The organism is Bacillus sp. B1(2022) (assembly GCF_040259625.1).
GTDB lineage: Bacteria > Bacillota > Bacilli > Bacillales > Bacillaceae > Bacillus > Bacillus velezensis.
Genome location: NZ_JANIFO010000006.1, coordinates 173,014 through 230,684 on the forward strand (window position 1 = coordinate 173,014; position 57,671 = coordinate 230,684).

Sequence of the window (57,671 nt, forward strand, 5' to 3'; positions counted from 1 at the left end):
CGGAAGAGCTCATCAGCGGTTTTACCACGCACGGAAAGCCGATTGTTTCCGCCGCTTCTTTAAATTCTTCATATGTATTCGCGAATTCATAGCCGGCAGTCGGAAGATGAAGCGTCTCTGCCGCAAGCCGTCTGATGCCTTCACGGTCCATCGTCAGCTTTGCCGCACGCGCATTCGGAATGACGTGAAAACCTTCTTCCTCAAGCTTCAGCAGCTCATCCGTCGCAATGGCTTCCACTTCCGGCACGATCAAGTCCGGTTTTTCTTTCTCAATGACTTCTCTGACCTGCGCTTTATCAAGCATATCAATCACATAGCTTTTGTGCGCGGCCTGCATGGCGGGAGCATGCTCATAGCTGTCAACGGCTACAGTGACAACCCCGAGCCGCTGCGCTTCAATGACGACTTCTTTCCCCAGCTCGCCTGATCCTAATAACAACATCTTCTTCGCCTGATACATGTCCTTTGGCCCCTCCCTTTCTATACCCCACTCATTATAACGGAAATATTCAAAAAATAAAGACAAGATAGATGACAAGCTCTATCCTGTCTTTTGCGCTGATTCGAGCGATTCAATCGCAGCTGACACGTCCTTCTCGCGATATTGCCCCATTAAGCATAACGATTCTTCCGCCCGGCAGGCGTGAGAAGCAATGCGGCGCTTGGCTTCCTCATGGTTGTCAAGGATGCCGAGATCACAGAGACTGACGGGGAAACCGAGCCGGCGGTAAAACGGAAGCAGCTCTTCAATCTCAGGTCTCCGATTCTCAAGCGCGAGCTGCACCAATATGCCGTAAGCAACCTTCTGGCCATGCAGCACCTGATGTGTCTCCTGAAGAAAACTGAGTCCGTTGTGGACCGCATGCGCCCCTGCCATCCTGCACAAACGGCCGCCATACCCGCCGACCGTTCCCGCAAGCATAATGATCGTTTCCGCCGTATGGATGAACGGCACGGACAGCTCGCCTTTCTCCATGCTTCCGACGGCCGCTTCACTGTAACGCAATAACAGATTACGGATATATTCCGCCTGTCTCAGCCCCGCCTGCGCCATCAGCGGCGCCGCCTCCTCCGTATTTCTGATGACCGCCTCGGCCTCATACCATTTCGCCAGCGTATCACCGATCCCGCTTTTCATATATTCAATGGGAGAGGAAAGCAAAAACAGCGGATCAACAAGCGTCAAATAGCTTGAACGCTTATGATAATCAACTCTGATAAAATTGCCGCTCTCATCATATATGACACTCAACGGCGTACTTGCCGCACACGTCCCCGCAATGGAAGGAACCATCACAGCTTCAATATCAAGCCGGTCTGCCGCCGCTTTTGCCAAATCCAATATCGTGCCGCCTCCGATACCGATGATCACATCCGCGTCTTCCGCCTGCTCACAGACCTTACGCACCGCCTCAGGTGAACAGTATCCTTTATGCTGAATCACATCCCAGGAAGAACCGCCGCTGTAATCGGAGAACGCCTGATAGGATTTGATTCCGGTCACAATAACGGGTTTTCTGAATGTCTCCAGCAGCCCCGGAAGTTCTTTTGCGATTCCTTCCTTGCATATGTACTGATTCGGGCCGCTTCGGACGATATCTTCAGGCTTCATTCGAATCTCTCCTTTGGCTGGAATTTATATATATTTTCCCACTTGTCAGAAAATACATCAACCGGAGGTGCTTAGCGCTTCGTTTCTTCCGCCTCCAAAAACAGCTCATCAAGCCGCTCCAAAGCCTCTGCCTTTTCAAAACTGCTGAACCACAGATCATCATAAGAATCAAGGATGCGGTAATGGTGGGAAATCAAATGCTGCTGCAAGCGGAACTCGCCTTTTTTCTCGATGGCTTTCCACCACACCTTGCCGCCCATCGTCTTCCCCTTCGGCCTGTCAATTGTGCGGTGAGCAACCGTTTCAATGACCTCCAGCGGATCATCTCCTAATACGGATTGCAGTGTTTCACTTGATCTGAAAAGCGCGCAAACCGCCACAACATGCGGCCATTCCGCAAGCGCCCGCCCTTTCTCAATCTGCACCAGCGACTTTTTAGAAAGACCGATCACATCCGCCATTTTCTCCTGTGTGTAGCCTCTCTCCGACCGGATTTTCTTCAGCTGGACTGAGACAAGCTCAGTCATATAATCTTGATCCATCTCAACCTCCATATTTATCAATATAGCCATTTTACACCGCGGCACGCCTTTTTTATATCAGAACATTTTCAAACGAATCAAAAGAACCCTGGATTGGCTTATCATTGAAGCAATGTACCTTTCCGCATAATCCAGAATGATGCGGTGAAATACAAACGCACGCCCGAAGAGACAGGTGCTGGCTCCCTGGCGGTTGAGCTCCGGACAAAATAAAAAGCTGCCGCAGCTGCAGCAGCTAAAACTTTATAGACCGGAAGATCAGCATTATGAAGCGAATACAATCCATCTTGCACTATAATTGACACGTTTTTTCGAACCCTGATTGACCAATTTAAATCTGTATGAATCTCCTTTTTTCAACGAAGGTGTTTCAAAATAAGTCGTTCCATTTTTCTTTGCATTGGCGGTTTTGATTGTTTTCCAGGCACCTTTGCCGTTGACTTGCTTTTGGACGTATATTTTATACGTGCCCTTCCCTTTACTGTTGGATTTAAAAGTCACGGCTCTCAAGGTGTACTTTTTTGTCGTTTTAGTGAATTTAGGGTGATATGTATTGATCACATAGTTAGTGAAATACCCGCTTTTATAAGTATGAAGCCAGTCTTTAGCCTCTGCTTTTTGCGGAGAAGAAAAACCCATAAAACCAATTCCGCTGATTAAAAGAGTAAAAATAATGATGAGCGACTTAAAAATCTTTTTGCTTTTCATCGAGAAAATCCTTCCTTCCTGTAACTATTTACCCTATTTATGTTAATGACAATATAGCCAATCATAAATCCGTCCAACTAACCATTTTGACCGCAGGAGGAGATGTGAACAGCCCTTAAAATGACTATATGACTACTACTTATGATTCTTGTCATTTTTGATTAAGTGATAAAGTTACTTTAAACCGCTATTCATTTTGTTGTTTTTGTATCAATTGTCATAGCGAGGTCTTTTCCTATCAATGCCTCTCTTTCGGCGTTTGTTCTGCTGCCGTGATGGGGCTCTCCTTGGATAAACCCCTGCACCCATGACAAACTGTCATACGTTTGCCACCTATGAATGAACGCACAATACACATAATGGAGGGATTGCAATGGACGAAATGGTCCTGGAAACACAACAATGGCTGAATGAGACGTACAAAGGCAGACACGGGTACAACAAAGTGCCGGAAAACGGAAAAACGGGCTGGGATACCATTTACGGTCTGACACGGGCGCTTCAAATTGAGCTTGGTATTTCAGAACCTGCCGATAACTTCGGACCGACGACACAAAGATTGTTTAAGCCGTTGAAAAAGCAGGCTCCCGATTCTAAGCCGACAAACATGAATTACATTCTGCAGGGGGCGCTGTGGTGTAAAGGTTTTAACCCCGGCGGATTTTCAGGCGTTTTCTATGAAAATACCGAAAGGGCTGTAAAAGAGTTTCAAAAAGCGGCCGGGCTCACTAAGCAAGACGGCATCGTCACGGCACTCATTATGAAAGCCTTGCTGGATATGAGCGCTTTTCGATTAGTAGCGGGAGGCGACAAAAGAATCCGCCAAATCCAGCAGAACCTGAACCGGGATTACAATGACTACATCGGCTTGATGCCTTGTGACGGCTTATACGCCCGCGATACAAACAAGGCTCTCATTTATGCCCTGCAAAAAGAAGAAGGCATGAGCACAAGCGTCGCCAATGGATTTTTCGGAAACGGCACGACCGACTTATGCCCTACCTTGACTCCCGGCGATTCACGGACAGGCTTTGTTTTGATTGTCCAATACGCGCTTTACTGTAATGGGGAAGCGTTTGATCCCGGTGAATTCGACGGAAAATACGGCGTCGGAGTTGTATCGGCAGTGAAAGCTTTCCAAAAGTTTATGTGCCTGCCGCAGACCGGTTATGCGGACATGCCGACGATTAAAGCTTTATTATCAAGCTCAGGCGACACAACGCGGGCTGCTTCAGCTTGTGACACCGCTGCCATTTTGACGGCAGATACGGCTAAAACTTTGCGTGAGAATGGCTATAAGATCGTGGGAAGATATCTGACCGGGAATGTGCGGACAAGCAGCGGACTGACATCGAAAGCGTTAACGTCAAAAGAACTTTCCACGATTTTCAATGCCGGCTTAAGCGTGTTTCCGATTTATCAGGACGGCGGCTATGAATCTTCTTATTTTGTAAAAGACCAAGGAACGAGAGATGCGTACAGCGCTGCATCAGCCGCCCGAAGATTAGGTTTTCCGTCAGGAACGACCATTTACTTTGCGGTCGATTTCGATGCGTATGATTATGAAGTCACGGATAAAATCATTCCTTACTTCCAAGAAATCAAGTCAGCTTTTATGAAAATGCAGGCGTTCTCAACTGCGCCGAAATATGAAATCGGGGTATACGGACCGAGAAACATTTGTATCCGGACGTCAGAAGCAGGTCTGACCAAATATAGCTTTACGGCTAACATGTCGACCGGATTCAGCGGCAACCTCGGATACCCGATGCCGAAAAACTGGGCTTTTGATCAATTTTATGAAGGAACGATCGGAAGCGGAGCGGGAAAAGTCGCCATTGACAAAGACGGATACTCCGGGAAAGACTCGGGTGCAAGCAGCGTCCATCCGCCTTCTGATCCTGTGTATGATGCAAGACTGCGCACACTGACGGATATTTTAACAACCATTCCTGCTTTAGAAAATATATCGAATCTTGCGAATGCCATGTTTGAATTCGACAAGACAGAAACCATTTATGCATCACCTGAAATGGATATTCTTTTATCTACTTCACTTTTGGCAACAGTGCCAAGCGAAGGTTCTCCCAACACAGTTACCATTACAAATGGCAAACCGGGAGCTTATATTACCGGTCTGATGGGGGATTCACAAGTCTCTTTTACAGCATCACAAATTGATTCCTATCAAAACCTGCTTAACAGTCTGAGCTTGTCAGTCCGCAACGGTTATTTAGAAGTGTATGTCAATCCGGCTGCGGGATCGCTGAATATTCAATTTAAAATTTATACACCTGATATTCCGGTCGGTGACAGTGCTACAACTGGACTAACAACTACCATTACATTTAAAATAAAACAAAAGAGCTTCAGGTTGCCGGATTCCGAAGAAGTGTACTCTCCGGATTGGGATTCTGTCGTGAATACCATGGCTATTGCAGGCGCAGGAATTATTGTTATTGTAGGGATCGGTGCTTTAGTCGTTTTAGCACCTGAATTAGGGGGAGCTGCAGCCTTGTTCAGCACGGTTTTATCACTATTTCTATAATTGAGCAGGCAGCTCCTTGCTCCAGGAATGCTCAATGAGTATTCTTGGAGTTATTTCTAAAGGAGGATTCGCATGAAGATTGATATGCAGACATACAAGGAAACCGTTCAAAAAATAGAAACCGATTTGATTCCGCGAAGTCAAAATGACAAAGAACTGCTTACATACTTAATGAAACAAGATTCGCTCACACTGAATCAAATGAAAATGTGTTTCACTGAACCGCCCCTCACCTTCCAACATACTGTCAAAATCGTATGTACAGTCACATTCATCACGTTATATATCTTTTTTTTCAGCACTCATTTTAATGATTTAATTGAAATGGCTCTGCAGATGGTTTTCGGCCTGGCCGGCCTTGTTTGGGTTATTGCTGTATTTCCGTTTTCAAGAAAAATCCAAGTGTCTGACCGTTTCAGACAAAAATCTGAAAACACCCGTATCACCGGAATGATAGACTTTGTCCTCGAACAACGATACAAAGACATGATCAGTTAAAAACCCCTCTGCTTAAGGGGTTTTTTTATTATGAAATCCCGTCACCCCCCTTATCAAAAAAGGCTCTTCCCCTTTGGAAATAACCGGAACACCCAATTTCGTTTTCAATATAATGAGGTAGTGGATCTGCAAAGAAAGAAGGGCGACATGATGGGTATCATTAATGGAAAAATGTTCATTGACCGATTAAATCAGCTTGGAAATGAGATTTGGCTTGATGGTGAAAAGATCGAGGGACAGATTTCTGAACATCCCGCATTTAAGGGCCTTCTGGAAACGAAGCGCTCTCTTTATGATTTGCAAACGAAACCGGACATGAAAGATCAAATGACTTACAGTCTTCCCGGTAAAAAAGAACGGGCCGGGCTTTCATACCTGCAGCCGAAAACGAAAGAAGACGTAAAAAGAAGAAGAAACATGTTCGAACATTGGGCCAGACACACGCACGGAATGATGGGACGAAGCCCGGATTATATGAATACCGTGCTGATGAGCTTCGCCTCCTCTGCCGCGCTTTTGAAAGACCGCGATCATTGTTTTCCGGAACATGTTCAAGCGCTGTACGAACGCGCTGCTGCACAGGATCTTTCTTTTACGCACACGTTTATCACCCCTCAGGTGAATCGTTCACAAATGGGTGTAAACGTATCGCCGACACCTATCTCGGCAAAAGTCGTCGATAAAAATGAAAAAGGCCTCATCATACACGGCGCCCGGATTTTAGCCACACAAGGCGGCCTGACGGATGAAGTGCTCGTGGTTTCTCTGCCTAAAATGTATTTTGAATCGGATGAAGCGTTCGCTTTTTCAATCCCTTCCAATACAAAGGGAGTAAAATTCATCTGCAGGGAATCTTTCGTACTCGGAAAATCATCGTTTGATTATCCGCTCAGCTCAAGATATGAAGAAATGGATTCTATCGTTGTATTTGATCACGTTTTGGTCCCTTGGGAACGCGTATTTTTTTATAATAATTACGAGGCGGCTTTTGATTTTAATATGAAAAGCTCTTTTAACGCCTTCGCATTTCATCAAGTCATCACGAGACAAATTGTAAAGACGGAGTTTCTCCTGGGCCTCGCCCAAACGCTTGTCGAAGCGATAGATGTGGGCGAATATCAGCATATTCAGGCTAAGATGGCTGAAATCATCACCGGTCTGGAAACGATGAAAGCCCTTTTGGAAAAGTCGGAGAATGATGCGGAAACAGATGAATGGGGTTATATGCGTCCGAGTGTCACTCCGCTTCGTGTGGTCAGCGCGATTTTTCCCGACATCTACCCGCGCTTCACGGAAATCATTCAGCTGATCGGGGCAAGCGGAATGGTGACTTTGCCGACTGAAAAAGCGTTCCGTTCTGACATCAGAGGAGACCTTGACCAATATTTGCAGGCGGCCGAATTGAACGCTGAGGACCGGGTAAAAGTGTTCCGCCTCGCATGGGATTTGACCATGAGCCCCTTCGGAACAAGACAGACACAATATGAGCGGTACTTCTTCGGTGACCCCGTCCGCTTAACCAGCCATCTGTACAGAAGCTATCCGAAAGAAGAACAGACCGCGGTCATCAAGGAATTCCTGCACATTCATAAATAAAACAAAGCAGAGAGCGCATCTCTGCTTATGATAGCTGGATCGGCTGCCGCCGATCCTATTTTTTATTTTGGCTGATCACCACCATCGTAATATGCGATAACGCGAAAGAGACAAGCGTATACACAACGGCCCACCCGATAAACGAGAAATTCAATACGGTAAAGGTGCATATAAGGCAAACGGCCAAAGCGGCAGCCGGCATAATGAACGCGTTTTTAAACAGGTACGTTCCGGCGACTGACAAGATGATGATACAAAGCGGCAGAACACCGAACGCAAAATCCAATTCATCAATCAACAGATGCACTCCCTTCGCTTTTCTTAGTCCGGCCTAACACATCTTATGCCTGAGTACAAAATCGAGTACTTCAAATCTTTCGCGCTCCGGCTGATTTTCCCTCCGGTTATTTATTCAAAAAAATGAAAACTTTCCTTAAAGCGTTTACATTCACGTCAGACTATGATAATTTAAGAAAGCGCTATCATACACAAGTTAATGATTTTTGGATGGAGATGAGGAGAACCAGGAAACCCCGCCCTTTCACAAGGGTGATTTCTGGTTCTTTTTGTCATTTTCAAGGAAAGGAGTCATACATACATCATGATAGACGTTCAGCAAAGGGGAGGATATGATGTTTCAATTGTTTAAGCCGGCTCCGCATATTGAGAGATTGGATGATTCAAAGACGGATGCGGCCTATAAACAGCTCAGGCTGCAAGTATTTTTGGGGATTTTCATCGGGTATGCCGGGTATTATTTGCTTCGCAAAAACTTTGCCTTCGCTATTCCTTATTTTCAGGAACAAGGGTTTTCAAAAGGGGAACTTGGCTTGGTGCTTGCGGCCGTATCAATCGCTTACGGCTTCAGTAAATTTATTATGGGGATGGTGTCTGACCGCTGCAACCCGAGGTATTTCCTTGCGACGGGTCTGTTTTTGTCAGGTGTCGTAAACATTTTATTTGTTTCCATGCCGTGGGTCACGTCAAGCGTGACGATTATGTTTATTTTTATGTTTATTAACGGATGGTTTCAAGGAATGGGCTGGCCGCCTTGCGGACGGACGATGGCTCATTGGTTTTCCATCAGTGAACGCGGCACGAAAATGTCGATATGGAATGTCGCCCATAACATAGGCGGAGGTATTCTCGCCCCGCTCGTGACTCTCGGCATCGCCATGTTTGTTACTTGGAAAAGCGTGTTTTTCTTTCCGGCGATTATCGCCATCGTCATTTCATTTGTGATTGTTCTTCTCGTACGGGACACGCCGCAATCCTGCGGGCTTCCGCCGATTGAAGAATACCGGAATGACTATCCGAAACATGCGTTCAAAGACCAGGAAAAAGAGATGACGACCAAAGAAATTCTTTTTAAATACGTGCTGAATAATAAGTTTCTGTGGTATATCGCATTTGCCAATGTCTTTGTTTACTTCGTACGGTACGGTGTCGTTGACTGGGCGCCGACTTATTTGACGGAAGCGAAAGGGTTCTCTCCTGAAGATTCCAGATGGTCTTATTTCCTTTATGAATATGCGGGAATTCCGGGAACGATTTTGTGCGGCTGGATCAGCGACCGGTTTTTCAAAAGCCGCCGCGCGCCGGCAGGCGTACTGTTCATGGCCGGCGTATTTATCGCTGTATTGGTCTACTGGCTTAACCCTGCCGGTCATCCGCTCATCGATAATATCGCGCTGATCAGCATCGGCTTCTTAATCTATGGACCTGTCATGCTGATCGGGCTTCAGGCCATTGACCTTGCGCCTAAAAAAGCGGCGGGAACGGCAGCCGGCTTAACCGGGTTTTTCGGCTACATCGGAGGCTCTGCTTTCGCCAACGCCATCATGGGTTATGTCGTAGACCGCTTTGACTGGAACGGCGGCTTTATCATGCTTATCTCCTCATGCGTGCTGTCCATCGTCTTCTTGGCTATGACGTGGAATACGGGCAAGCGGGCGGAGCATGTGTAAGAAAACAACATAAAAGATTAATATTTTTGCAGTACAGCATTTACAACGATTTTCTACACTAGAGACAGATATTGATTTTTAAGGGGGAAGAAAACATGCGGAAACATAAATTGTTTGCTTTGGTATTGCTTTCATTCGGTTTATTGTCATTCATCGTCACGCCTGTATCGGCGGCGGGAAAAGGAAACCTCTTGTCTCCTGACAGAATTTTGACCATTGCCCATCGCGGTGCTTCGGGGTATGTCCCGGAGCACACGATCCTTTCTTATGAAACTGCGCAAAAAATGAAGGCTGACTATATTGAGCTGGATTTACAAATGACAAAAGACGGCAAGCTGATCGTCATGCATGATGAAAAACTGGACCGCACCACAAACGGACAAGGCTGGGTGAAGGATCATACATTAGCCGAGATTCAAAAGCTCGACGCCGGCTCTTGGTTCAATAAGGCCTATCCGGAAAAAGCAAAACCGCAATACGCCGGACTTCGCGTTCCTACACTTGATGACGTGTTAAAACGGTTCGGCAGACATGCAAACTATTATATTGAAACAAAGGCGCCCGAAACATATCCGGGTATGGAAGAAAAACTGATCGCTTCACTGAAAAAATACAAATTGGCAGGTAAGCATGCGAAACTTGGACAAGTTATCATTCAGTCTTTCAGCAGGGACAGCCTTCTGAAAATCAAACAGCTCGATCCGAAACTTCCCGCTGTCCAATTGCTTGAAGCGGAACAGATGACGTCAATGACTGACGCAGATTTAACGGACATTAAAACATATGCCGTCGGAATCGGACCGGATTACAAAGCGCTGAACGCTCAAAATGTCCGAAACATTCGCAGCCACGGCCTTCTGCTTCATCCTTACACCGTAAACAGCGAGGCGGACATGCGCCGTCTGCTGAATTGGGGCGTAACCGGTGTGTTTACCAACTATGCGGATATATTCCAAAAGGTTAAAAAAGAATACAAATCATAAAGCCAGCATGGGTTCGGGGATGATGCCGAACCCATTTTTTTTGCCCGATCATGCAAACGCCATCATGGGTTATGTAGCGGGCGGAGCATATTATTAAAGCTTACATTCACCTTTATATTAATTAAAGGTATCACTGTAATTGTGAATTACCTATGATACCTTACAAACAAAAGGATATAATTATTTATTTCTAATATCTATTTTCTTTCTTATACTATTTGTAATAGACGATAATACAAGTGATACTAAACCATAGACAACCACCCATCCCCAGAAGGATAGATTAAAAACAGTGAACATTAATATGACTGAAACAACTATACTGACAAGCGGCATTATATACACTTTTTTGAAAATATAAGTGAATATAATCGATAAGACGATAATAGAAAGTGGTAAAATACCAAAAGCAAGATCTAGCTCATCCATTATTATTCTCCTTTGTGAATTTAATTTCTCCTTAAGTATACTCACTCAGCTGTCTAGCCATTTATATCTAATCACCCCATACTTCTTTGTTTTTCTTAATCATAAAAAAGTCATATTCAGAAACATGGGTATTGTTAATAATTTTTTCAAGTCCTCTGATAGGAGTAGATTTTAATTTTTTTCCGTTTTTATAAGAGTAAGAATTAATCACATATTTCCCACCCTTGCTTATTTCTAACAAGAAAATTTCAGACTCGTCAAAATAAGTGAATTTTGCTTGGTTTTCAAATTTTGTCGACCTATTTAACGGGATTTTTTTTCCCGGCTTCATACTTTTCAGATCGAAAGTATAAAGTATTGAATTAGCTGCCAAATGATATAAAGTGTCATTTTTCACAAAAAAGTTATTAGTGGAAAGAGGAATTGCCAGTTGAGAAATTTCATCAGGGATATGATAACTGCCTAAAGGATATGCCCCTTTAAACTTTTTATGCTTTAAATCAATTTCTGCTACTTTGAATTGTACTTTGTTTGATTTATCCGTTTGGTTATATAGTATAAAAAAGGCTGAGCTTTTTTTAACTATTATTTGTGAATAAACACTCCAATTTTCTTCATTTAATACAGGAATTGTTGTTCCTTTCCCTACTGTAACTTTATCTTTATCTATTTTAATACCCTGAAAAGTCGGTGTTTTAATTGAAGAATCTTCATTTATCACGTAAATATATTCACCGTCATTACCAGTACTTGTATAGAAACCCGGAATAATCTTTTCATGAAATCCACTGCCGTTACCCCATCTAATTAAACTATTATAATGGTTTTCACCGACTCCTTGATTATTCAAAAAATAAAAGATATTTTCTTTTATTAAATGGCCTGATGATTGCCCATAACTTGTATGTACTTGATGTTGCATCGGGAATTTTTTAAAGTTATCGCCTATCATATAAACTTCTTTTTTGTCCTGTCTAACTATGTTTTTTTCATCTTGTGCAATGGTTCCAACCTCAATAGCATCTCCTTTTACAGCTGTTGCTGCTCCTTTTTCATCAATGTATACAGTATAACTCCCATCTTTAGGATAATCTATTGTAGCTGAATAATATATAGCTGCAATTTTATCATTCAAGAAATACTTTTCCTTTTCTTTTTCAGTTTGTTTAACATTAGAAACTGAATTAGTATATTTAAAAGTTCCAATACATATAAATATACCTATTAATACTATGACCGCAATTATAATAAGCCACTTAATCTTGTTCAAATATAATCTCTCTCCTTAAAATAATATGACTCCCTAAATAAACTTAGGGAGTGAAAATAATTCATCTAAATGTTTTGATAGTTTTTGTATAATCGGAATCTCTGATGTCTCTTGGGTAGACGCCCAGTCCTAATTTTCGCGTTTTCATACTTATTATCCCTAACTATTTACTTTCCTATATTTTAATTTATTATACAATTATTGTAATCTCAACTTACGTACTGTATTTATTCTATGGTTAATTATTTGTTTTGTCTCTAAAACTTTGACTTTGGAGTACAGGAAAAAGATGAAGCATGGAGAAGAAGAAACATAAAAGATTAATAGTTGCCCAACATATCTTTTAGATTCATTCTTTAGTATGGAAGACAGTTATTGATAAGGCGGAGAAATCATGAGAAAAAAAGAATACTGTCCCTGGTTGCCTGTCGTTAGGCTTTCTCATTCATCGTCACGTCTGTATCGAGCCAGCATGGGTTTGGGGATGATGCCGAACCCATGTTTTTTTGCCCGATCAAAAAACCTTGCGGGAACGTTCCCGCAAGGTTTTTATCAATCATTATTCTTTTCCGGCAGCGGCTTCCGCCTGTCCGCCTTTTAATTGATCGTTGATTGCTTTGGCGTCTTTCAAATACTCAGTCTTGAATCCGCTCTTCAGCGCCCACGCATAGAAGGCAAGGGCAACGATTGCGATCAGCCCCATATCCCAGCCGTACGGAATGATGTTCAGACCGCCGAATTTTTCACTTCCGAGCCATGAAATGACCATCATGCTGAGCAGATAGACAACCATCCAGACCCCGCCTTTAAAGTTTCTGCGGAATCCTTTCCACTTCGCTTTCGCTTGGTAGTAGAAATAAATCGGAAGGCCGATCAAAATGATAAACAGCACCTGCCCTGTTAACGGCCAGCGCGCCCAATACAGCACGAGAGACGCGAACACGAAGCCGAGCGGTGCAACCACGCTGAGGCCTTTCAGACGGAGAGGCCGGTACAAATCCGCCGCCGTCCGCCGCAGCGTCATCACCGTCACGGGACCCGTGATATAAGAAATCAGCGTCGCAACGGAAATGATTTCAGCAAGCACGCCCCATCCTCTGAATAAAAACAGAAAGATAAACGATACGACCAGGTTGAAAATCATCGCTTGGCGCGGCACGCCGTACAGCGGATGAAGCTTTCCGAAAATGCTCGGCATATATTTATTTTTTTCCATGCCGTAAATCATGCGGGACGTCGTAGCGGTATAAGTAATACCCGTTCCTGACGGAGATACGAACGCATCCGCATAAAGAATAATGACAAGCCAGTTGATATTCAATGCGATCGCCAAATCGGCAAATGGAGAGTTGAAGTTCAGGTGACTCCAGCCGTGAACGATCATGGAAGGTTCAACCGCACCGATAAATGCGATTTGCAATAGGACGTAAATGACGGTTGCGACCAGCAGCGAACCGACAACCGCAATCGGAATCGATTTGCCGGGATTTTTTGCTTCTCCGGCCATGTTAATCGGGCTTTGAAACCCATTAAACGCAAATACGATACCTGATGTGGCCACCGCCGTCAGCACGCTTGCCCAGCCGTTCGGCGCAATGCTTGAACCGGATGTGAAGTTTCCGCCGTGAAAACCGGTAAACAGCAGCGCTCCGATTGTCAGCCCCGGAATAATGATTTTAAAGATGGTAATCAATGAATTCGCTTTTGAAAATAAGTTAACTGTCCAATAATTCAGTAAAAAGTAAATAATCAGTAATACGGATGCGAAGCCGAGCCCCTCTCCCGTAAGAGTGCCGTTGTGAACGAGATTGCTTGTCCATTTTGCCCATTCCCACGGCCATGAGCTCATGTATTGAACAGACGCAACCGCTTCCACCGGAATAACGGAAACAATCGCAATCCAGTTTGCCCATCCTGCGATAAATCCAATAAATGATCCATGAGAATATTGAGTATATTTTACCATTCCCCCGGCTTCCGGGAACATTGAACCCAATTCACTGTAAGAAAGTGCGATAAACAAAATAACGATCATACCGATAATCCAGGAAATAATTGCGGCAGGTCCCGCAATCTGAGCCGCCCGCCACGCCCCGAATAACCAACCGGAGCCAATCATCGACCCAAGTCCGACCATCATGAGTGCAAACGTTCCCATTCTGCGATGTAATTGATTCATAAAGTTAACACCTTTCAATTAAAATATGACTCCAGCGCTATCATATATTTATAATATTATTCTGAAAATAGTTTTGTCAATCTTTATCGCATTAAAGCAGAAAGCCAAAATTACCCTTCCGATGTTTAAACAGCCGTTAAGCGGGAATAACTACTGCAAGCCAGAAATAGAAAGGAGTTTTTATCGTGAAACAAAAACTGCTCATTTCAGGACTTGCCGTGTCGACTGTCGGAGTGACTTCCTACCTGCTCAAAGATAAATCAAACCGCCAAAAGGTGATGAACTTTATCCGCAATATGAAAACATCGCTCTCCGGGAAGCAGGATATTGAATCATTCCCCGTCAACAAAGCAGGCAACCCGCATCCCGAAGATATTGAAGATAACAAAATGGTATCCGAAGGCTCCATGTACCCGGTTCAATATTATGATGACAAGAAGAAATAATCTGTTCCCGGGCTGCCCGGCCGTATCAAACGGCGGCAGCTTTTTTTATGCAGACGGCGTTTGATAGATCCGCCAATATTGGCGCGATCCTTTCTCCCGCACGGTAATGCCCAGTTTGGATATTTCCGCTTTCAGCTCTTTCGCATCAGCCTTTTCCTCCTCTTTCAGCGCCTTTTCTCTCGCTTTTAAAAGAGCATTTGCCCCAGGCTCCAAATCCGGCGTGTCCGGCACCCACCGTTTGTATTCTTCTTTAAAAGGATCTTCCGTCCCCAGCCAGATATACCCATGCGCGCGAAACGCATCAGCCGCTTTTTCAACCGCGGGCTCAAGCTTCTCCCGAAAAAGCTCCTGCCCTTTAGTCCCCAATAAGACAAGATGCTTTTCATCCGTAAACACACCGGAAATGCTGTCTTTCGAAAACACGCTTTCTTCATTATATATGGTTAAGGACACCTCGCTGTCCGTCACGACTGCCACAAGAGTTTCTTTAAAAGCTGCCCGCGTCAGCCACACTCCCCCGATTAAGCCGATAACGGCGGTTGCAGCCGCAGCCTTCCATCCGTGAAAAGAAGCGATAATGTCCAGCGGCCCGTGAAAAGGCAGCCAATCCAATGTTACGGCCCACTTCGCAATGACCGGCAGAAACCATCCGATGACCAGCCCCAATAATGGCGGCACCAGAAAAACCAAAGTTTTTTCAACCGATGACAACTCAAGAACCGTCTGTTTTTTTATTTCGTTCATGTTTCTCCTCCGTCTGTGTTTTTCACAACTATCCATTATACAAAGGGTTGGATGATTCTGTAAACTGTTTCCGAAACAATAAAAAGCCTCCCGACCGCCGGGAGGCTTTTTAAAACAGGAGCTCATATACTTCATTCAATTCCATCGTGCGCTTCTCATCCTGCTCGTTCTCAGCATATTTGATTTCCTTTTCAAGCAGCTGATTCAGCGCATCCATTTCCAAATCATTTAGATCTTTCACAAACTCGCCCTCATTTGCATAATGCTTCACCTGAAGCTTTTTATAAATCCCTCGGCACACATCATGCTCCAAGTGGTTCGAAAGCGACTCGCGCAAATATCCGAGTGTCCTGTCCATCATGTAAGCCCTCCCTTTTCTATAGGAATAGCTTCCCGGAAAGAGAGAAAAACTATACATGAAAGCACCGGGCGACTGTTTTAACTCTGTACCTGAATGGAGAAAAATCCGCTGCTTAATGGCGTGTACGGCCCGTTCAGCCCCGTTGCGGAGAAAGAGAACGTTCCTGAACTGACATAAGAAAGAGGAACGCTGTAATATTTAATATAGCCTGTAACGATATTGCCGTTTTTCGTATATTCATCTTCCAGCGCTTTTGACGTAAGATTTGTAATATTCGTTCCGTTGTTAAACGCCTGGATCGTGTTATTGTTCGGATACCCTTGGAAATATACGGCTAAATACCCCGTTGTACCCTTCATCGGTTTTGATGCGCTGATTTGGTTCGGTCCGATATTTTCCCATTGGTAATTCTGACCGTCAGACGTCACACCGATAATACGGATTTGTGTTAAAGCAGGAGCCGGCGCCGCAGACGCTGATGGAGCCCACAACCCGCTCACAAGCAACAAAACAGCAACGGCCGCCGCGAATAGCATAACGAGTCTCTTTTTCATGTTTCTTCCCCCTCTTATTCTTTTCGTAGAATCCTATACTATTTTACACGATTTACAAGGAAAAAGATTACATTTTATAAAAGAGTCCGGAACACTTTGTGAACTAGATATGAAACGCTCTTGAAACGCCGTTGATCATGAGAAAGATGCCGCAGATTCTTAACACGACTCTCGAACTTCTGTCATCTTTACCGAAAAAGGTTTTTCCGAGCCTCCCGATCCATACGTTCATTGCGGCTCCCGCGAGCAATTCTATGATTCCGATCATTTCTGTCATATACAAAGCAGCCACCCTTCTAACCGTTTTTTTTCATATGACGGCTTATCATATAAAGTGATAAGACCAATGACGCTGCACCGGCAGCAAGAAACATGCTCAGCGGCACTATCTGCATGCTGCCTCCGCCATTGTTTTGAAATGCGCCGATCGCCCATTTTTCAGGGGTAAACAACGACAGCATCCGCATGTACTCCGGAGCCGCGTCTAATGTGAAGAAAGCCCCTCCCAATAAACCCGTGACAGCTATAAAAACGGAAGCAAGCGACGTGAATTGCTTTTGGCTCTTCATGAACGGTATCACAGCCATCGTTACAGCAGTCAGCGCAAACGAGCAGGCCGCAAGCACCGCTCCCGCAGCAAAAACATGATCAGCAAAACGGATATGCAGCATGAATGTTCCGGCAGCGAGGATCACGATAATATGGAGAAGTCCGAAAAGATACGCCGCCGCAAACTTAGAGATTGCATATGCCGTATAGGAAACGGGCGTGCTCAGCAATCTGTCATATGTATGATTTTCTTGTTCATCTATAAATGATCGCAGGCTTTGGACTGCAACGAACCAGATAAACATCACTAAAAATCCGATAAGTCTGTCGGCTGCCTGTCCGCCTTCATAAACGTGATGGCGGTCAACATTGACGGCGGAATGCCCCTGAATATCCTTCAAGAGATCAGCTGCCGCCTGCTTTCCGTCGGTGTGCAGCGTGCGGGATATCACTTTTGCATCGCGGACTATTTTTTTCAGCGCGCCCGCCTGCTGCGCAATCAGCTGCTCTGTCAAAACAGCATCACCCTTTTCTTCATTCTGAATAAATGAAACGTTCAATTCATCTCCGGAAAATAATGTCTCTTCAAAATGAGAGCCGATCAGCAATCCAAAGGATATATCCTGATGATTAACCTTTGTTTTTAGTACGTCCTCCGTGACCTTCGTGACTTTTATATGGCCGGCTGTCTGAATCATTTTCATAAATTGCGCTGAATAGGCGCTCTGATCCTCATCAGCTACATATACTTCCTTCTGCTGACTGCCATCCGCAGAAAAGGAAAAGAAATATGTGAGAAGGAGCGGGGCGGAAATCGTCGCAAAGATGGCAGCCCGATTTTGCAGCATCAGTTTCAGCTGATGTCTGATCATGAATAACAGCTGCGTCATGAAACAGCCTCCTTCCGTTTAAACACCCAGATGGTCAAACATAAAAACACGGCGCCGATGGCGGCAAGCTCTGCCAAATCCGCCGAAATACCGCTCAGACCGGCATGCTGCGTGACACTGACATAGCTGTTGATCGCTTTGCCGTTCGGTATCAGCTCCTGCACGATTTTCAAACTGTCAGGCAAGCCGTCTTTTGCGATAAAGCTTCCGCCTAAAAAACTGAATCCGTATAAAATGGGAGCCGCCATGCTTGAGACGGTCTCGTGGTTTTTTGCAGTAACCCCCCAAAGAAGCACGATACTGCCGATCGCAAATGAATAAACAATCGTAACCAGCAATATTTCAAACAAATTGCCCCATTTTACCTGATACAAGATGCTGCTTGCGATGATGACGGCAGCCATTTGCATAAGGATGGCAAGCATGATTCCCAAAAGCTTACCCGCCACATACTGGATACGTAAAACAGGCATTGATTTGATTCTGAATAACGTGTGCTGCTGTCTCTCTTCCACTATCCCGTGAATGAGCGCAAACGCGGTCATAATGGAGAACATGACGACCATTGCGATTGAATAATACTGCATCGCATCAATCGGAGCCGCGTGATTGCCGGCCGACTGTTTCGGAATGGTGACAGCCTGTCCACGTTCACCCGAAAGGCCGCTGATGATTTTGCGGGCATCTCCCTTTGACAGATGTCCCGACTGCTTCAGCACCGCTTTTTCTTCACTGATCTCCGCTTTTACTCTGGTGACAAACGAATCGGCCATCATTTCCACAATGTCTCCGTTTATAGAGCCTTGTTGGTCCGAGATGACTTTGATACTTGTTTTTTCATTGTGTTCTGCCGCTTTTGCAAAGCCTTTCGGCACGTATACAAAAACGGAGACTTTGCCGCTTTCGACAAGCTGTTTCCCTTCTTGGTAACTGCCTATGTCTTTTACACGGATGAGATCAGTTTGTTCCAGCACGTCATTCTTTAATACGTCGCCCAAAGAACTCTCCGCGTGATCCGCATTATAAAAGGCGGTCTGAAATGGCTTCACTTTCGAATCGCCGTGAAAAACCGTTCCTAAAATAAAAATCATCAGTGCCGGAAACAGAATCAGTTTTATATAGAAAGACTTTGCTCCGGCCAATAACCGAAAATCTAATAAGATCAGCCTGAATAATATTTTCATGACGCCCCCTATGAATCCCGCAGCGTTTTGCCGGTGAGCCGGAGGAAAATGCTTTCCAGATTGGCTTCCTCGAAATGAATGCCCTTAATGGTGATACCGGTTTTCCTGATATCATCCGCAATATCAAGGATATTGCGATCTGCCGCAGAGACGAGCATCGTAATGGTCTGCTGGCTGACAGCAGCCTCGGCAACACCGGGAATGCGGCGGATTTTTTTAACGGCATCATCATTCAGCCCCTCTGCATTCACGGTCAGGGTATCAGAGGCTTTAGCTGACTGCTTCAATTCGTCTTTCGTCCCGCAGGCAATGATTGAGCCGTGATCCATGATTGCCGCTTTTTCACAGAGGTATTCGACCTCTTCCATGTAATGACTCGTGTAGATAACGGTCATCCCTTTTTCTTGATTTAACGTCTTCACGGTTTCAAGAATATGGTGTCTGGATTGCGGATCAATTCCGACGGTCGGTTCATCTAAAATGAATAGTTTCGGTTCATTCATTAGCGCGGCCCCGATATTCACCCGTCTTTTCATGCCGCCTGAAAACTCAGATATCCTTTGATTTCGCTGTTCCTGTAATTCGATGATGTCCAGCACTTCATCAACCCGTTTACAAAGTTCCTTACCGGAAAGTCCGTACAGACTCCCGAAAAAAGCCAAATTATCCTTTGCGCTTAACGCTTGATATAAAGCGATTTCCTGCGGGACGACTCCCATCACTTTTTTTATGGCCGCAGGCTGCTCCTGTAATGAGGTTCCGTCAATGCAGATTGTTCCGCCCGTCGGCGGGAGCACGGTGCTGATCATCGACACCGTTGTTGATTTACCGGCGCCGTTTGGTCCCAGCAGACCGAATATCTCTCCTTTTTCGACGCGCAGTGATATATGATTGACAGCGGTAAAATCGCCGTACTTCTTTGTCAAATCCGTTAATTCGAGCATTCGTGCAGCACTCCTTGTGTCATGTCTGCACTTATTCTACTCTTGGCGATCCTTGTTTTCTATTCACTTTCGTACTCGATATGGGTATTACTTTCGTCATATGTTTAGTGATAAAAAGGGAGAGAGGAGGGTGAAGCGGGGTTATAGCAATTTTTGCAAATATAAGGTAAGCTCGGTTCTGTTTGACACTTCAAGTTTATCGAGGATTCTGGATACATAGTTTTTCACAGTGCCTTCAGTCAGAAATAAGTCTGCGGCAATGCGTTTATTGCTTTTGCCTTCCATAATGTGTCTCACCACATCAAGCTCTCTCGGCGTGAGAATCTCCGTCAGCTTTGACTGCGGCTCTTCCTGCACAGCAGGGATCTCCATATTGTTCAGCGCTTTTACGACGGAAACCGTGATTTTGGGATTCAGCATCATCTTCCCTTCATAAACGGCTTGAAGGGAGGCGATAATTTCATCTGAATCAGCATCCTTCAAGAGATAACCGTCGGCTCCGCTTTTCAGCCCGGCAAAAATATAGTGATCATCCTCAAACGTTGTCAGAATGATGACTTTTACGGACGGATATCGCACTTTTACCGCTTTTGTCGTTTCGATTCCGTCCATACCGGGCATTCTGATATCCATCAAAATCACATCAGTTTCGGTTTGAGAAAGCAGCCGGAGAACCTCTTCGCCGCAAGAAGCCTCTCCCGATATTTGAATTCCTTCGTGAAGACTCAGAATCATTTTCAGCCCCTCTCTCACAATGGACTGGTCGTCTGCAATCATGACATTCACTTGATTATTCCTCCTTGCATGGAATCGTTATTTTCACGTCAAAACCCATTTCCTTCCCAGACGAGAAAACAGCCTCTCCGCCAAGTGCGGCTGCTCTTTTCTCAATTCCTTTCAGACCATTTGATTTTATGATCGTTCCGCAGGCTGAGCCGTTATTATGAAGATGCGCCAATATCATGTTTCGGTTTTTTTGAATCCGGACAGAAACATATGAAGCATGTCCATGCTTTATCGCATTCGTAATCGTTTCCTGAACGGATTGATAAAGACAATGCTTCACATCCGGCTGTTCCGCTTCTATGGCCGCGTCCATCTCCAGCTCGAAGCGTATGCCTCCCGCCTCTTGAAAATGGCTGAAAATGTCACGGAGCTCTTGCTCAAATCCCCGCCCCGGCAAAGAGCCCTGCAGCAGCATAACGGCCTGGCGAAGCTTTAAAATGGATTCTTTCGTAAGATCATGCGCCTTATGAATGATCTGCTTCACTTTGTCCGGCTGATGCCCGGCTGTCTTCCCGGCAAATTCTAAATTCATTTTCAGAGCAGCCAGATAATGACCGAGAGAATCATGCAGCTCCTGCGCAATTCTAGTTCTTTCTTTCGTAACGGCCAGTTCCTCAATCCGGTCTGAATATTCCTTCAGTGTGTCATTAGCGATCTTCAGCTCTCGGTTCAGCAATTCAACCTTCGACTTCTCCTGCAGGTTTTTCCGATATAAATAAATCACCGCAAACATGATGAAGTATGGCGGCACGATATCACTGATACCCGCTCCGCCGGCGTATAAAGCTGCGGCAAATGCGGCGGCATTCATCGTTAACAAAACAGCCGAAATCTCCTTATCAGTAATAAGCACCTCCGCCAATAAAAGCACCATTACGGCCTGTGCCCCCACACTATAGACATTGTACAAAAGAACTCCCGCGATAACGTTGCTCAGGAGAAAAGAGCCTTGATATACAGCCGGCCTTCTCTTCATATACAGCGGCCGCAGGCAGTCATTAGCCGTCAGCATAATCACGAGCACAGACAAAAAAACCTTCAGCTCCCCCCGGCCGGGAGGAAGCTGAAGAATCGCATGAAAGATTGATAGTAATGCAAAACCCCTGATCAGTAACTTCGTATGTGCAATCTTCATCGAATTCTCCTTACAAATGAGCGGCGGCTTTCCGCTCCACGTTCAGCACATCATACAGCTCATCAAGCGAATGAATTTCATACGTCGGGATGATTCCGGACTCATTTGCTTTCTTTCCGGGATTAAACCAGCACGTATCAATTCCCGCCATCTGGCCGCCTTTTATGTCCGCGCTCAGTGAATCGCCGATAATAAGTCCGCCCTCGGCAGAAAAACCGGGAATTCTCGCAAACACGTAATCAAAGTATTCCTTCATCGGCTTTTGAAAACCCGTGTCCTCAGATACAAACACATCTTTAAAGAACGGATACAGACCGGAGTCGCCCAGCCGCTTATATTGTGATCTTGAGACGCCGTTCGTCACGATGTATAAATCAAATAAAGGACTCAGCCGTTCAATCAGCTCATAAGCTCCGTCTATCATCTGGTGCCCTTCTTCTAAGTATTGGCGGTACGCCTGATTCATCAGCACGCCGTCGGCTTCGAGGCCGTATTCTTTAAACAAAAGGGCAAACCGTGTATTGACCACTTCATCGCGGGTCATTTCCCCCTCTTCAAACGCCTTCCACAGCCCTTGATTTAACGCTTTATAATGGGCTTCCACCTCTGCCGTCAGCTCCAGCTTTGAACCTTGAAACAATTTTTGAAGAGCATCGGTTTCTGAAGCGGTAAAATCCAGCAGCGTATTGTCTATATCAAATAATAACGTACGGTAATGACTCATCGATGTTTCCCCCGGTTCTGCTTTTTTTAACCAGTATACCACTCGCGGACAAGCCGAAAAAGACACCCCTGTAAGAGAGTGTCTTTTTGAATTATACAGCGTCTTCTATTTTCGATTTTTCACCAGGCATACGCTTGCCGATACCGAACGCATAATAGCTGACCGTCACAATCGCCAGGAAAATCACCCCGACAACCAACGAAATCCGCGTATCTTTGTTAAACCACATGCCGATCAATACCATGAGTAAGAAAGCGATCGTCAAATAGTTTGTAAACGGCGCAAAAGGCATCTTAAACGGATGCTTATCAAGCTCAGCGCCCTTCGCTCTTCTGAAACCGAGATGGCTGATTAAAATGACGAACCACGGAATCATTCCCGGCAGCACACTCGCGCTGTACACATAGACAAAGATTTTCGGAGGCGCGATGTAGTTCAGCACGACACCGATCACAAGTCCGATTAATACCGCAAACGTACCGAATATCGGCACACCGCTCGAAGAAACTTTCTTAAAGAATTTCGGGGCCTGTCCGTTCACGCCCAATGTATAAAGCATGCGTCCCGCACTGAATATCCCGCTGTTGCATCCGGACATCGCAGCGGTAATCACAACAAAGTTAATCAAACCGGCCGCCGCCGTAATCCCGACTTTCGCAAATGTCGAAACAAACGGACTGCCGAGTGAGTGAAGCTCATTCCACGGATATACGGTAACGATTACGAAAATCGCACCGATGTAGAAAATTAAAATCCGCCAAATAATACTCTGAATCGCGCTTCGCAGCGTTTTTTGCGGGTCCTTCGCTTCCCCTGCCGTAATCCCGATCAGTTCGACCCCTTGATAGGCCGCAACGACCAAAGACAAGGCAAAGAAAAATCCTGAAAAACCATTCGTAAAGAAACCGCCGTGCGACCATAAATTAGATAATCCGATCGCATGCCCTCCGTTACCGAAACCGAAGAAAATAATTCCGATTCCGGCCACAATCATCAGAATAATGGTGACGATTTTGATCATGGCAAACCAAAATTCAAACTCACCGAAAGATTTTACCGAAATTAAATTCGCCGCACCGAGAATGGCCATGGCGATAATGCCGGGAATCCATGCCGGCAGATCAGGAAACCAATATTTCATATACGAACCGACGGCGATAATTTCAGACATCCCGACGATCACCCATTGAAACCAGTTGCTCCACGCCGTCATATAGCCGGCTAACGGATGTATATACTTATGGCCGAACGTCGCAAACGACCCTGTACTCGGCTCTACATAGAGCATTTCGCCCATCGCACGCATGATAAAAAAGATAAAGATACCCGAGATCGCATAAGCCAGCAGGACAGACGGCCCGGTCCATCCGATCGTGCTGGATGATCCCATGAATAAACCGACACCGATCGTGCCGCCCAGCGCAATCATCTGTATATGACGCGCGCCTAAGCCTCTCTTTAATTCTTTGTTTGCCACTTCGCTTCCTCCTCTTAACAGCTCTGATATATGTGAAATAATGAAGCAGAAGGTGCACCTGTTGAACCTAACTCACTCTTCATTTCCCGCAATATTAGAAATATTCTATCTTTCTATTGTTATATAATCTCCAATTTCCTTATTCCATCATAATAAATTTTCGTGGAAAATACAATTGTTTTTTTCAGGTAAACACCTTACACCCTAAACCAATAGACTAAAAATAAAGCGCTTTCATTTTTAATGAATTATGAATATTGAGATAATAAATGCCGCAGCCTCCGAGAAACAGGATGTCCCTGGAGAAACATGTTCCGCCCCCTATTCAATATTATTTTTGCTAAGCAGAATGGCGTAAAGTCTTACTCTCTTCCATTCTCCCTTGTATACGCCATAATCCTGCTTAACCGGCAAAAATCATGCATTAATCGATAAATGCCTCATTCAGCCGCAGCAAAAGCCGGCCGAACTTTTCTTTTTCATCGCCTGACCAATCGTCAAGCATATGTCGGTATCGATCAAGACGCATCTTTTTATCAGCTTTTAACCTCTGTTTGCCAAGCTTCGTAATCGCAAACAGACTGACCCGCCCGTCAGAAGGATCGGAAAAACGCTGGATCAGCTCTTTCGACTCCAAGGCCGCGGCCTGGCGTGACAATGTGGAAATATCCAGCTTAAAAGATTCGGCTAATTCCTTTACACGCGCCGGTCCGAATTCATCCAGCTGCCGTAATAACAAATACGCAGCCCTTTCCAGATGTCCGATTTTACGATCGGAGTTATCAAGATAAACAGCTCTCCTGATAAAAGTGGTGAGCTCATATTCAATTAATTCAATCGGATCTTGTTTTGACAAACAGCCTCACTCCTTACAATTGACAACAGCAATATTAGTTGTATAATACAAACATATGCACATTTACTCAGAAAACTTATAGAAAGATTTTGCATACATATATTTGTATAGTACAAATATATGCGCAAAAAGTAAAGAAACATATCGAAGCATCAAGAAAGGGGGAAGCTGCTCTTCTCCAAAGAACAGCATTGTCGTGAAAGCCATACGCAGCATCTTGCAAATCATTATTTTATTCGCATTTTCCTTTATCGGGGGAGCCGTTCAGCAGTTCTTTCACCTGCCCATTCCCGGAAGTATCATCGGTTTGATCCTGCTGATCATATGTTTATCGGTTAAGATCATTCCCGTCAAAATGATTGAAGACGGAGCCGGATTTTTGCTGTCTTTTCTTCCGCTGTTATTCATTCCGGCCATGACGGGCGTCATCAATTACCCGTCACTGTTTTCCGCCAGCGGGGCTGCTCTGTTTCTGATCATCGTGCTGAGCACCATCGTCACAATGATCGCCGCAGGGTACGCCAGCCAGCTGTTAGAGCACAAAGCCAATCAGAGAAAGGAGGAAAAGAAGTGCAGCAAGCATGTATCGCAATCCTTATAATTTTGTTCACGGCCGCCGCCTATCTGGCTATGGTGAAATTATATGTGCGCTTTCCATATCCCTTTCTCATACCGGTTTTGACGACTACGATTTTCATTATCGCCGTGCTGCTTGTTTTTCATATTTCGTATAAAGACTATATGATCGGCGGACAATGGATCAATTCACTGCTCGGACCCGCCGTGGTGGCTTTGGCATACCCGCTTTATAAGCAGCGCCGGGTGTTAATCAAGTATATGTTTCCGATCATCGGCGGCGTGTTGGCCGGTTTATTCTCCGGAATGGTCAGCGGCCTGCTATTTGCAGAGCTGTTCGGCATCAGCCGGAGTTTGATTTTGTCAATTATCCCAAAATCAATTACGACGCCTGTCGCGATACAGATTGCGTCCGGTATCGGCGGTGTCCCTTCCATGACAGTCGTGTTCGTCATGATCGCAGGGTTTTCCGGCGTTATCTTAGGACCGCTGCTTCTCAAGTGGATCCGCATTCGCAGCTCACTCGGGAAAGGAATTGCATTCGGGAGCGCTTCCCATGCGCTCGGCACCTCAAAAGCAATGGAGTACGGAGAATTAACGGTCTCCATGAGCTCTGTTTCCATGACGCTCTGCGCCGTGTTAGGGTCGGTCTTCGGCCCCGTCGTAGCATGGATGTTTCAAATTTAAAGCTGGCGGTTCTCCGTCAGCTTTTTTCATGTGCGGATCATCTCATTTCCTTCCATTATTATGTTTCATTTGTAAAAATAATGGTAAAGTAGAAAACAAGGAGGGATTTAATGATGACTGGAGCAATTCCGCAAAAGAAACTGCTGGATGGGACAAGCATTCCCGCGATCGGCTTCGGTACATACGCTCTTAATGGAAACAACGGCGTTCATGCCATTACAAGCGCCATTGATATCGGCTACCGTCTGATTGACACCGCTTATAACTATGAAAATGAAGGATCGGTCGGAGAAGCCATCAAGAGAAGCTCTGTTCCGAGAGAACAGCTATACGTGACGTCCAAGCTGCCCGGGCGCTGCCATGACTATGACAAAGCTGTACAAACCATCCAAGAATCTTTATACCGCGCCGGTCTGGACTACTATGACCTGTATCTCGTCCATTGGCCGAACCCGAAACAAGACCGCTACACGGAAGCATGGCAGGCACTGATTGATGCGAAAAAATGGGGTCTGATCCGATCCATCGGCGTCTGCAATTTCCTGCCTGAGCATATCGAACGGCTCGAACGTGAAACCGGCGTAAAGCCAGGCATCAACCAAATAGAACTGCATCCCGCTTTTAATCAGCAGCAGCAGCGCCAATGGCACGAAAAACAGGGCATCGTGACAGAATCATGGAGTCCGTTATCCCGCGCCGGCGAAGTATTGAACGATCAAAAACTCGGACGGATTGCGGACAAATACGGCAAAACCATTTCCCAAGTCATTTTACGCTGGCATATCCAGCTGGGCGCCATCCCGATTCCAAAATCAGCATCGCCCGAGCGCCAGCTTGAAAACATCTCCGTTTTTGATTTCTCCCTTGATGAAAACGACATGAGCATTATCGACTCGCTTACCCGCCCCGACGGACGCATAAACGGCCAAGACCCGGCGGAGTATGAGGAGTTTTAAGTAAACGCATAAAGAAAAGCTGACGGCATCATTTGTCAGCTTTTTTCTCAATTTATATACGCACACCCAGCTCCCGTTTCCATTCAGAAAGCCAATCTGTATCCCCAGATCCGTATTGCCTGCTTTGGCCGACATCACGCAGAGATCCGTTTTTATACTCAATGGACAGAACCAAATCAGGAATGGCGTCATAACCCGTTCTCGCAAGCTTCGTGAGCCCCTGTCCGTAATGGGCGGCCGCTTCTGCCGCCGTATGTCTCAACAAAGGATCTTGCTGCAGCGCTTCCTTATAGACCTCTAAAAGGTCGCGTCCGTCTTCTGTGACGTACTTTCCGTCCACGATCTGCAAGTCTTTCAGATGATAGCCGGTCACCTCATACATTTCCCGAACGACTTGATATTTCTCATATGTTTCCGGCGTAAACTGCGAGGAGTCATCACTCCGGCTGCGAATGATGTGCGCAAACAGCTCTTTGCTGTTTTCCCCGGAGTTTAAGACGGCTTCAATCTGCTGAGTGAGATCTTTATCGTCAGTCCCGCTCACTTTTAACAGATAATCAATCGGTGATATCGTAAATGTAAGATTCGCACCCTCCGGAATCTGAATATGATTCCGATGAAAAAGCATATCTATCTGCTGATTCACCTGCGCCCGCTGAAACACCCTTTCATTTTCGACTTGAATCTCTCCGTTGAGCGTTTCACCCCGAAACGCCGCATCACGGAAATCATAGCTTTGGGCTTTCCCCTTAAACAGCCATTCCGTTTCATTATGATAAGCGGCCTGACGCTCCGATTCTGATAAATCACTTCTGAAATAAGGTGAATCGGCACGCTGGTATTTGTCCTTAATATAATGCAAAGGATCTGGTTTTCGTTTATTAATTTCATTGATACGGCTGTATTTCTCATCAAGAATCTTGCTCGCAATATCACTCTCAGACTCATACGGATTATTAGCGTCTATTACCGTCTCTTTCCCATTATCCGTAATCGTTTTCTGATTTGCAGATTGATATAAACGGGACAGGCTGCTCCCTTTCTCAGTGACACCGCTCCTTGAATAATTCACCTGGCTCAGATCGCGGGTCCCGCCTGCCTGAATCAATAAGCTGTCCGGCCCTTTTGCCGCATCTTTCACATTTGTTTTGGAAGAATACCGCTGAAGCACTTGCTGAGCCATTACTTGATTTTTTATATAACGAGCGTTTAGGCGCATGTTTTTAACCTCCGCTTGAGATGATGTTCTAGTGTTTGTATCGGCTGTTTCCCAGTTGATTTTAACCTTAAATAACAAATGTTTACATAGCTAATGTTTTTATGTATGATGTAGTCAAAAAGGGGGATTTTTCCATGAAGAAGTGTATATTGATTCTATTTGTCAGTGTCATCGTTTTATCAGGCGCATTGTTTGCATCTTCACCTTCAGCCTCTGCGTCTCAAAAGAACTCGTTACAAATAAGCGCCATTACAGGAAATCATTCATTTGAAACTGCCAATCCAGTAGGCTACTGGAAATATAAAAATATTGATACTGCCATATTGCCAAAAGGGGAAAAAGATTCGTATTTCACTTTCACGGCAAATAAGGGAGAAAGACTTTATGTCAGGAGTTCAACAAGAAGTGAATACAAGGGAATGGACATTGAAATTTATAATAAAAATAAAGTACTGATCAGTAAAGGCACAGAAGTGATAAATCCTGATACGGCGCTACCTTTTATCTATGCGAATACAGATGCGAAAGAAAATAACGAGACGTTCTACGTGAAAGTGTCCCGCGGCTCCTACACTGACGATATGTACTTTACACTCTCTATTTACGACCGAATCAAATCCGGCAGTGAGACCTTCTCATTCAGCGGTACAGCTGAAAATAAAGGGAACACAAGCCTCAGTCCGAATGGATCAGATTCAACTGTTCTTAGACTCGACTTAACCAAACAGACAAGCATTCCAAGAGACGCCACAGTGAAAAGAATCAACACCACCGCAACCCAAACACCAAGCCAAGGAAATACAAGCCACTACATCATGTCGGAAGAAAATAAAGTGTGGCACCGTGCACTTGCAAACAGCTCCACTCAAGGGAATTACGGTATTACACTGGATGATAACCTCTCAGCGGCAAGCATCTGGAATTTTAAATACAACACACTTGCAACAGCTAAATCGACTATGAAAAATGTAAAATTGAAGATTGATTATAAGTACGATGTGACAACGCAGTTTTAATTAGAAGAACAGCCGCCCATTGGGCGGGCGGCTGTCCTTTTTGAATTAAAACGAGGTTTATTTATTAATTTGGACTTTATTAAACAAAAGTATAGACTCATAAGTGATTACAATAGTGACTCATGATTTTTCATTTCAAAAAAACCGTACTAGTTGATATTAATTTTATTCACATTTAATCAGCTTTCTCTGATTTAGACAATGATGCCTGATATCCTTTTATAAAGGTATTCATCAGAATTATGGATTTACTAGCAAAATACTCATCATTTTCACCTTCAACTTTTAACTTATGCAATGTACCTAAAGCTCTGTAAAACATTAATATAAACAAATATATACATGTGTTCACCTCATGTATAGTTCTACTTGAATATCTAGTGATTTTACCAAATAAGCTTAATGCTAAATTCTCCTCGCCATTTATTCTTTTAACCATTGCTCCTAAAATCGGATATGGATAAGTGTTATGTAATATTTCTGAATAGAATTTATATATTTGTTTTCTATTTTTATTCAATTCATCTTTAATTGACTGAGGTAGCTCTGTAGCATTTTCAATTTCATTCAATTTATTCCTAATTTTGTATGGTCTAAAATATTTTTCATATTTGTCGTCTTGAATATACATCCGTAACCACTCTTCATCATATATTAAGACTAATGTTAACCATGACATCTCAGCTAAATTTCTAAAGAGTACCCTTGCTTGATAGTCTAAACCCCTTTCTATTAGTTTTGATATTCCTATCAGTCCATTCGTTAATTGTGTAAGTAAACCCTGAAATGTTTGATTTATTCTTTCATATTCTTCTTTTGTCCAGTTACCAGCAATAAAGTGGTCATGTTCACCAATCCAAAAAATTAAGGTTCCTATACACTTCATTCCTACATCTATCAAAGATAACTCTTCACTAAAAAAAACCTTTTCTTTATCAATCTCATCGTTAATTGATTTTAAATCAGCCTCTAGGTGTTCAAAGTCAACTAATTTAACATCTTTATTTAACTCTTTATTGAATTTTTTTATTTCATCCTCAAGAATATTTAATAATTTTTCGCTAACTAAGTTCATTACCTCACCTACCGCAAATTAATACTATTACCCTTTATTTCAAAGAATTAGCTGTATAAATTAACTTTATAAACTCGTCTGCTAACTTCCGCACACAACTTTGGTTACGTACAGTTGCCCACTTCATTTTTCGTTCAAGTATAGGAATCATATATTACAATCTTAAAATTAATTATCCAAAACTTATCTTGATGTCTATTTGATAACTTTTCACTTTTAAGTTTTATTTCACAACTTAAAAGTTATCTTCTAAATCCTTTATCAAAGCTTCATCGGATGTGACAATCGGTATATAATCCCTGCACTTTTACTCGTAATCCTTCAAATTACTAACTTTACTGCTACTCATATCACAGTATTAGCATTTCGAATACCTTGACTTGAATTGTTTCTACTATTATCCTATTTTTTTATCAAAAACAATGATTAAGTTTCAGTACATAGATCATCTCCAAGTTCAATTGATTTAGGTTTTATCCTTAATACCCCAATTTTTCCAGTCTTGAATTATCTGTCAGCACTATATATGCTACAGATGCAATTTTTTCTTACTTTTCAACATAGATATCGAGACCCTTGATCTTCATTGATATTCCGCTAATGCTGAAACAGAAGCACTTTTTATTCCATTGGAAAATATTGTTTTTCTTATGGACATAAAAACCCCTCTGGCTAATAACCAAAGGGGTTAAATATATTATTCCACAGTCACACTCTTCGCAAGGTTGCGCGGTTTATCAACGTCACAGCCGCGGTGCAGTGCAGCGTAGTAAGCGATCAGCTGCAATGGCACAACAGATACCAGCGGAGCAAGCGCAGGGTTGACTTCCGGCAGGATGAATCTGTCGTCTGCGTCTTCTAAGCCTTTCAGCGAGATGATGCAAGTGTTGGCGCCGCGGGCTGCGACTTCCTTCACGTTTCCGCGGATGCTCAGGTTGACGTGTTCTTGTGTCGCCAGTGCAAAGACCGGTGTTCCTTCTTCAATCAGAGCGATTGTTCCGTGCTTCAGCTCGCCGCCGGCGAAGCCTTCCGCCTGGATGTAAGAAATCTCTTTCAGCTTCAGGGCGCCTTCGACACACACGAAGTAGTCAAGGCCGCGGCCGATGAAGAAAGCGTTTCTTGAAACAGTCAGGTACTCACGCGCGATCATTTCCATTTCGTCCTTCTGGTCGCAGAGGGCTTCCATGGCGTTTGCCGCGATACCTAATTCTTTGACTAAATCAAAACCGATATCAACGCCGTTACGTTCTGCTGCAACGGACGCAAGGATTGCGAGGACGGCAATCTGAGCCGTATACGCTTTTGTTGATGCAACAGCGATCTCAGGGCCTGCGTGCAGAAGCAATGTGTAATCCGCTTCACGGGAAAGCGTTGATCCCGGAACGTTTGTGATCGTCAGCGCTTTGTGACCCAGCGCTTTGACTTGAACAAGCACGGCGCGGCTGTCCGCTGTTTCTCCGCTTTGAGAAAGGAAGATAAAGAGCGGCTTCTTAGACAGAAGCGGCATGTTGTAAGAGAATTCACTCGCTACATGCACTTCAACCGGTACGTTTGCCCACATTTCAATATATTGTTTCCCGACAAGACCGGCATGGTAGCTCGTTCCGCAAGCCACGATATAAATGCGGTCCGCTTCCGCCACGGCGTCAGCGACATCGCCGGCCACGGCCAGTCTGCCGTTTTCGTCCTGATACGTTTGGATGATTTTGCGCATAACAAGCGGCTGCTCATCCGTTTCTTTTAACATGTAGTGAGGGTATGTGCCTTTTTCGATATCACTGGCGTCAAGCTCAGCGATATAAGACGCACGTGTCATGACTTCACCGTCAAGGTTTTTAATCACGGCTTCGTCTTTTGTCACGATCACCATTTCTTTGTCCAAAAGCTCAACGTATTCATTCGTTACTTGAAGCATAGCCATCGCGTCAGATGCCACGACGTTAAACGTATCTCCAAGGCCGATTAACAGAGGGCTTTTGTTTTTTGCAACGTAAATGGTGTCTGTGTTTTCACCGTCAAATAATGCAATTGCGTAAGAGCCTTTTAACAGAGTCAGTGTTTTGCGGAACGCTTCTTCTGTGCTAAGTCCTCCCGCCACAAATTGCTCAATCATTTGAACGACTACTTCAGTGTCCGTGTCGCTTTTCAGTTCAACGTTTTCAAGATATTCGCGCTTCAGCTGAACATAGTTCTCGATCACACCGTTGTGAACAAGTGTAAAGCGGCCGAGTGCGCTTTGATGCGGGTGAGCGTTCAGGAAGCTTGGTTCGCCGTGAGTCGCCCAGCGTGTATGGCCGATTCCCGCTTGAGATTCAACCGTGTGATCCACCACTTCACGAAGGTCGGCGATGCGGCCTTTTTCTTTGTACACATGCACGCCCTGCTCATTCGCCACAGCGATACCGGCAGAGTCATAACCGCGGTACTCAAGCTTCTCTAATCCTTTTAACAAAATCTCTTTCGCATCAAGCTGACCGATATAACCTACAATTCCACACATTTTTTCTTCCTCCTAAAGGTGCAAAAGGAGACGAAGAAAGTCAAATTACAAGGGGACTTTCAATCGTCCCCTCCCACATGTTTTTTTGGAAGATCATGTGATTTCTCTTTGTTCGGAGAGTCGCCCCTCCGGTTTGAAGAAATCCTTACGGCTGTGATCTAAATGAATCAGCCGGGAGGCATCCGCCGAAAATTCGATAACCTCCATCCTCGTCAACTAAGCCGTTTTTCGGGCGCTTAGTTCGGGCGCTGTAATTATAAAAGATGCAAACAATCCCGCCTTTCCTGCAAGTGAAAAACAAAGGCTGAACAAGCTTGATTTTACAGCATGTGCCAAGGACGGTCAATTATTTTTTGCCGCCCCGGCATCATGTTTACTATCATATTATGCTGATCGCACTTGTCTTGTTCGCTCTCTGCTTATAAACTTCGCTACTCCGCTCCCATTTCTGTCCGCACGACATCCACGATTTTTGTGACATATTCGTCACAAAGCTCTTTTGTTCTCGCTTCGGCCATCACGCGGACGAGCGGTTCGGTGCCTGATGGGCGCACTAAAATCCGGCCGTCTCCGTTCATTTCTTTTTCCACTTCAGAAATAACGGCCTTCACCTTAGCGTTTTCTTCTACCTTATATTTATCCGTCACTTTCACGTTCACTAAGAGCTGCGGGAATTTTTTCATTTCATCCGCAAGTTCTGAAAGAGTTTTGCCGGACGCCTTCAGCGTATTCACAAGCATGATCGCGGACAAAAGACCGTCGCCGGTAGTGTTGTAATCAAGGAAAATAAGGTGCCCTGACTGCTCGCCGCCGACATTATAGCCGTCTTTTTTCATCGCTTCTACGACATAGCGGTCGCCGACTGCCGTTTGAACGCTTTTGATTTCTTCTTTTTCAAGCGCTTTGTAAAAACCGAGGTTGCTCATCACAGTCGATACGACGGTATCATCCTTCAGACGGCCCTCTGATTTCAAATACTTCGCGCATATGTACATAATCTGATCACCGTCGACGATGTTTCCTTTTTCATCAACAGCAATGAGGCGGTCGCCGTCTCCGTCAAACGCAAGGCCGATATCGGCGTTTTTTTCTTTGACGAAAGCACTCAGCGCTTCCGGGTGTGTAGACCCGACGCCATCATTAATGTTTAATCCGTTCGGAGACGTCCCCATTGTAGATACGTCAGCATCGAGATCGGCAAAAAGGTGCGTCGCAATGGATGATGTCGCACCATGGGCGCAGTCAAGCGCTACATGAATGCCTGTGAAATCTTCGTCCGCCGTCTGCTTTAAAAATTGCAGATACTTTTGAACGCCTTCAAAATAATCGTTTACAAGCCCGAGGTCCGCGCCTGTCGGTCTCGGCAGCTTATCTTCCGGTTCATCCATGAGACGTTCAATCTCGGCCTCCTGCTCATCAGAAAGCTTAAAGCCGTCCCCTCCGAAAAATTTAATTCCGTTATCCTGTACGGGGTTGTGAGAAGCGGAGATCATGACGCCCGCCTCAGCATCCATGGCTTTCGTTAAATAGGATACCCCCGGCGTAGAAATAACGCCGAGGCGCATCACTTCAGCTCCGATCGATAAAAGTCCGGCGACAAGGGCTCCCTCCAGCATATGTCCGGAGATACGTGTATCACGGCCGATCAGCACTTTCGGGCGCTGCTTATCTTTGGTCAGGACATAACCGCCAAAACGCCCAACTTTAAAGGCCAGCTCTGGCGTAAGCTCGCTGTTGGCAACACCTCTTACACCATCTGTTCCAAAATACTTGCCCATTTTGTATCGCTCCTTTTTCATTCTGTTGAAGAAGAATCAGCGCTTGATCCGTCTTCATCCTGGTCTTGATTTTGATCCTGGTTTTGACTTTTATTCTGATCGCTGTCAGTATCGTCTTCCCGGTTCTTGTTTTTGTCTTTGTCTGCGTCTCCGCTTGTGCCGTTCTTATTGCCGGAATCAGCGGAGCCGCCGTCATTTCTATTTGAACTTGTGTTTTTCTTAGAAGTCAGCTTGATCTTAACCGTGTCTTTTGACAGGGCCCATGTGACGTTTTGCGGGCCGTTTACTTCTAGCTTTACAGAGTGCTCTCCGTCATCCAAGTCCGAGACATTGGCATACAGTTCAATGTCCGACTTTTTCAGCGCCTTAATGTTGGCGGGAGAGCCTTTGGCCGTAATATTTATCGCCTGCGATTCAGGATCGAGAAACTCAATCTGCTGTGAGCCTCCCAGTCCGACCGTCTTGATTCCGACATTGTCAAAATCCTTTTTGTCTTCACTGTCCACTTTAACATGAAGCGTGATTTTTTCCGGTGATACCTTGGTGACACCCTTAGGAAGCGGGATATCGGCATTGATATCGGTATCTTTATCAATTTTGCCTAAATCAAGAGATACGCCGTCAATAAATTCAAGTGAATCCAGCACATCCTGCGGGCCGTAAACCGTCACCTCACTCGGATTCGAGTCAATGCTCGCAACGCTCACCCCGTCCGGAAGACTTCCCTTCCTTTCGATTTTGAAAGGAAGCTTTTTGCTCGGACTGGCTACGGGAACCGTCACTTTAATGACTGACGGTTCAACATCAACAGGAAGTGCGTTGCCGTCTTTGTCATAGACGGTCACCTTCACTTCCTTTTCAATGGTCTCATTTGCATTTTCAAGGTTCACGGATGCTTTGACAAGTGAAATGTTATCAATCACATTTTTCGAACCTGTAATCTGCACGTTTTTCGGGCTGATAATCGGCTGCTGAGGGGTATATCCCTTTTTCATTTTGCTTTTATTGTAGTATTCAACTTCCACGGGAAAACTCTCAGCCGTTTTTTCCTGAATCGTAACCGTCGTGACTGACGGGTTAATGGAGATCGTCAGTCCGTCCGATACGTTTTTCGCCTTCAATTCGACCTTATGAGTCCCGGTCTTCAGCTTATTCATATCGGCGTATATCTCAAAATTCTTCGTCTGTCTCGCCTTTTTCACCGCGCTTGTCGAGCCTTTAATCGTGACATTTACGGTCTGGGGCACGCCGGTGACGACATAGTTCGCTTCATCATAGTATGCTTTTACAGGAATATCAGTAAGCGTAGCCTCGTCAGTCGTTGATGTCGGAAAAAAGGATTCCCCCGGCTTTTTCGGAGTCGGCGCCTGGTTGTTGTTAACCGCAACGTAAAGCAGCAGCGCAAAGAGCAATGCAATGATCTTTACAGCCCAGCGGTTGTTTAAGAATTTATCCATTTTTCTTGCCCCTCCAGTACCAGCGGTTAGAAGAAGTATCTCTGGCGTTTTTCTTAAACTCGGCTTCAAGCATTTCTTTCAGTGCTTCTTCCGTCAATTCTCTATGAAGGTCTCCGTTTTTGGCCACACTGATGGCGCCCGTCTCTTCAGATACAATAATGGTTAAGCTGTCCGTCACTTCACTGATGCCGACAGCCGCTCTGTGACGCGTCCCCAGCTCCTTTGAAATAAACGGGCTTTCAGAAAGCGGCAGATAACAGGCAGCCGCCGCAATCTCGTTATTTTTCATAATGACCGCTCCATCATGCAGCGGTGTATTCGGGATGAAGATATTAATCAAAAGCTCCGAGCTGACCTGCGCATTAAGCGGGATGCCCGTCTCAATATAATCGCCCATTCCCGTATCGCGCTCAATCGCGATGAGTGCGCCGATGCGGCGTTTCGCCATGTAGCTGATCGATTTTGTAATCGCTTCAATTGTCTTATGCTGCGCTTCCTCCACGGGGGTTCCGCTCCTGGAAAAGAACCGGCCCCGTCCGAGCTGTTCAAGCGCCCGTCTCAGCTCAGGCTGGAATATAATGATGATCGCTAAAAATCCCCATGTTATCGCTTGGTCCATCAGCCACTGAAGCGTGCTGAGTCCCAAATATGAACTGGCCATCCGGACCAATACGATGACGACGATTCCTTTTAAAAGCTGAACCGCCTTCGTCCCGCGTATGACCATGATTAATTTATATATCACATACCAAACAAGGAGAATATCAACGGCATTGCCGAGGTATTGCAAAAATGGGATGTCCTCAAAAGCCATTTCCTCGTCCTCCAAGAATTCAGTCATTTCGTTTTTCTGTTATGAATTGTGCTGCATGAGCAATATGTACATCATATAGCGTGCTCATTATACCACATTTTGATTTCTCAAGTGAAATGAGCCAGCGCGGCGATGCACAAAAAAAGAGTAAAGCGATTATACGCTTTACTCATCTTCACTCGGGTCCAAAGCGCTCACGACGCCCTGGCCCGCCGATTTCAGTTCGTACCAGACCCAGTCAAACAATTGGTTAATCTCTTCAATCTGCCCGGTGACTTGTCCGGCTGAGGCCATGTATTTTTCTCCGTTGACGACGGTCACATTGCCGTCGACTTTTCCTTCAATGAACAGCTTGCCGTTTTTTACTGTGACATCGCCCTTTACGGTCTCGCCTTCAGGGACGGTGACCGTGTGATTCTGCACGACAAGGTTCGGCTGTTTGGACACACTGAAATTGTGGTCATTATGCCAGCTGTTGAAAAAACCGCCGCCCATTAAAATCACAAAAACCGCTGCGGCTGCAATCATCGGATGAGTTTTGATCCATCGTTTTACAGAAGCGCGTTTTTTCTCTTTTGGAAGATTCGCCATAACTTTGGCAGTAAAATCAGCAGGGGCCGTGACATGCGATGTGCTTCGGACGAGTGCTATGGATTTCTCCATTTCATGAAAATGCCGTTTGCAATTCCCGCATGACTGCAAATGTTGTTTTAATACGTTTTCATCTTCAGGAAGGATATCTCCATCAAGATGCTTATGCATAAGCTGCACGATCTGTTCAGGACAGCTCATTTCATCACCCCACTTAAAGATCCCTCAATTGTTTTCTAAGAGCCTCTCTGCCTCTGTGTATCCTTGTCTTGACGGTGCCGACAGGGATATTCAGAATCTCCCCGATTTCAATTAAAGAGAGTTCGTCAATATACTTTAATACAATAACCGTTCTGTACTTGTCAGGCAGCTTTAAAATCTTTTTCTGAATTGTGTCCGACAGCTCCAATGACAATACGGCGTCTTCAGGGAGAACCCCGTCCGCGGCGATCTGCGAATACATCGTCAGCCCTTCTGCTCCCGCTACTTCTGCGTCCAGATAGTAATCAGGCTTTTTCTTGCGGATGCGGTCAATGGTCAGGTTGGTCGCAATTCTGTAAAGCCACGTTGAAAACTTTCTGTTGATATCGAAACTGTCGATATTGACATACGCTCTGATAAAAGCTTCCTGCGCAATATCTTCCGCTTCGTGAACATTGCCGAGCATGCGGTAGCAAAGCTGGTAAATCTTATCTTTATAAAGGTCAACGATTTCTGCAAACGCATTTTGATCGCCTTTTTTGACTTGCTTGATTCTTTTTTTAATCAGGTTTTCCATGTTTTATCTTACCTCTGCCCTTCACCGGTCTGTATCTATACGTTGATTGTTTTAAAAGGTTTCATTTTTTTTATTACATTTATTTTACCAAATTTCAGGCAGGGTGTAGATGGAAAATACAGAATATACTGCCTTAACAGCAGCTTAAAAATAGTATATCTGATGAACAATCAGAAATCGAAACAAAATGCTGATAAAAAAAAAGACACCTTTATGCAAAAGGTGTCTGAGACTGGGCTAGCTGGATTCGAACCAACGCATGACGGAGTCAAAGTCCGTTGCCTTACCGCTTGGCTATAGCCCAAAAATGGTGGAGGGGGGCAGATTCGAACTGCCGAACCCTGAGGGAGCGGATTTACAGTCCGCCGCGTTTAGCCACTTCGCTACCCCTCCGTATTTTTTTGAAAAACAGTGCCGGCCAGAGGACTTGAACCCCCAACCTACTGATTACAAGTCAGTTGCTCTACCAATTGAGCTAGGCCGGCAAATATGGTGGAGGATGACGGGATCGAACCGCCGACCCTCTGCTTGTAAGGCAGATGCTCTCCCAGCTGAGCTAATCCTCCATATGACCCGTACGGGATTCGAACCCGTGTTACCGCCGTGAAAGGGCGGTGTCTTAACCGCTTGACCAACGGGCCGTTGTGTCCGCGTCGAGCTGACAAAAGTTATTATATACAGGTTGTACCCCATTTGTAAAGAGGAAAATTATTTTTTTTATTTTCAAACTTTTTTACCCGTTTTTTAACTGAAAAACTCATCCCTCCTCTCTTATTTCATTTATGATGAAAGTATCAAAATATTGAAGGGAATGGACACAGATGATCTTAGTCAGCTCTTGTCTCGGCGGTATCGAATGCAGGTATAACGGCTCTCACGCCGCTTCGGAAAAAATCCGCAGACTCGTAGAAGAAAAGAAAGCTGTTATGGTCTGCCCCGAACTTTTGGGCGGCTTCACCACTCCCCGCGAACCGGCGGAAATCATCGGCGGCACGGGCGAAGACGTGCTGAACGGAACAGCAAGAATCGTAACGGCATCAGGCGAAGACGTTACGGCTTTATATATGGACGGCGCGGAAAAAACATTAGCATACGCAAAAGAAATAGGCGCCGCCACGGTCATCCTTAAAGAAAACAGTCCGTCCTGCGGCAGCAGCTTTATCTATGACGGCACTTTCTCAGGAAAAAAAATAATCGGAGACGGCATCACTTCCGCTCTTTTAAAACGGGCAGGCTGCCGTGTTCTATCAGAAGATGAATTGGATCAATTATAAAAAAGGAGAGTAGATATCATGGATGTAGCCCTGTCCTTTTATAAACCGGAGCATGCAGACGGGCTGAACGGGTTTGTGCTGAGTGAAGAAGATAAAAAGTTCACAGCTCTCCCGAAGGATGTACTGCCGCAGGCTCTTGTCATCCGGGATCGCTACCCGACAGTCATTTTAAAAGAAGACCGCCCCGTCGGTTTTTTTATTTTACATACCTCAAAAGAAACCATTGCCCCATATTCGAACAATGTGTCTGCCATTTTGCTGAGTGCGCTGTCCTTACATGCGCCATATCAGGGAAAAGGTTATGCCAAACAAGCGATGCTGCAGCTCCCCGCTTTTGTCGCAAATTACTTTCCTTGGTGTGATGAAATCGTGCTTGCTGTAAACCATCGCAATCATCGTGCAAAGAACCTGTACCGGTCTTCCGGTTTTATTGATAAAGGTCGTCGCAGGATCGGCCCCATCGGCGAACAGCACATTCTGCATCATTTTTTGTGAAAGCGCTTGATTATTCATCTCATCCCTGCCGATTTTTCTTGAAACATCTATTCAGAAGCCCATATACTTCAAGTATTAACGACTTGGGAGGGTACAATCATGACAGACCGGCTTAACATTCACAGATTGACCACAGAAACCAGAAATCCGCAGACCGCTTCAATCCATCAAGCAGACACGATGGAAATTCTCCGCATCATTAACGAAGAGGATTTCAAAGTGGCTGAAGCCGTTCAGCAGGTGCTGCCCGATATTCAGATTGCCGTTCAATTCGCCCATCAATCATTACGGCGAAACGGCAGGCTGATTTATGCGGGAGCGGGCACAAGCGGCAGACTCGGTGTACTGGATGCGGTTGAATGCCCGCCTACATACAGCGTAAGTCCCGACACCGTCATCGGTCTGATGGCCGGAGGAGCAGACGCCTTTTTGCAAGCGGCTGAAGGTATAGAAGACAGCGAGGAAACCGGCGCTCTCGATCTCAAAACGATCGGGCTTACCGCAGAAGACACCGTGATCGCCATCGCGGCAAGCGGGCGCACGCCGTATGCGGCCGGTGCGCTGAAATACGCAAAAACAATCGGCGCCAAAACTGTCGCGCTCACATGCAATAAACACTCATTGATCAGCACTTATGCCGATCACAGCATTGAAGTCGTCGTCGGCCCCGAAGTGATTACAGGGTCAACACGAATGAAAGCGGCGACGGCACATAAAATGATTCTGAACATGATTTCCACGGCCGTGATGATCAAAAGCGGCAAAGTGTACGAAAATTTAATGGTGGACGTTCATGTCAGCAACGAAAAATTGAAAGAACGCGCAATCGGCATTATCCAAAGCATCACGGGCGTTCCGTACGACAAGGCAAAAGAAACGCTTGAGGCCTCAGGCAGCCATGTCAAAACCGCAATCGTCATGCTGAAGACGAATTCGGACGAAGCACACGCGAAGGCACTGCTCAAAGAATCAGACGGCTTCATTGACAAAGCCATTGAACAGCACGTTTCAAAAGAAAAAGACCACTGATCGTTCTTTGGTGAAAAATAATGTGCTTTTACGAGCCCGCGCCGTTTTCATGATCGGCGCAGGCGCTTTTAGGACGCGTTTCAGGCACAGCTCCCCGGGAAAAATCGTACGGACAAAGGAGGATCTCCATGAGCAAAGAGGCATTTTATCAGTCACTGGCCAAAGATATCCTGGACAATTGCGGCGGTTCATCGAATATTTCAGGCTTTACCCACTGTATGACACGCCTGAGGATTACACCTTTAGATCAGGACAAAACGGATATTGAAGCGCTGAAACGGCTTGACGGGGTAATAGGCGTCGTCGAAGCCGAAACACTGCAGATCATTCTCGGCACGGGTGTCGTCAATCATGTCGCCGACGCTTTCGCAAAACTTATGCCATCCGGAAAAAACATTGATTTAAAAGAAGCCGCCTCACGGAAAAAAGCCGATCTCAACAGAAAAAACACCACACCCATCAGACTGTTTCTGAGAAAAATATCAAGCATCTTCATTCCCCTTATTCCCGCACTCATTGCATCAGGTTTAATCACCGGTATTACGAAAGCCGTCATTCAGGCCGGCTGGCTCCCGAAAGAATCCCAAATCGCACTTATTTTAACGGTTATCGGTTCAGGCTTATTCGCATACCTCGGCGTCCTTGTCGGCATCAATGCGGCGAAGGAATTCGGCGGGACTCCCGCGATGGGCGGCCTTGCGGGTATATTGATCCTTAACCCTGAGATCGCCAATATCAGTTTGTTCGGAGAGAATCTGCTCCCTGGCAGGGGAGGATTAATCGGCGTTCTTTTCGCTGCGGTTTTTATCGCTTATACCGAACGGTTTATCAGAAAGTACGTCCATCAATCCATCGACATTATCGTCACGCCTACATTGTCTTTACTTATCACCGGGCTGGTGACATATGTCGTTTTTATCCCTGCAGGCGGTTTTATTTCTGATCTCATTACATCAGGTTTATTGTCGCTGCTGAATGTCGGGGGAGTGCTCTCAGGGTTTGTACTGGGAGCCGCCTTCCTGCCGCTTGTCGTCACCGGCCTGCATCAGGGCTTGACTCCCGTACATTTGGAATTAATCCGATCAATCGGAGATGACCCGCTTCTTCCGATTCTCGCGATGGGAGGCGCGGGTCAGGTAGGGGCGGCCTTCGCCATCTTTATGAAAACAAAAAAAGCCTCATTGAAAAGAGCTATCGGCGGCGGACTTCCATCCGGTCTGCTCGGAATCGGAGAGCCGCTCATCTTCGGCGTCACGCTCCCGCTCGGCCGGCCGTTTTTAACGGCGTGTTTAGGGGCGGGAATCGGCGGCGCCTTTCAAGCCCATTTTCAGGTGGCTACTTTTTCAATCGGTGTCTCCGGCCTTCCGCTCTCGTTTCTCGTACAGCCGGCTCAAATCGTTTTGTATATCATCGGTCTCTTCATCTCTTACGCGGCGGGCTTTGTCTTCACTTATGCGTTCGGATTTAAGGATGACATGGCTGCTGAATTTGAATAAACCGGGAGGGATCAGAATATGAAAACACTGACAGCCGCCATACTCACAATGGTCATCAGCCTCTCTTTTCTGCCGCAGCACAAAGCCGAAGCCCAATCCAAATTATACGACGCAGCAAAGCTCAGAAAGGTTGATCAAATGATTGAAAAAGACATCGCAGCAGGATTCCCCGGAGCCGTCCTCGTCGTCGTAAAGGACGGACGGGTGATCAAAAAGAAAGCATACGGCTACAGCAAAAAATATGACGGGAACACCCTTTTATCCCGTCCGAAAAAAATGAAAACATCAACCATGTTTGATCTAGCTTCCAATACAAAAATGTACGCGGCGAATTTTGCATTACAGCGACTCGTCAGCCAGGGAAAGCTTGATGTGTATCAAAAAGTCTCGGCTTACCTTCCTGATTTCAAAGACAGAAAAAGCGATCCGATTCAAGAAAAAGACCGCATTCGCGTCATCGATGTGCTCCAGCATCAATCCGGTTTGCCGGCAAGCTTTTATTTCTATCAGCCGGACACCGCAGGCCCTTTGTATTCACAAGAACGGGATAAAACGATCCGTTTTCTCACCCAAATCCCGCTTGAATACAAACCGGGAACAAAACACGTATACAGCGATATCGGTTACATGCTTCTCGGCTGCATCATTGAAAACATAACCGGAAAAACCCTTGATGCCTATGCGGAACAAGAACTGTACAAACCGCTGAAACTGACGCACACACTGTTCAACCCGCTGCAAAAAGGCTTTAAAGAAAAAGCATTCGCAGCTACTGAACGTTTAGGCAACACACGTGACGGAGTCATCCATTTTCCTCACATCAGGACGTATACGCTGCAGGGGGAAGTTCACGATGAAAAAGCATTTTACTCAATGGGAGGGGTGTCCGGTCACGCCGGGCTGTTTTCCAGAGCTGATGATATGGCCGTCCTTCTTCAAGTCATGCTGAACGGAGGCAGTTATAAACACGTTTCTCTCTTCAATAAAAGAACGGCCGATTTGTTCACAACGGCGGCATCCTCTGATCCGACTTTCGCTCTCGGCTGGCGGAAAAACGGCAGCCCGGATATGGAGTGGATGTTCGGCCCTTATGCAAGCAGGCAGGCATATGGCCATACGGGATGGACCGGCACCATCACGATTATTGATCCCGCTTATAAGCTGGGGATCGCACTTTTAACCAATAAAAAGCATTCCCCCGTCGTCAGTCCCGGTGAAAACCCGAATGTTTTTGAAGGGGATCTTTTTCCGACCGGAAGCTACGGCAGCGTCATAAAAACGATTTATGAAGCCATTGAATGACAACCCATGTCTTTTGTCCAAACTATGAAGGCAGGAGGGCACCATCATGAAACTTGTCATCTCAGCTGTATTACTGTTGTTCATTGTTTTCGGCACGCATCATGTATCGACAAAACCGGACATTCCGTCACAGGCGGAACAAGCGGTATCCCGTATGACATTAGATGAAAAATTAGGGCAGATGCTCATGCCTGATTTTCGCAATTGGCAAAAAAAGGGGCAGTCATCACCTGAGGCTCTTACCAAAATGAATGACGAAGTCGCAGGGCTTATTCAAAAGTACCGGTTCGGCGGCGTTATCTTATTTGCAGAAAATGTAAAAAACACTGAGCAAACGGTACGCCTGACAGATGCCTTTCAAAAGGCGAGCCCTGCCATTCCGCTATTATTAAGCATTGATCAGGAGGGCGGCATCGTAACTAGACTTGGTGAAGGCACTCATTTCCCAGGCAATATGGCGCTCGGAGCCGCTAGAAAAACAGCCTACGCGTCCCAGACCGGCGCCATTATCGGGAAAGAATTGAAAGCACTGGGCATTAATACGAATTTCGCACCCGTTCTCGATATCAATAATAATCCCGGAAACCCTGTCATCGGCGTCAGGTCGTTCAGTTCAGACCGAGGTCTGACAGCTTCACTCGGCCTTGCCTCAATGAAGGCTCAGCAAAAGCAGGATGTCGCTGCCGCCGTTAAACATTTCCCGGGACACGGCGACACGGATGTCGACAGCCACTACGGCCTTCCGCTTGTCACCCACAATCAAGAAAGGCTGCGTCAGATTGAACTTTATCCGTTCCGGAAGGCCATTCAGGCCGGAGCTGATATGATCATGACAGCCCATGTGCAATTTCCCGCGTTTGACGATACAACCTATAAAAGCAAGCTGGACGGTTCAGACATCCTCGTACCCGCCACACTCTCGAAAAAAGTGATGACTCATCTTCTCCGTGGAGAAATGGGATTTAACGGCGTCATCGTTACGGATGCATTAAATATGAAAGCCATTGCCGATCATTTCGGCCAGGAAGAGGCGGTCGTCATGGCCGTAAAAGCAGGAGTCGATATTGCCCTGATGCCGGCCCAAGTGACATCGCTGCAAACGGAAAACCGCTTTGCCCGGGTTCATTCCGCTTTAAAAAAGGCGGTACAAAAAGGGGAAATTCCGCTGCAGCAAATTAACAAATCAGCGGAACGCATCATTTCCCTGAAAATAAAACGAGGGATATATCCCTCCCCGAAAGAGAAAAATCTGAAAAAGAAGATTGCAAAAGCAAAGAAAACCGTCGGCAGCAAAAATCACCTGAAAGCGGAAAAACAAATCGCGGAAAGGTCCGTCACCGTCTTACAAAACAAAAACCGCACGCTCCCATTCAAACCGAAAAAGAACAGCCGCGTTCTCATTGCCGCTCCATATGAAGATCAAACAGCGTCAATGGAACAAACCATTCGGCAGCTCATCAAAAAGAAAAAAATCCGGCCGGTAACCATCAGTAAAATGAACTTCGCCGAGCGTACATTTCATGATGAACACAAAAAGCAGATATCTGACGCTGATTACGTGATTACAGGCTCATATGTTGTGAAAAATGATCCTGTCGTAAACGACGGCGTGATTGACGATTCCGTCACAGATCCCGGCAAGTGGACGACTGCATTTCCGCGGGCCGTCATGAAAGCCGCACAATCGAACCAAAAACCCTTTGTGCTGATGAGCCTGCGTAATCCATATGACGCTGCGAACTTTGAAGAAGCTGAAGCCCTTATCGCAGTCTACGGCTTTAAAGGATATACAGACGGACAATTTCTCCAGCCAAACATTCCGGCAGGCGTTGAAGCGATATTCGGACAGACAAAACCGCAAGGCAGGCTGCCCGCTGACATTCCTTCCGTCACGCATCCGGGAACGACACTGTATCCTTATGGTTTCGGTATCAATCTGAAGACCGGAAAACCGCTTTAAACAGGAGGACTGATCATGAAAACACAAACGGCTGCGCTTATTGCCGGATTAGTCGTCATCAGTGCTATGACGGCAGTCTCGGCGGCTTCTGACAGAAACCTTCATACCGCCAAGAAACCAAGCATCCAAACAGGCATCGACCGCCTGCTGAAAGATTATAAACAGGAACTGAAGGGAAAAAGGGTCGGGCTGATCACCAACCCGACCGGTGTGAACAATTCATTGAAAAGCAGCGTTGACGTGCTGTATGAGGCACCAGACATCCACTTGACGGCATTATTCGGACCGGAGCACGGTGTCCGCGGCGATGCTCAGGCCGGAGACAAAGTCACATCCTATATAGACGAAAAAACAGGGCTTCCCGTCTACAGCCTGTACGGGGAAACGAGGAAACCGACGCCTGACATGCTGAAAGATACAGATGTGCTGATTTTCGATATTCAGGATGTCGGAACGCGATACTACACCTACATTTATACAATGGCCTATGCCATGGAAGCGGCAAAAGAAAAAGGCATTCCTTTTTATGTCTTGGACCGGCCGAATCCGCAAGGCGGACGAAATCCGGACGGCCCGGTTCTTGAACCGGATTACGCTTCATTTGTCGGACTGTATCCGATCCCGCTGAAGCACGGCATGACGATCGGTGAACTTGCTCTTTTATTCAATAAAGAGTTTCATATTGGTGCCGACCTAACCGTCGTAAAAATGAAGCGCTGGAAGCGGACGATGACAATTGAAGATACCAGTCTGCCGTTCGTCCTCCCTTCGCCTAATATCCCGACCCCGGACAGCATATTCGCATATTCGGCGACAGGACTAATCGAAGGCACCAACGTATCCGAAGGAAGGGGCACGACAAAGCCGTTTGAACTGATCGGCGCGCCTTATATGAAAAGCACCGAGCTCGAAGAACGCCTGAACAGTCTCAAGCTTCCGGGTGTCACCTTCAGAGCCGCATCATTTATCCCCAGCTTCTCCAAGCACCAGGGCAAACTGTGCCACGGCGTACAAGTCTACGTAACAAACAGAAACACATTTGAAGCGGCAAAAACAGGGCTTTCCATTCTGAAAACCATGCATGACTTATATCCGAATGACTTTTCATTCTTGCCGACAGGCTCTTTTGACAAGCTGATCGGTAACGGCTGGGTACGCAAAAAAATAGAAAAAGGCACTTCCATTGAAGACATCACCGGCACATATCAACGCCGGCTGAACCAATTCAAAACTCTAAGAAAACAATACCTCATATACTGACAACATTCGTGTTACACGTGTAACATTTTGACGCATTTCACATTTCCGCTTTTTATAGGAAAACATTCATTTATTTGGTACAATTTAAATGATAACAGTTATCATTTAAATGAATGTTTCCTAAAAGGTGGTTTCTCATGAAAAACACATTATTCTTTCAGCCCATTGATATCATCTCCGTAAAAAAAACAGCCGACCTTCTGTCAGAGCATCAGCTCACTGATTCCCCCGTATTGATCTTTCATGTGAAAGGCGAGGGACAAATTGATATCGGAACAGACAGCTTTCCGCTGCAGAAGGAAACGCTCTACATCTGTCCTTGTGATGAGACATTCAATATTGCCCCTATACCGTCAGGCGGCATCCATTTGTATATCGTCAGACTCCGTGTTTTCTCCTATTCATCAGATGATGAAGCGATGCTTCCGGATAACGGGGAAGACATCTTCCACGGACTTCAGCAAATGAATTTACAAACGGTTGATCATTTGACAAGCCGGCTTCAGTCACTTTCTGAAAACGTGCGATCGGCGGATGCATTGCAGAAAATGAAATATACAGCCGACTTTCAGCAGCTGATGTATGACCTTTATGCTGCAAAAGTATGCCATCAAAATAATACGAAAGCGGCGATCGAACAGACAAAACAATTCATACATGCTCAGTCCGACACAAAAATCACGCTCACCCAGCTCGCTCATATGGCGGGAATCAGTCCCAAGCATTACAGTGAAACCTTTAAAAAACTATACGGGCAGAGCGTAACTGAATATATCACAGACATCCGCATAACCAATGCGAAAAAACTGATGGCCAAGGCAAACTGCAAACTGCGGGAAATCGCTCATCAAATCGGCTACCAAGACGAATTTTATTTCAGCCGCATCTTTAAAAAACATACCGGCAGCTCACCTACAAGCTATATGAAAAAAAGGCGCACAAAAATGGCCGCGTACGGAAAAGAAACGATGGGGCATCTGATTCCTCTGCATCACGTGCCTTATGCTGCGGCGCTGCACCCGAAATGGACGGCCTATTATTACAAACAATTCTCTTCCGATATTCCGGTTCACCTGAGTGCTTACCGCTATAATGCAAATTGGGAAGAGAACCTGCACACGCTTTCCCAAGCTGCCCCGGACATCATTTTCAGTCTTGATTCTGTCAGTGAAGAAGAAAAACAGCGCCTGAATGACATCACTGAAGTTTTTTACCTTCCGGCTCAAGAGAATTGGAGAGACCAGTTTCTTCGCACAGCCGCATATTTGAATGAAGAGCAGGAAGCGCGGCACTGGCTTAAAGCTTATCAAAGTCTCGCCCATTCAGCGAAAGATGCTCTGAAACACGTGCGGCATCAGCGGTTCTTATTTGTCCGTGTATATAAAGAAAATATGTACATCGCCCATAACAACAGTATTGAGGATGTCTTCTTCGGTGATTTAGGCTTTGCCTCCGCAAAACCGGAATCTTTTGCTCCTGACGAAAAGATTTCCTTGGACATGCTGGCGGATTGCCAGGCTGACTGCATCATGCTTTTCACTTGTAAAGAACCGGAAACGCTTCGTTATTTTCAGCGGATTCAGCAGACCGGGATATGGCAGAACCTTAGAGCTGTCAGCAATAAACGCGTGTTTCCCATATCATCTGACCCGTGGATTGAATATTCTCCAAACGGACATCAGCGGATAATCGAGCAAAGCATTTCCATTTTATCCGAAGATCGTCCATGGTAATGCCGGAAATTATCCATGGTCTTATCCCTGTTCATTCTCTATAATTCCAATTGATAATAGTTATCAATTGAACAGGAGGAACAATAGATGAAGAAATTGGCATTCGCTTTCATGATTTTGCTTTTGGCTTTCACGGCCGCGGCTTGCGGAAGCTCAGAAACATCTGATACAGCAAGTAAAGGAAAGGACGCTTCTTCAGATAAAAAGAAAATCGAATATCTCGGAAAAACATATGAAGTCAAAGCGCCGACTGACAAAATCGCCATTACAGGCAGCGTAGAATCAATGGAAGACGCCAAATTGCTTGACGTTCATCCGGCAGGAGCAATTTCTTTCTCCGGCAAATTCCCGGAACTGTTTAAAGATATTACAGATAAATCCGTATCTACGGGAGAAAAAATGCAGCCGAATATGGAAAAAATTCTTGAGCTGCAGCCGGACGTCATTCTGGCATCAACCAAATTCCCGGAAAAAACGTTGAAAAAATTGAGCGGCACCGCTGAAACGATCCCTGTCTCTCATATCTCATCAAACTGGAAAGAAAACATGATGCTGCTCGCCCAGCTTACAGATAAAGAGAAAAAAGCGAAAAAAATCATCGCAGATTACGAACAGGACCTGAAAAAGACAAAAACAAAGATCAACAGCAAAGCGAAACAGTCAAACGCGCTGGTCATCAGAATCAGACAAGGCAATATTTATATTTATCCTGAACAAGTATATTTCAACTCCACGCTTTACGGTGATTTAGGCCTGAAGGCGCCGGACGAAGTCAAAGCGGCGAAAGCGCAGGAACTGATTTCTCTTGAAAAATTAAGCGAAATGAACCCTGACCACATCTTCGTACAATTCTCTGATGACGAAAACGCAGATAAGCCGGGCGCTTTGAAAGACTTAGAGAAAAATCCGATCTGGAAGAGCCTGAAGGCAGTCAAAAAAGACCATGTATACGTCAATACGATTGATCCATTAGCCCAAGGCGGAACCGCGTGGAGTAAAATCAGCTTCTTACAGGTTGCGGCTGACAAATTGACTCAAGACTAATAAAGAGTAGGTTTTTCACATGTATGCAAAACGGCGGACACACATGATTATCATTGCTTCACCGATTGCCATTGTTCTGTCACTGCTGCTTTCCGTTTTATACGGCGCAAAGCAGCTTGACATCCATACCGTGTTCTCCGCATTGCTGCACTTTAATCCGGAGAATACCGACCATCAGATCATATGGCATTCAAGAATCCCGAGGGCTGCCGGCGCTATGTTTATCGGCGCCGCCCTTGCTGTTTCCGGAGCGCTCATGCAGGGAATCACACGGAACTATCTGGCCTCGCCTTCGATCATGGGTGTGTCGGACGGCTCCGCTTTTATCATCACCCTTTGCATGGTATTGCTCCCTCAATCGACATCCATTGAAATGATCATATACTCGTTTATCGGTTCCGCATTCGGCGCCGCTCTTGTTTTCGGGCTGGCCTCCATTCTTCCCGGCGGTTTTACCCCGGTGCAGCTTGCCATTATCGGAACGGTGACCAGTATGCTTCTCAGCAGTCTGTCGGCTGCGCTTTCGATTTATTTTCAAATTTCGCAGGATCTCAGTTTTTGGTACAGTGCGAGACTGCATCAAATGAACCCTGATTTTTTGAAACTGGCCGTCCCGTTTTTTGCGATCGGAATCATCACGGCCATGATTCTCAGCAAAAAGGTCACTGCCGTATCATTAGGAGACGACATTTCAAAAAGTCTGGGACAGCAGAAAAGAACCATCAAACTCATGGCGATGGCGGCCGTTGTCATATTGACCGGAAGCTCGGTGGCACTCGCCGGAAAAATTGCATTTGTCGGTTTGGTCGTTCCGCACATCACACGTTTTCTCGTCGGATCGGACTACAGCAGGCTGATCCCATGCGCGTGCATCATCGGCGGCGTCTTCCTGACCCTTTGCGATCTTGCCAGCCGATTCATCAATTATCCGTTTGAGACGCCTATTGAAGTTGTCACTTCTATCATCGGTGTTCCTTTCTTTCTTTATTTGATTAAAAGAAAAGGAGGGGATCAGCGTGGTGCGTAAAATGGCCGGAATTTATATCATTCTGATTGCTCTCATATTGCTCGTAAGCTATTTCAGCATGACAAGCGGTTCTTTTTCCGCAAAGCCGGGTGAACTGCTCAGTACCCTTTTCCGCATCCATCCGAATCCGCAATATGATATTTTGCTGTTTCAGCTGAGGCTGCCGCGCATTGTCATGGCTGCTGCCATCGGGCTCGGATTGGGGATAGCCGGAGCCGTTATTCAGGCCATTACCAAAAACGGTCTTGCCGATCCCGGTATTTTGGGCATTAATGCAGGAGCCGGAGCCGGAATCGTCACGTTTATGCTTCTGTTTCAGGGACAATCTGAAGCGACGGCACTTGCCTCTGCGATGGGTATGCCTGTCTTCGGCCTCATCGGAGGATTGATGGCGGCCGTGCTGATCTATATTTTCGCCTGGCACCGGGGGCATCTGGAATCGGGCAGAATTATTCTCGTCGGGATCGCCATGAATTCCGGATTCAGCGCGCTGTCTTTATTTCTTTCATTAAAAATGGACCCGCAGGATTATGAGATGGCGATGGTTTGGAAAAACGGCAGCATCTGGTCGGCAAACTGGATGACCATTACGGCGATCCTTCCGTGGCTGATCGTGTTCATTCCTCTGCTTATGGCGAAAACGTCATTGCTGGATACCATTCGTTTCGATGAGGACACGGTGAAAAGCCTCGGTGTTTCAACCAATAAAGAAAAAACGATTTTACTCATTGCCTGCATCGCTTTGATCAGCGCATGTGTAACCGCAGCGGGCAGCATGGCATTTGTCGGACTGATCGCGCCCCATATTTCCCGCAGGCTCGCCGGGATTGAGCACAGATACTCATTACCGGTCAGCGGATTGGTCGGTATGCTCCTCGTCATATCCGCCGACTTTGCGGGCAAATTGTTCTTTCAGCCTTCAGAAGTGCCGGCGGGAATTATTCTTGCGATTCTCGGCGTTCCTTATTTCTTTTTTCTTCTGTTTAAGCAAAAGAAGGGGCTGGATGCATGAGAGGCACCCTTACAGAACACCGGATAAACGGAAAGGAATGCACTGTGTATCTTCCTCCCTCCTATTCGGTTCAAACAGGGGCTTTACCCTGTGTGTACGTACTGGACGGGGGTTCTTTGTTTTTAGAACAGATGGATAAGCTTGAATCCCAATTTGCGAACGGAACACTTCCCGAATTGATTTTCATCGGCATCAAACCGGCTGACAGGCTCGATGAGTACACGCCGTGGCCCGCGCCTTCCCTGAGCCCTGCGTTTCATGATTTCGGCGGCAAAGGGAGGCTCTTTCTCGAGGAGCTGACAAATGTCATCATTCCCACTGTTGAAGATATGCATCACATTTCTGCACATCCGGAAACGAGAGGACTGATCGGCGCGTCATTAGGCGGACTGTTTTCGATATACGCGATGCTACAAAAGCCTGAAATATTCGGCAGAATCGGTTGTATTTCCGGTTCCTTCTGGTATGAAAAATCAGCAGATTATGTCCGCTCCGCATCTTTGCGTCCGGCACGGCGGCGTATCTATATGTCTGTCGGCAGCCGCGAAGCTGAGCATAAAAACAACATCCAAAACACCATGATCCGACTAAATAAAGACGTGTACGAAAGCCTCAAGCAAAAAGGCTTTTCTCAATCTCAGCTCTCTTTCACTGTTGAAGAAGGCGCCGTGCACCATCAAGAAGCATTCAAACGACAATTCAATGCAGCACTAAGCTGGCTGTACGGAAAAAACCGCTCACGTAGCTGAGCGGTTTTTTTCATACTTCATCACGACCGGCTTAAGTTCAAAGCGTCTCAGCAAATAGCCGAACAAAGCTGCAAGGATTTGCTGAAAAAGCATCCCGATGACGACCGGGACCGCCACTTGAGACGGAAAAAAAGAAACGGCGAGAACGGCTCCGGCACTGATATTGCGCATGCCCCCTGTATAAATCAGAGACACGATTTCATCCTGGCTCCGCTTCATCAGTCTTCCGATCAGCCAAGCCACGGCATAACCCGTCATGGCAATAAAAAATACCATGCCTGCGATGCCCGCAAATTTGATATCCACGTGCGTGACATACGGCGCGATTTCCGAACTGTTAATGGCAATGACAATCATCAGACAGATTTTTGAAAAAGGAGACAGCGACCGGCTTATTGCCTGAGTCCTTACCGGCGGGGAAAACTGGTTGACTATCATCCCTGCGATGGATGGAATCACCACCATCTCCGCCAGCCCTTTCATCATTCCCCACACATCCATCTGAACATTCGCCCCGGCCAGGACAGACAGGCTTAACGGTACGATAAAAGGAGAAAGCACGGTATCAACCAGGATAATAGACAGCGTCAATCCGACATTCCCCTTATACATCGCAGCCCAAATCAAACTCGTAATTCCGGTCGGAATCACCACACCCATAATCAGCCCCGTCACAGTTAAAGGGTCACCGCTGAAAATCAGATGACCGCTTCCCCATGCAAAAACAGGCATGAAAATATGCAGAACAAACAATGCCATGATCATCGGTAGCGGCTTCTCGATACTGCGCTTCAGCGAATGAAAATTGGCACTCAGACTGCCCGTAAATGTAATAAATGCAAATATCCACGGCACAGCGCCGGCCATCCAGCTGATATGCTGAGATAACAGCACACCCGCCGCCACACTTGACGGAGTCAAAAGCGGCATGATTCTCCCCAACACTTGGTTCAACTTCTGAAGCCACATCATATGCAAGTCTCCTATATCACGGTTTTCAAATCTCATTCATTATAACAATGCACCCCGGCAAATTTAACCGAAAAAAAGCCCGGATATATTCATCCGGACTTCACAAATTCTATGCCATTTGTTTCATTAAATCTCGGCTTTTCTGATTTAATCCCTTTAATTCAGCCTCAATTCCGTATTCTTTACATTTGGCGACAATTTTCTCAAGAGCCGCCGCTCCCGAATCATCCCACACGTGGGCATCGGTCAAATCAATGACAATCCGTTTCACGTTTTCATCATAAACGATGGCATTCATCAGTTCAGACACGGAAGCAAAAAAGATCTGTCCCGTTACCTTATAAGTTCTGACATCTTTCTGTTCGGAATGTGACACAATCTTCAGCTTAGAAATTTTCGCCGTAAAGAAGATCGCGCTTAATAGCACACCCGCGAAGACACCCTTTGATAAATCATTTGTCAGGACGACCGTCACGACGGTAATAACCATAACGATCGAATCAGTAAGGGGCGCTTTCCGCAAACCTTTAATCGATGACCAGTCGAACGTGCCGATGGACACCATAACCATCACGGCCACCAGCGCAGCCATCGGAATTTTCACGACGATACCGCTTAATACGGCAATTAAAAACATTAAAAACGCGCCGGCCGTAAAAGCCGATAACCGGCCGCGTCCGCCGGCTTTCGTATTAATGACAGACTGGCCGATCATGGCGCATCCGGCCATGCCTCCGAAAAATCCGTTCACAATATTGGCGATGCCTTGTCCGCGGCTTTCTTTGTTCTTATCACTATCCGTATCCGTCATTTCATCAATGATCTGGGCTGTCAGCAATGACTCAAGCAATCCGACGAATGCAAGCGCCAGAGAATACGGGAAAATAATCCGCAATGTCTCAAACGTCCACGGGACATCCGGTATCAAGAAATGCGGAAGTGAACTTGTGATCCCGCCCATATCACCGACCGTGCGGACATCCGCATGGAAGACCACCGCAATGATCGTCATGACAATAATCGCCACCAGCGGAGACGGCACAGCCGTCGTAACCTTCGGCAATAGATATATGATAGCCAGTGATCCGGCAAGCATGGCGTACATGACCCATGAAGCTCCTTTGAACTGCGGCAGCTGCGCAGAAAAAATCAAGATCGCCAAAGCATTCACAAATCCGATCATGACCGAACGCGGAATAAATTTCATCAATTTCGCTATCTTACTGACACCAAGAATAAATTGAATAATACCTGTCAAAATGGTTGCCGCAAACAAATACTGCAGCCCGTAATCAGCCACCAATGTCACCATGACAACCGCCATTGAACCCGTAGCGGCTGAAATCATTCCCGGTCTGCCGCCGAAGATAGAAATAATAATCGCGATACAAAATGATGCATAAAGGCCGACCATCGGATCGACACCTGCAATAATTGAAAATCCGATCGCCTCAGGGATCAGAGCGAGAGCAACCAGAATACCGGCCAGAATGTCTTTACGGACATTCCCGAACCATTGCTGCTGTAACGTATAATCTTTCAAATGATAACGACTCCTTTTCACTATAAAAATCCGCACCCTATCAGTTGGAAACATTGATTTTCATCTGGGGAATATGAGGCAAGCTTACGGGGAAAAAGAGGACACGCTCAGAGTATAATGTCGTTGAGGAAAGGAATTGTTAACAAAGAGTATCATATTAAACTTTAAAGAAATGTGCAAGACCGTATAAATAAGAAAAGAAAACGACTCTCACTGGAGCCGTTTCCGCTTTTATAAAAGTTCCGGATCAGACACAAGAATCGTTTTTATTGCGCTGATATCCTTTCTTTCTTTTGTCACCGGGTCGATGCCCATGAGATGATCAATGGCTTCTTCATAATTCTTCAGTTCCGTCTTTTCCGTAATAAAATCATAGAGCTGCGGAAGGTCGGACGCGCATGCTAACGCGGCTTCCATGATCTGGCGGGCTTCACCTGTGCCCACAATCGTTACGCCGTTTGACAGCAGCTGGTACGGCCTGACCGTCATCTCATACGTATCATCAAAGCCCATCGGCACGATTCTGCCTCCCTTTTCAATAAAAGGATAAGCCCAATCAAGCTGGTTGCCGATCGCGTCAAAAATCACATCAAATTTTCTTCCTTGATTAATCCGTTTCACTTCATCCGCGGTTAATGCTTCAGGGTGGTAGACATAATCAGATATCCGGCTTGCCGCCTCGCTTCGGAAACTGTCTATTTCAGTCGCAACCGTCAATCGCGCCAGTTTTTTCACCATCATTTGCACAAGCAGTCCGATCGGTCCCGACCCCAAAACCAAGACCGAGTCCTCCGGCTGAATCGAAGCCTTGTCCACAACATTCAGCACACAGGAGAGAGGCTCAACCAATGTGGCCCGCTCCCATTCCATTGAATCCGGAATTCTGTACATGAACCTGTCTTCCCCCACGTAATATTCCGCAAACGTTCCGTGCGCCCCGATTCCGAGCTGCCAATCCTCGAAGGTTTCGCAATAACACGTCAGCCCTCTCCGGCAATAATGACATTTCCCGCAAAACTGCGTAGGATCTATCACGACGCGGTCTCCGACTTTTACATTTGTCACGTCCGGTCCGATTTCCACGACCGCTCCCACCGATTCATGCCCCATAATCATATGATGGGTTGCATTCATTTTTCCTTTCAGCACATTTAAGTCCGTTCCGCAGATACCGGTGCCGAAAATTTTCACTTTCACATCATTGGATTTCCGAATTTGAGGCTCGTCCACCTCTTGATATTCAAGCTTATCATTAGGAGTCCAGACCAACGCCTTCATATTTCTCTTCCTTTCTGCCCCAGCGGATTTGGTCTAACAATGTTTGATGAAGCTCCTTCGTTGATGCCGCAATACATGATTGCTGATTCTGATAACTTAAATCTGTCAGAAGCGTTTCGTCCAAAGACCGGCCGTACGCATCCGTAATGACCACTCCCGCCTTCTTCGCCAAAAAGACGCTTGCGGCAATATCATAAGGAAACAAATGCAGCACCTGTCCGTTCCCGACCTGCTTAAAATCTGAAAGCAGCTTCGGATCATCTTTCAGCAGACGATTGCCGATATCCACATAAGCATCCATCTGCCCCGTGATAATTCGTGAAATCGAATAAGAAGCGCTGTTAAAAACAAAAACCCCGCCATTATTGGCCGACTGGTCAATCAGATGGCCGTATGCGTCCGTCATCAGCTGCGCCGGATGCCCGTTAAATTCAAGGCTCCAAAACATATTTTTAATATCCCGCACTCCGCTCAAATTCGGCAATTCTCCATGATACCCTTCAAAATGAATGGCATCGCTGTATATATCACCGTACATATAAGCGCCTGATTTCAATTCAAGTAAAAAAGCAAACTCGATATCCTTAATCTTTGCGTTTGGTTTATACGAAGCAAGCGCAATCGAAATACACGACATTTCAAGTCCCGCGGCAGCCGGGCGCGTTCCGTCTATCGGATCTACAATTAAAATATATTGCGGATCTTCTCCAATCAGCTTCAGGCCGCCATCCTCCGTGTAAAAAGCAACCGGATGGCCCTTTTCTTGAATATAATCCAGCACCGCCTCCTCAGCAGCGGCGTCTATGTTAAATTGGGCGTCGCCTCCCGGAGAATAGCCGTTTACGAGCCGGTTTTTCAGCGTGCCTTTTTGATTTTTCACCTTTTGATAAACAAATTGTCCAAGCTCAATGATATAGTCTCTCACTTGATTTCCTCCAATAGCTTGCGAAGTCTGTAGCAGAGCACTTCGGCTTCACTAAGTGTTATGGTTAAAGGCGGACGGATTTTAAATACATTTCCGAATCCGTAACGGGATGTCCGGAGAATCAGCCCGTAATCCATTGCCCG

56 protein-coding genes and 5 tRNA genes (2 of these 61 only partly in view) are annotated in these 57,671 nt (G+C 45.8%); 22 read left to right on the plus strand and 39 right to left on the minus strand.

Translation table 11 applies throughout. The features are described from left to right. The 4 genes from purT to NQS30_RS12720 all read right to left on the minus strand — a co-directional run. Nucleotides 1–460 carry the 5' portion of a phosphoribosylglycinamide formyltransferase 2 gene (gene purT / locus NQS30_RS12705; protein WP_032870218.1) on the minus strand. 695 nt of this gene lie to the left of the window's left edge, so the window shows 460 of its 1,155 coding nt (coding positions 1–460); its start codon is at nucleotides 458–460; its stop codon lies off the left edge, out of view. 81 nt (nucleotides 461–541) lie between these two features. After that, complete coding sequence (locus NQS30_RS12710; RefSeq protein WP_061581726.1) at nucleotides 542–1,612, minus strand: iron-containing alcohol dehydrogenase family protein; 1,071 nt, start codon at nucleotides 1,610–1,612, stop codon at nucleotides 542–544. A gap of 71 nt (nucleotides 1,613–1,683) precedes the next feature. After that, on the minus strand, nucleotides 1,684–2,154 hold the full coding sequence (locus NQS30_RS12715; protein WP_025284166.1) for a helix-turn-helix transcriptional regulator: 471 nt from the start codon (nucleotides 2,152–2,154) through the stop codon (nucleotides 1,684–1,686). Between the two features lie 264 nt (nucleotides 2,155–2,418). Beyond that, nucleotides 2,419–2,862: a hypothetical protein gene (locus NQS30_RS12720; RefSeq protein ID WP_025284165.1), complete on the minus strand. Its 444-nt coding sequence runs from the start codon at nucleotides 2,860–2,862 to the stop codon at nucleotides 2,419–2,421. Nucleotides 2,863–3,235: 373 nt separating this feature from the next. On the opposite strand from NQS30_RS12720, the gene NQS30_RS12725 reads away from it, so the two are divergent. From NQS30_RS12725 to hpaB, 3 genes are all read left to right on the plus strand, one after another. Further along, entirely contained in the window at nucleotides 3,236–5,410 is a 2,175-nt protein-coding gene (locus tag NQS30_RS12725; RefSeq protein WP_163113921.1) for a glycoside hydrolase domain-containing protein, read from the plus strand. A gap of 72 nt (nucleotides 5,411–5,482) precedes the next feature. Further along, on the plus strand, nucleotides 5,483–5,908 hold the full coding sequence (locus NQS30_RS12730) for a hypothetical protein (RefSeq protein ID WP_072588752.1): 426 nt from the start codon (nucleotides 5,483–5,485) through the stop codon (nucleotides 5,906–5,908). Between the two features lie 150 nt (nucleotides 5,909–6,058). Beyond that, nucleotides 6,059–7,504 carry a 4-hydroxyphenylacetate 3-monooxygenase, oxygenase component gene (gene hpaB, locus NQS30_RS12735; RefSeq protein ID WP_025284162.1) on the plus strand — a complete coding sequence of 482 codons (1,446 nt, stop codon included), beginning with the start codon at nucleotides 6,059–6,061 and terminating at the stop codon, nucleotides 7,502–7,504. Between the two features lie 55 nt (nucleotides 7,505–7,559). Here hpaB and NQS30_RS12740 read toward each other — a convergent pair whose 3' ends face one another. Beyond that, nucleotides 7,560–7,802 (minus strand): DUF2651 family protein, encoded by a 243-nt coding sequence (locus NQS30_RS12740; RefSeq protein WP_007408994.1) that lies wholly within the window; start codon nucleotides 7,800–7,802, stop codon nucleotides 7,560–7,562. 334 nt (nucleotides 7,803–8,136) lie between these two features. On the opposite strand from NQS30_RS12740, the gene glpT reads away from it, so the two are divergent. Together glpT and NQS30_RS12750 are read left to right on the plus strand one after the other, a co-directional pair. Then, nucleotides 8,137–9,471, plus strand: a complete 1,335-nt coding sequence (gene glpT, locus NQS30_RS12745) for a glycerol-3-phosphate transporter (protein ID WP_350322296.1) — start codon at nucleotides 8,137–8,139, stop codon at nucleotides 9,469–9,471. A 95-nt stretch (nucleotides 9,472–9,566) separates the two neighbouring features. After that, the gene (locus NQS30_RS12750; protein WP_007408993.1) at nucleotides 9,567–10,454 is read left to right on the plus strand and encodes a glycerophosphodiester phosphodiesterase; all 888 of its coding nucleotides are present in this window, start codon (nucleotides 9,567–9,569) and stop codon (nucleotides 10,452–10,454) included. Between the two features lie 180 nt (nucleotides 10,455–10,634). Here NQS30_RS12750 and NQS30_RS12755 read toward each other — a convergent pair whose 3' ends face one another. The 4 genes from NQS30_RS12755 to NQS30_RS12770 form a co-directional block, all read right to left on the minus strand. Next, nucleotides 10,635–10,883, minus strand: coding sequence for a DUF2651 family protein (locus NQS30_RS12755; protein ID WP_218791462.1), 249 nt, complete (start codon nucleotides 10,881–10,883; stop codon nucleotides 10,635–10,637). 67 nt (nucleotides 10,884–10,950) lie between these two features. Further along, a complete protein-coding gene (locus tag NQS30_RS12760; protein ID WP_218791461.1) occupies nucleotides 10,951–12,153 on the minus strand; it encodes a hypothetical protein in 1,203 nt (400 codons plus the stop codon). 431 nt (nucleotides 12,154–12,584) lie between these two features. Then, a complete protein-coding gene (locus NQS30_RS12765) occupies nucleotides 12,585–12,713 on the minus strand; it encodes a hypothetical protein (protein WP_256994855.1) in 129 nt (42 codons plus the stop codon). Beyond that, complete coding sequence (locus NQS30_RS12770; RefSeq protein ID WP_007408992.1) at nucleotides 12,713–14,332, minus strand: glutamate/serine transporter AimA; 1,620 nt, start codon at nucleotides 14,330–14,332, stop codon at nucleotides 12,713–12,715. The genes NQS30_RS12765 and NQS30_RS12770 overlap by 1 nt, the downstream gene beginning before the upstream one ends. A gap of 185 nt (nucleotides 14,333–14,517) precedes the next feature. Here NQS30_RS12770 and NQS30_RS12775 point away from each other — a divergent pair, with 185 nt between their 5' ends. Further along, nucleotides 14,518–14,778 carry a hypothetical protein gene (locus NQS30_RS12775; RefSeq protein WP_003156732.1) on the plus strand — a complete coding sequence of 87 codons (261 nt, stop codon included), beginning with the start codon at nucleotides 14,518–14,520 and terminating at the stop codon, nucleotides 14,776–14,778. A 45-nt stretch (nucleotides 14,779–14,823) separates the two neighbouring features. On the opposite strand, the gene NQS30_RS12780 is transcribed toward NQS30_RS12775, so the two are convergent. From NQS30_RS12780 to NQS30_RS12835, 12 genes are all read right to left on the minus strand, one after another. After that, nucleotides 14,824–15,522, minus strand: coding sequence for a YqeB family protein (locus NQS30_RS12780; protein WP_043021522.1), 699 nt, complete (start codon nucleotides 15,520–15,522; stop codon nucleotides 14,824–14,826). A 109-nt stretch (nucleotides 15,523–15,631) separates the two neighbouring features. Beyond that, entirely contained in the window at nucleotides 15,632–15,880 is a 249-nt protein-coding gene (locus NQS30_RS12785; protein WP_031378862.1) for a sigma-G-dependent sporulation-specific acid-soluble spore protein CsgA, read from the minus strand. A gap of 80 nt (nucleotides 15,881–15,960) precedes the next feature. Then, nucleotides 15,961–16,437, minus strand: a complete 477-nt coding sequence (locus tag NQS30_RS12790; protein WP_218791460.1) for a DUF4879 domain-containing protein — start codon at nucleotides 16,435–16,437, stop codon at nucleotides 15,961–15,963. 103 nt (nucleotides 16,438–16,540) lie between these two features. Next, on the minus strand, nucleotides 16,541–16,720 hold the full coding sequence (locus NQS30_RS12795; RefSeq protein ID WP_218791459.1) for a hypothetical protein: 180 nt from the start codon (nucleotides 16,718–16,720) through the stop codon (nucleotides 16,541–16,543). 13 nt (nucleotides 16,721–16,733) lie between these two features. Further along, nucleotides 16,734–17,876, minus strand: a complete 1,143-nt coding sequence (locus NQS30_RS12800; RefSeq protein WP_218791458.1) for an ABC transporter permease — start codon at nucleotides 17,874–17,876, stop codon at nucleotides 16,734–16,736. Beyond that, nucleotides 17,873–19,060, minus strand: coding sequence for an ABC transporter permease (locus NQS30_RS12805; RefSeq protein ID WP_218791457.1), 1,188 nt, complete (start codon nucleotides 19,058–19,060; stop codon nucleotides 17,873–17,875). Before NQS30_RS12805 ends, NQS30_RS12800 begins: the two co-directional genes overlap by 4 nt. A gap of 8 nt (nucleotides 19,061–19,068) precedes the next feature. After that, nucleotides 19,069–20,004: an ABC transporter ATP-binding protein gene (locus NQS30_RS12810; protein WP_218791456.1), complete on the minus strand. Its 936-nt coding sequence runs from the start codon at nucleotides 20,002–20,004 to the stop codon at nucleotides 19,069–19,071. 141 nt (nucleotides 20,005–20,145) lie between these two features. Beyond that, entirely contained in the window at nucleotides 20,146–20,790 is a 645-nt protein-coding gene (locus tag NQS30_RS12815; RefSeq protein WP_218791455.1) for a response regulator, read from the minus strand. Nucleotides 20,791–20,794: 4 nt separating this feature from the next. Then, nucleotides 20,795–21,925 (minus strand): sensor histidine kinase, encoded by a 1,131-nt coding sequence (locus NQS30_RS12820; protein WP_218791454.1) that lies wholly within the window; start codon nucleotides 21,923–21,925, stop codon nucleotides 20,795–20,797. A gap of 10 nt (nucleotides 21,926–21,935) precedes the next feature. After that, a complete protein-coding gene (locus NQS30_RS12825) occupies nucleotides 21,936–22,649 on the minus strand; it encodes a YjjG family noncanonical pyrimidine nucleotidase (RefSeq protein ID WP_218791453.1) in 714 nt (237 codons plus the stop codon). Nucleotides 22,650–22,740: 91 nt separating this feature from the next. Further along, complete coding sequence (locus tag NQS30_RS12830; protein WP_015416703.1) at nucleotides 22,741–24,126, minus strand: amino acid permease; 1,386 nt, start codon at nucleotides 24,124–24,126, stop codon at nucleotides 22,741–22,743. 424 nt (nucleotides 24,127–24,550) lie between these two features. Further along, entirely contained in the window at nucleotides 24,551–24,982 is a 432-nt protein-coding gene (locus NQS30_RS12835) for a MarR family winged helix-turn-helix transcriptional regulator (RefSeq protein ID WP_011996235.1), read from the minus strand. A 196-nt stretch (nucleotides 24,983–25,178) separates the two neighbouring features. On the opposite strand from NQS30_RS12835, the gene NQS30_RS12840 reads away from it, so the two are divergent. The 3 genes from NQS30_RS12840 (at nucleotide 25,179) to NQS30_RS12850 (ending at nucleotide 27,201) form a co-directional block, all read left to right on the plus strand. Beyond that, nucleotides 25,179–25,583, plus strand: coding sequence for a CidA/LrgA family holin-like protein (locus NQS30_RS12840; RefSeq protein ID WP_218791452.1), 405 nt, complete (start codon nucleotides 25,179–25,181; stop codon nucleotides 25,581–25,583). After that, nucleotides 25,553–26,245 (plus strand): LrgB family protein, encoded by a 693-nt coding sequence (locus tag NQS30_RS12845; RefSeq protein ID WP_007408978.1) that lies wholly within the window; start codon nucleotides 25,553–25,555, stop codon nucleotides 26,243–26,245. The genes NQS30_RS12840 and NQS30_RS12845 overlap by 31 nt, the downstream gene beginning before the upstream one ends. 110 nt (nucleotides 26,246–26,355) lie before the next feature. Beyond that, nucleotides 26,356–27,201: an aldo/keto reductase gene (locus tag NQS30_RS12850; RefSeq protein WP_218791451.1), complete on the plus strand. Its 846-nt coding sequence runs from the start codon at nucleotides 26,356–26,358 to the stop codon at nucleotides 27,199–27,201. A 52-nt stretch (nucleotides 27,202–27,253) separates the two neighbouring features. Here NQS30_RS12850 and NQS30_RS12855 read toward each other — a convergent pair whose 3' ends face one another. Continuing rightward, the gene (locus NQS30_RS12855; protein ID WP_218791450.1) at nucleotides 27,254–28,420 is read right to left on the minus strand and encodes a DUF4885 family protein; all 1,167 of its coding nucleotides are present in this window, start codon (nucleotides 28,418–28,420) and stop codon (nucleotides 27,254–27,256) included. Between the two features lie 134 nt (nucleotides 28,421–28,554). On the opposite strand from NQS30_RS12855, the gene NQS30_RS12860 reads away from it, so the two are divergent. After that, nucleotides 28,555–29,436 carry a hypothetical protein gene (locus NQS30_RS12860; protein ID WP_218791449.1) on the plus strand — a complete coding sequence of 294 codons (882 nt, stop codon included), beginning with the start codon at nucleotides 28,555–28,557 and terminating at the stop codon, nucleotides 29,434–29,436. 175 nt (nucleotides 29,437–29,611) lie between these two features. Here the strand turns inward: NQS30_RS12860 and NQS30_RS12865 are convergent, their stop codons facing one another. The 12 genes from NQS30_RS12865 to NQS30_RS12920 all read right to left on the minus strand — a co-directional run bounded on the left by NQS30_RS12865 (nucleotide 29,612) and on the right by NQS30_RS12920 (nucleotide 39,070). Continuing rightward, nucleotides 29,612–30,511 (minus strand): hypothetical protein, encoded by a 900-nt coding sequence (locus tag NQS30_RS12865; protein ID WP_169510034.1) that lies wholly within the window; start codon nucleotides 30,509–30,511, stop codon nucleotides 29,612–29,614. Nucleotides 30,512–31,208: 697 nt separating this feature from the next. Continuing rightward, nucleotides 31,209–33,011, minus strand: a complete 1,803-nt coding sequence (glmS, locus tag NQS30_RS12870; RefSeq protein WP_003156758.1) for a glutamine--fructose-6-phosphate transaminase (isomerizing) — start codon at nucleotides 33,009–33,011, stop codon at nucleotides 31,209–31,211. Between the two features lie 431 nt (nucleotides 33,012–33,442). Then, the gene (glmM, locus tag NQS30_RS12875; RefSeq protein ID WP_007408011.1) at nucleotides 33,443–34,789 is read right to left on the minus strand and encodes a phosphoglucosamine mutase; all 1,347 of its coding nucleotides are present in this window, start codon (nucleotides 34,787–34,789) and stop codon (nucleotides 33,443–33,445) included. A gap of 17 nt (nucleotides 34,790–34,806) precedes the next feature. Further along, the gene (locus tag NQS30_RS12880; RefSeq protein ID WP_218791448.1) at nucleotides 34,807–36,246 is read right to left on the minus strand and encodes a CdaA regulatory protein CdaR; all 1,440 of its coding nucleotides are present in this window, start codon (nucleotides 36,244–36,246) and stop codon (nucleotides 34,807–34,809) included. Continuing rightward, nucleotides 36,239–37,060: a diadenylate cyclase CdaA gene (cdaA, locus tag NQS30_RS12885; protein WP_003156763.1), complete on the minus strand. Its 822-nt coding sequence runs from the start codon at nucleotides 37,058–37,060 to the stop codon at nucleotides 36,239–36,241. The genes NQS30_RS12880 and cdaA overlap by 8 nt, the downstream gene beginning before the upstream one ends. 165 nt (nucleotides 37,061–37,225) lie before the next feature. Beyond that, the gene (gene rsiW / locus NQS30_RS12890) at nucleotides 37,226–37,852 is read right to left on the minus strand and encodes an anti-sigma-W factor RsiW (RefSeq protein ID WP_007408013.1); all 627 of its coding nucleotides are present in this window, start codon (nucleotides 37,850–37,852) and stop codon (nucleotides 37,226–37,228) included. Nucleotides 37,853–37,865: 13 nt separating this feature from the next. Then, on the minus strand, nucleotides 37,866–38,429 hold the full coding sequence (gene sigW, locus NQS30_RS12895) for an RNA polymerase sigma factor SigW (RefSeq protein WP_003156766.1): 564 nt from the start codon (nucleotides 38,427–38,429) through the stop codon (nucleotides 37,866–37,868). Nucleotides 38,430–38,661: 232 nt separating this feature from the next. After that, nucleotides 38,662–38,733, minus strand: a tRNA-Gln gene (locus NQS30_RS12900). Nucleotides 38,734–38,737: 4 nt separating this feature from the next. Next, nucleotides 38,738–38,822, minus strand: a tRNA-Tyr gene (locus NQS30_RS12905). Between the two features lie 19 nt (nucleotides 38,823–38,841). Next, nucleotides 38,842–38,914, minus strand: a tRNA-Thr gene (locus NQS30_RS12910). Nucleotides 38,915–38,919: 5 nt separating this feature from the next. After that, nucleotides 38,920–38,995 (minus strand) — tRNA-Val (locus NQS30_RS12915). Between the two features lie 3 nt (nucleotides 38,996–38,998). After that, a tRNA-Glu gene (locus NQS30_RS12920) sits at nucleotides 38,999–39,070 on the minus strand. A 180-nt stretch (nucleotides 39,071–39,250) separates the two neighbouring features. Here NQS30_RS12920 and NQS30_RS12925 point away from each other — a divergent pair. The 12 genes from NQS30_RS12925 (at nucleotide 39,251) to NQS30_RS12980 (ending at nucleotide 52,810) form a co-directional block, all read left to right on the plus strand. Further along, nucleotides 39,251–39,703 carry a 2-thiouracil desulfurase family protein gene (locus tag NQS30_RS12925; RefSeq protein ID WP_007408014.1) on the plus strand — a complete coding sequence of 151 codons (453 nt, stop codon included), beginning with the start codon at nucleotides 39,251–39,253 and terminating at the stop codon, nucleotides 39,701–39,703. 18 nt (nucleotides 39,704–39,721) lie between these two features. Then, complete coding sequence (locus NQS30_RS12930) at nucleotides 39,722–40,198, plus strand: GNAT family N-acetyltransferase (protein ID WP_011996219.1); 477 nt, start codon at nucleotides 39,722–39,724, stop codon at nucleotides 40,196–40,198. A 99-nt stretch (nucleotides 40,199–40,297) separates the two neighbouring features. After that, on the plus strand, nucleotides 40,298–41,227 hold the full coding sequence (murQ, locus tag NQS30_RS12935; protein ID WP_085341684.1) for an N-acetylmuramic acid 6-phosphate etherase: 930 nt from the start codon (nucleotides 40,298–40,300) through the stop codon (nucleotides 41,225–41,227). A gap of 128 nt (nucleotides 41,228–41,355) precedes the next feature. Then, nucleotides 41,356–42,723 carry a PTS transporter subunit EIIC gene (locus NQS30_RS12940; protein ID WP_011996217.1) on the plus strand — a complete coding sequence of 456 codons (1,368 nt, stop codon included), beginning with the start codon at nucleotides 41,356–41,358 and terminating at the stop codon, nucleotides 42,721–42,723. Between the two features lie 18 nt (nucleotides 42,724–42,741). Further along, complete coding sequence (gene pbp4b / locus NQS30_RS12945; RefSeq protein WP_218791447.1) at nucleotides 42,742–44,025, plus strand: penicillin binding protein PBP4B; 1,284 nt, start codon at nucleotides 42,742–42,744, stop codon at nucleotides 44,023–44,025. A gap of 46 nt (nucleotides 44,026–44,071) precedes the next feature. Continuing rightward, entirely contained in the window at nucleotides 44,072–45,985 is a 1,914-nt protein-coding gene (locus NQS30_RS12950; RefSeq protein ID WP_218791446.1) for a glycoside hydrolase family 3 protein, read from the plus strand. Between the two features lie 15 nt (nucleotides 45,986–46,000). Next, nucleotides 46,001–47,245: an exo-beta-N-acetylmuramidase NamZ family protein gene (locus NQS30_RS12955; protein ID WP_069007419.1), complete on the plus strand. Its 1,245-nt coding sequence runs from the start codon at nucleotides 46,001–46,003 to the stop codon at nucleotides 47,243–47,245. Nucleotides 47,246–47,382: 137 nt separating this feature from the next. Beyond that, the gene (btr, locus tag NQS30_RS12960; RefSeq protein WP_015239053.1) at nucleotides 47,383–48,978 is read left to right on the plus strand and encodes a bacillibactin transport transcriptional regulator Btr; all 1,596 of its coding nucleotides are present in this window, start codon (nucleotides 47,383–47,385) and stop codon (nucleotides 48,976–48,978) included. Nucleotides 48,979–49,065: 87 nt separating this feature from the next. Continuing rightward, entirely contained in the window at nucleotides 49,066–50,022 is a 957-nt protein-coding gene (locus NQS30_RS12965; protein ID WP_015239052.1) for an ABC transporter substrate-binding protein, read from the plus strand. A 19-nt stretch (nucleotides 50,023–50,041) separates the two neighbouring features. Beyond that, the gene (locus NQS30_RS12970; protein ID WP_007408022.1) at nucleotides 50,042–51,049 is read left to right on the plus strand and encodes a FecCD family ABC transporter permease; all 1,008 of its coding nucleotides are present in this window, start codon (nucleotides 50,042–50,044) and stop codon (nucleotides 51,047–51,049) included. Nucleotide 51,050: 1 nt separating this feature from the next. Then, complete coding sequence (feuC, locus tag NQS30_RS12975; protein WP_032870282.1) at nucleotides 51,051–52,061, plus strand: iron ABC transporter permease FeuC; 1,011 nt, start codon at nucleotides 51,051–51,053, stop codon at nucleotides 52,059–52,061. Continuing rightward, on the plus strand, nucleotides 52,058–52,810 hold the full coding sequence (locus NQS30_RS12980) for an alpha/beta hydrolase (protein ID WP_015239050.1): 753 nt from the start codon (nucleotides 52,058–52,060) through the stop codon (nucleotides 52,808–52,810). Before feuC ends, NQS30_RS12980 begins: the two co-directional genes overlap by 4 nt. On the opposite strand, the gene NQS30_RS12985 is transcribed toward NQS30_RS12980, so the two are convergent. From NQS30_RS12985 to NQS30_RS13005, 5 genes are all read right to left on the minus strand, one after another. Continuing rightward, nucleotides 52,799–53,740, minus strand: a complete 942-nt coding sequence (locus NQS30_RS12985; protein WP_094031904.1) for a bile acid:sodium symporter family protein — start codon at nucleotides 53,738–53,740, stop codon at nucleotides 52,799–52,801. The genes NQS30_RS12980 and NQS30_RS12985 overlap by 12 nt on opposite strands. Before the next feature lie 151 nt (nucleotides 53,741–53,891). After that, nucleotides 53,892–55,325 (minus strand): SulP family inorganic anion transporter, encoded by a 1,434-nt coding sequence (locus NQS30_RS12990; RefSeq protein ID WP_015239048.1) that lies wholly within the window; start codon nucleotides 55,323–55,325, stop codon nucleotides 53,892–53,894. A gap of 231 nt (nucleotides 55,326–55,556) precedes the next feature. After that, nucleotides 55,557–56,603 carry a zinc-dependent alcohol dehydrogenase gene (locus tag NQS30_RS12995; RefSeq protein WP_218791445.1) on the minus strand — a complete coding sequence of 349 codons (1,047 nt, stop codon included), beginning with the start codon at nucleotides 56,601–56,603 and terminating at the stop codon, nucleotides 55,557–55,559. Beyond that, nucleotides 56,578–57,528 (minus strand): inositol monophosphatase family protein, encoded by a 951-nt coding sequence (locus tag NQS30_RS13000; RefSeq protein ID WP_192452833.1) that lies wholly within the window; start codon nucleotides 57,526–57,528, stop codon nucleotides 56,578–56,580. Before NQS30_RS13000 ends, NQS30_RS12995 begins: the two co-directional genes overlap by 26 nt. Next, a protein-coding gene (locus NQS30_RS13005; RefSeq protein WP_029326112.1) for an aspartate aminotransferase family protein crosses the window boundary here: on the minus strand, nucleotides 57,525–57,671 show its 3' portion. 1,122 nt of this gene lie beyond the right edge of the window; 147 of the gene's 1,269 nt are visible here — the last part of the coding sequence; its start codon lies beyond the right edge, outside the window; the stop codon is at nucleotides 57,525–57,527. The genes NQS30_RS13000 and NQS30_RS13005 overlap by 4 nt, the downstream gene beginning before the upstream one ends.

Coding starts and splice junctions, on each gene's coding strand:
- NQS30_RS12970 (WP_007408022.1), top strand. CDS start 50,042: ATGTATGCAAAACGGCGGACACACATGATTATCATTGCTTCACCGATT.
- NQS30_RS12965 (WP_015239052.1), top strand. CDS start 49,066: ATGAAGAAATTGGCATTCGCTTTCATGATTTTGCTTTTGGCTTTCACG.
- sigW (WP_003156766.1), bottom strand. CDS start 38,429: ATGGAAAACCTGATTAAAAAAAGAATCAAGCAAGTCAAAAAAGGCGAT.
- NQS30_RS12710 (WP_061581726.1), bottom strand. CDS start 1,612: ATGAAGCCTGAAGATATCGTCCGAAGCGGCCCGAATCAGTACATATGC.
- NQS30_RS12770 (WP_007408992.1), bottom strand. CDS start 14,332: ATGAATCAATTACATCGCAGAATGGGAACGTTTGCACTCATGATGGTC.
- NQS30_RS12880 (WP_218791448.1), bottom strand. CDS start 36,246: ATGGATAAATTCTTAAACAACCGCTGGGCTGTAAAGATCATTGCATTG.
- hpaB (WP_025284162.1), top strand. CDS start 6,059: ATGGGTATCATTAATGGAAAAATGTTCATTGACCGATTAAATCAGCTT.
- cdaA (WP_003156763.1), bottom strand. CDS start 37,060: ATGGCTTTTGAGGACATCCCATTTTTGCAATACCTCGGCAATGCCGTT.
- NQS30_RS12715 (WP_025284166.1), bottom strand. CDS start 2,154: ATGGATCAAGATTATATGACTGAGCTTGTCTCAGTCCAGCTGAAGAAA.
- NQS30_RS12855 (WP_218791450.1), bottom strand. CDS start 28,420: ATGCGCCTAAACGCTCGTTATATAAAAAATCAAGTAATGGCTCAGCAA.
- NQS30_RS12985 (WP_094031904.1), bottom strand. CDS start 53,740: ATGCCGCTTTTGACTCCGTCAAGTGTGGCGGCGGGTGTGCTGTTATCT.
- NQS30_RS12785 (WP_031378862.1), bottom strand. CDS start 15,880: ATGGACAGGACACTCGGATATTTGCGCGAGTCGCTTTCGAACCACTTG.
- NQS30_RS12860 (WP_218791449.1), top strand. CDS start 28,555: ATGAAGAAGTGTATATTGATTCTATTTGTCAGTGTCATCGTTTTATCA.
- glpT (WP_350322296.1), top strand. CDS start 8,137: ATGTTTCAATTGTTTAAGCCGGCTCCGCATATTGAGAGATTGGATGAT.
- NQS30_RS12730 (WP_072588752.1), top strand. CDS start 5,483: ATGAAGATTGATATGCAGACATACAAGGAAACCGTTCAAAAAATAGAA.
- glmM (WP_007408011.1), bottom strand. CDS start 34,789: ATGGGCAAGTATTTTGGAACAGATGGTGTAAGAGGTGTTGCCAACAGC.
- murQ (WP_085341684.1), top strand. CDS start 40,298: ATGACAGACCGGCTTAACATTCACAGATTGACCACAGAAACCAGAAAT.
- NQS30_RS12955 (WP_069007419.1), top strand. CDS start 46,001: ATGAAAACACAAACGGCTGCGCTTATTGCCGGATTAGTCGTCATCAGT.
- NQS30_RS12850 (WP_218791451.1), top strand. CDS start 26,356: ATGATGACTGGAGCAATTCCGCAAAAGAAACTGCTGGATGGGACAAGC.
- NQS30_RS12820 (WP_218791454.1), bottom strand. CDS start 21,925: ATGAAGATTGCACATACGAAGTTACTGATCAGGGGTTTTGCATTACTA.
- NQS30_RS12995 (WP_218791445.1), bottom strand. CDS start 56,603: ATGAAGGCGTTGGTCTGGACTCCTAATGATAAGCTTGAATATCAAGAG.
- NQS30_RS12930 (WP_011996219.1), top strand. CDS start 39,722: ATGGATGTAGCCCTGTCCTTTTATAAACCGGAGCATGCAGACGGGCTG.
- pbp4b (WP_218791447.1), top strand. CDS start 42,742: ATGAAAACACTGACAGCCGCCATACTCACAATGGTCATCAGCCTCTCT.
- btr (WP_015239053.1), top strand. CDS start 47,383: ATGAAAAACACATTATTCTTTCAGCCCATTGATATCATCTCCGTAAAA.
- glmS (WP_003156758.1), bottom strand. CDS start 33,011: ATGTGTGGAATTGTAGGTTATATCGGTCAGCTTGATGCGAAAGAGATT.
- NQS30_RS12925 (WP_007408014.1), top strand. CDS start 39,251: ATGATCTTAGTCAGCTCTTGTCTCGGCGGTATCGAATGCAGGTATAAC.
- NQS30_RS12720 (WP_025284165.1), bottom strand. CDS start 2,862: ATGAAAAGCAAAAAGATTTTTAAGTCGCTCATCATTATTTTTACTCTT.
- NQS30_RS12940 (WP_011996217.1), top strand. CDS start 41,356: ATGAGCAAAGAGGCATTTTATCAGTCACTGGCCAAAGATATCCTGGAC.
- NQS30_RS12750 (WP_007408993.1), top strand. CDS start 9,567: ATGCGGAAACATAAATTGTTTGCTTTGGTATTGCTTTCATTCGGTTTA.
- NQS30_RS12790 (WP_218791460.1), bottom strand. CDS start 16,437: ATGAAAAAGAGACTCGTTATGCTATTCGCGGCGGCCGTTGCTGTTTTG.
- NQS30_RS12805 (WP_218791457.1), bottom strand. CDS start 19,060: ATGAAAATATTATTCAGGCTGATCTTATTAGATTTTCGGTTATTGGCC.
- NQS30_RS12825 (WP_218791453.1), bottom strand. CDS start 22,649: ATGAGTCATTACCGTACGTTATTATTTGATATAGACAATACGCTGCTG.
- NQS30_RS12810 (WP_218791456.1), bottom strand. CDS start 20,004: ATGCTCGAATTAACGGATTTGACAAAGAAGTACGGCGATTTTACCGCT.
- NQS30_RS12980 (WP_015239050.1), top strand. CDS start 52,058: ATGAGAGGCACCCTTACAGAACACCGGATAAACGGAAAGGAATGCACT.
- NQS30_RS12780 (WP_043021522.1), bottom strand. CDS start 15,522: ATGAACGAAATAAAAAAACAGACGGTTCTTGAGTTGTCATCGGTTGAA.
- NQS30_RS12755 (WP_218791462.1), bottom strand. CDS start 10,883: ATGGATGAGCTAGATCTTGCTTTTGGTATTTTACCACTTTCTATTATC.
- rsiW (WP_007408013.1), bottom strand. CDS start 37,852: ATGAGCTGTCCTGAACAGATCGTGCAGCTTATGCATAAGCATCTTGAT.
- NQS30_RS12950 (WP_218791446.1), top strand. CDS start 44,072: ATGAAACTTGTCATCTCAGCTGTATTACTGTTGTTCATTGTTTTCGGC.
- NQS30_RS12800 (WP_218791458.1), bottom strand. CDS start 17,876: ATGACGCAGCTGTTATTCATGATCAGACATCAGCTGAAACTGATGCTG.
- feuC (WP_032870282.1), top strand. CDS start 51,051: ATGGCCGGAATTTATATCATTCTGATTGCTCTCATATTGCTCGTAAGC.
- NQS30_RS12765 (WP_256994855.1), bottom strand. CDS start 12,713: ATGATTGATAAAAACCTTGCGGGAACGTTCCCGCAAGGTTTTTTGATC.
- NQS30_RS12725 (WP_163113921.1), top strand. CDS start 3,236: ATGGACGAAATGGTCCTGGAAACACAACAATGGCTGAATGAGACGTAC.
- NQS30_RS12865 (WP_169510034.1), bottom strand. CDS start 30,511: ATGAACTTAGTTAGCGAAAAATTATTAAATATTCTTGAGGATGAAATA.